Source organism: Corynebacterium sp. HMSC064E10, from assembly GCF_001812505.1.
GTDB lineage: Bacteria > Actinomycetota > Actinomycetes > Mycobacteriales > Mycobacteriaceae > Corynebacterium > Corynebacterium amycolatum.
The window spans coordinates 221,070-272,818 of sequence record NZ_KV809171.1 but is presented as its reverse complement, the minus strand read 5'-3'; the positions used below and the strand labels follow the sequence as shown (position 1 = coordinate 272,818).

Sequence of the window (51,749 nt, the reverse complement as noted above, 5' to 3'; positions counted from 1 at the left end):
TAAACTCGCACAGTTTCACATTTGCAGCCCACATTCGCTTGTGCAGCCCGCAATCTTTCGGACTGTCAGTTTTGCTACTTGACCCCGGGTTGTGGAGCTGCCGCAGTTGGGGGGCAGTCACTATCTTGAGAATCAAACACACTTTTTGTCCCCCCCCCCCACATACCGACGCCCAGCGCACCACTAACCAAAAGCAAAAAACACCAGCTCCAACCGGAACTGGTGTTTAGAATTGCGACCCTGACGGGACTTGAACCCGCGACCTCCGCCGTGACAGGGCGGCGCGCTAACCAACTGCGCCACAGGGCCATCATGATTTTTAGTGGTACTCCCAACGGGATTCGAACCCGTGTTGCCGCCGTGAAAGGGCGGAGTCCTAGGCCTCTAGACGATGGGAGCCCGACTTGACGCTGCAAAGAGCTGGCCACTCAATGACACATTCCGCGTACGTCTGCAGTGCATGAACACTGTATTTGCGCGCGCTCTTGGCAACGTAAAGAACTATAGAGGATAAGTACCCTTTTCCCAAAATCCACAGCTGAACTGGAATTTCTTACTATTTACGAAAGCACTATTAGCGCTCCGATAAGCTCGTCACTATGGCAACTCCGGATTTCATTGTTCAGCTCCGCGAAAAAATAGGCCACGCTCCGCTATGGCTCCCCGGTGTCACAGCTGTCGTCATTCGCGATGTTCCGCCGAATGCACCGATGTACGCCCTGCCTGAGGTATTGCTGGTTCGCCGCTCCGATAATGGGGAATGGACTCCAGTTACCGGAATCATCGACCCAAACGAGCAGCCTCACGACGCCGCCGTGCGGGAGGTAAAAGAAGAAACTGGACTCGATGTCACAGTCGAGGCCCTGCTCGGCACCGGCGCCGTCGGCCCTGTCGAATACCCCAATGGCGATGTCACCTCTTACGTGGATATCGCCATGCGCTGCAGTGTTGTTGGCGACGACGTCCCCCATGTCGCTGACGACGAATCGACCGAAGTCGGATGGTTTCAGATCTCACAGATGCCACCTATGAAGCCACGCTTCCGTCTAATAGTCGCCGATGCTGTCGCGCAGCTCAAGCACCCCGCGGGCTTCAAGCCGCGAATGGGTTACCACAAGCGGGAGAAGTAGCTGCCGCGAAAGGGCAAAACAGGCAAGATACGACAAAACCCCAGGCTGTTAATCACCTGGGGTTTTGCGTGCTTGTGGGCCCTGCGGGGCTCGAACCCGCGACCTGCGGATTAAAAGTCCGTAGCTCTACCAACTGAGCTAAAGGCCCGCGCAAGAAAATAGCCTAGCAATTGCGCGCTAACTTTTAATAATCACCCCACACTTGCGATGGAACTACTGAAACACTCGTGGGATAAATGAGCGCAGTCAAACGCACGACCAATCCAACCGGCCGACCAAAACAGATTCGAAAACGGCAGTTCAGCGTGACACAATACTGTACGTGTTAGATACCTCCACGAGTCCACTCAGCGCCGCCAAGCCCGCCGATGCCACGTCCGCGCACATGCACATCGGCCCCTTTGAGCTCGCTTCCCCCGTGGTACTCGCTCCGATGGCCGGTGTCACCAACGTGGCATTCCGCACGCTGTGCCGCGAGCAGGAGCTGCAGCGTACAGGCACGGTCTCCGGCCTCTATGTCTGCGAGATGGTCACCGCGCGAGCACTGGTCGAGCGCAACGAGAAGACCATGCACATGACCACCTTCGCGCCCGACGAAAACCCGCGCAGCCTGCAGCTCTACACCACTGACCCAAAGTGGACCTACGAGGCCGCGAAGATGATTGTCGACGAAAACCTCGCCGACCACATCGATATGAATTTCGGCTGCCCGGTACCTAAGGTCACCCGCAAGGGCGGCGGCTCAGCACTGCCGTATAAGCGCCGCCTCTTCGGCAACATCGTCGCCGCTGCTGTCAAGGCCACGGAGGGCACCGACATCCCGGTGACCGTGAAGTTCCGCGTCGGTATCGACGACGAGCACCACACGCATCTCGATGCCGGCCGCATCGCCGCCGAGATGGGTGCCCAGGCTGTGGCTCTGCACGCCCGCACCGCGGCGCAGCGCTACTCCGGTCACGCCGACTGGTCGCAGATCGCGCGGTTGAAGGAGCACATGGTCGACTCCGGCTTCAGCAATATCCCGGTGCTTGGCAACGGCGACATCTTCGCCTCTACCGATGCCCGCAAAATGCTCGACGAGACCGGCTGCGACGGTGTCGTCGTCGGTCGTGGCTGCCTTGGTCGCCCGTGGCTATTCGCGCAGTTGTCCGCCGAGCTGCGTGGCAAAGAAGTGCCGCCGGCACCAACATTTGGTGAGGTCGCGGGGATTATCCGTCGTCACGCGGAACTGCTCGTGGAGCACGAGGGAGAGCGTAAGGGTTGCCGCGACCTGCGCAAGCACATCGCCTGGTACCTGCGGGGATACCCGGCAGGCGGCGAGGTGCGCAAGTCTCTCGCACGCGTCGATTCGCTGGCAACGCTCGACGAGATTCTCACGCCGCTTTACGACGGCCCCAGCGCCCACGCCCGCCCGGAGGACGCCGACGGCGCCCGCGGCCGACAAGGGTCCCCTGCAAAGGTGGTCTTGCCGGAGGGCTGGCTGGACGACCCGGAGGACGACACCGTGCCTGAAGGCGCGGAGATTATGCACTCCGGTGGCTAAGCTTCGGTTCTGAGCGAGTGTTTACATAACTTTACGAGGGGTAATTGGGGGCTCCCCACTAACGCGCGACCTTGTTGAGGATTGCCTACTATGGAACGCATGCGCACTGTCTACCGAGAACAAATGGACAACTTGGCCCACAGCCTGATTGTGATGTGTGACCGAGTTGGATCCATGCACAAGCTTGCGAACAAGGCCCTCTTTGAGGCTGATTTAGTCTCGGCTGAAACCGTTCTTTCCCAGATTGATTCTCTCGAGGACCTGCGCCAGGATGCGGAGCAGCGAGCCTTTGAGCTGTTGGCACGCGAAGCTCCTGTAGCTGGTGACCTCCGGCAGATTGTCAGTGGCCTCTACATTGTCGAGGACATCTCCCGCATGGGCGCGTTGAGTGTGCATATTGCCAACGTTGCCCGACGTCGCCACCCGAACAAGGCACTGCCGGAGCCCGTGGAGGGATTTTTCCGCGAGATGGCCACTGTATCTGAGCAGATGACGCACGAAACCCGTCAGGTACTCATCGACTACAACGTTGACCAGGCATTGGCCTTAGATAAGACCGATGACAGCATCGACGACATCCATCAGCACCTGTTTACGCTGACCAACGACGATAATTGGCCACACACCCCCGCGCAGACGGTGGATGTCACCCTGCTGAGTCGCTTCTACGAGCGCTACGCGGATCACGCCGTCGAGGTTGCGGCCCGGATTGTTTACCTGGCCACCGGTTACAAGCGCGATGTCTACCTGGACAAGCTTGAGGACGAGCGCGACCAGCGCAGCTTTAACCAACGCCTGCAGGCCTTGGAGCGTCACCTGCGGATGTAGGTTCGTGAAGTTGCAGGCTGCTGGGGTGAGTGTTGGGTTGCTCAGGAGGGCTGGGTGTTGTGCTGCTAAGCTGGGCTGGGTGTTGGACTGCTCGGCGGGTTTCAGGCCGGAGTGGAGCCGTTTTTAAGTCACACCAGGCTAAACACCGCCCCAGCCAAACACCGCCCCACCCCGAGAAAGTGACTAGGTTTATGACACTTTACTGCGAGTAAACGTTATTCATCTGACATAAACCTAGTCAGTAACTGTTTGATCCCGCCACAAAAACTGTGTGCCCCGGCACAAAACACCTCCGCGGTTAGACAATCGGGTGGCAAAACATGTGCTCGACATAGCAATCTCATAAACCGCAACAACAAAAAGAGCCCCGTACCTCGCGTGCACACGCGTGAGGTACTGGGCTCTTGCTTTTTGATTATTTTGGCCATTAAGGCATACGCAAAGCGTTTAGCCGAAGCGACCGGAGATGTAGTCCTCGGTTTCCTTCTTGTCCGGATTCTCGAAGATCTTCTTGGTCGGGCCAACCTCGACCAGGCGACCCGGCTTACCGGTTGCCTCGAGGGAGAAGAATGCGGTCTGATCGGACACACGAGCTGCCTGCTGCATGTTGTGGGTCACGATGACGATGGTGAATTCTTCCTTCAGCTCGTGAATCAGGTCCTCGATTGCCAGGGTGGAAATCGGGTCCAGTGCGGAACACGGCTCGTCCATCAGCAGAACTTCCGGCTCAACTGCAATTGCGCGTGCGATGCACAGACGCTGCTGCTGACCACCGGAGAGGCCGCCGCCCGGCTTGTCCAGGCGGTCCTTGACCTCATCCCAGAGGTTGGCGCCGCGCAGGGACTTCTCGGCAACCTCCTGGAGATGAGCCTTGTTCTTAACACCGGCCAACTTCAGGCCAGCCACGACATTGTCCTCGATGGACATGGTCGGGAACGGGTTCGGACGCTGGAACACCATACCGATGGTGTTACGAACGGAGACCGGGTCGATCTTCGGGCCATAGATGTTTTCGCCGTCGAGAAGCACCTCGCCAGTGACGTAGGCACCCGGGATGACCTCGTGCATACGGTTCAGCGAACGGAGCACGGTGGACTTACCACAGCCGGACGGGCCAATGAATGCGGTAACGGAACGCGGCGGGACGTGCAGGTCGACGTTCTGCACAGCGTGGAAATCGCCGTAGTAGATGTTGACATCGTTAAGGTCTAGGCGCTTAGCCATGGTCTTTCGAAAACCTTCCTTGAAATAGCGGACGTTAGGCGCCCAGCATTAACTGCTCTTGACGGAGAACTTGGCGGATACGACGCGCGCCAGGATATTGATGAGGGCAATGATGAGAACCAGCGTGAGCGCTGCGCCCCACATCTTGTCGAATGCCGCACCGGTATTACCGGCCTTGTACATGTCCAGCATGAACAGTGGCAGCGAGGACTGCGACTGGCCGAACGGGTTGTAGGTAATGATTCGCGAGGTTGCAACCAGAATCAGCATCGGTGCGGACTCACCCATAACGCGGGCGACGGCCAGCATGATGCCGGTGACGATGCCCGACAGTGCGGTCGGGAGCACAATCTTCAAAATGGTCTTCCACTTCGGAACACCCAGAGCGTAAGAGGCTTCACGCAACTCGTGCGGAACGATGCGCAACATTTCCTCGGTGTTGCGGACCACGATCGGCAGCATCAGCAGAACCAGTGCCAGCGACACGGCGAAGCCGGAGCGGCTCATGCCGAACATGACCACCCACATCGAGTAGATGAACAGCGACGCAACGATCGACGGCACACCGGAGAGGATGTCGACCATGAAGGTGGTGACCTTGCCCAAGCGGGAGTTACCTGCGTACTCGACCAAGTAGATGGCGACGAAGATACCGAACGGCACGGTCATGAGAGTTGTGACCAGAGCCTGAACCAAGGTACCGACGATTGCGTGAGCAACACCGCCGGCAGACGCACCAACGGTGACACCGCGCTGGGAAGCAGTCCACCACTCACCACTCAGCAGTGACGGGGTACCTCGGACGACAAGCTCAAAGAGAACCCACACCAGCGGGATTAGGGCAAGAGCCATGCAGCAGTAAATGAGGACCGTGGAGACGTTGTCCGCTACCTTGCGGGAACCCTTAATCTGGGTGAATGCCGACTCCGTGGTGGGGACCATGTCTGCGGGGCCGTGAGGCGAAGAATCAGTAGTTGAACTAGTCATTGTTACTTCTCGTTTCTTTTCCTACGACCTTGCTACTTCTTCGCAATGATTCGGGCTGCGGAGTTGACCACGAAGGTCAGCAAGAACAGCACCAAACCTGCGGACATGTATGCGCCGGCCTTGAGGTTGTCATTGAACTCCGGTGCCGCATTGGCAATCGCGGTTGCGAAGGTGGTACCGCCGTCGAAAAGCGAACCACGGAATGCCGAAGACGGGGAGATCACGAGGTACAGAGCCATCGTCTCACCGAGGGCACGTCCCAGACCCAGCATCGAGCCAGAGATAAAGCCAGAACGACCGAATGGCAGAATAGCCAGCTTGACCATCTCCCAACGGGTCGCACCGAGAGCCAGCGATGCCTCAATGTGACCACGCGGGGTCTGAACAAAGACCTCACGGGTGGTAGCCGCGATAACCGGCAGAATCATAATTGCTAGCACAATGCCACCGGTGAAGAGGTTTCGACCGGTCTCGAAGGCCGGTGAGTTTGGGTACAGGGCAAACATCGGGATAAAGCCCAGTGTCTTAGCCAACCACCCGTACAGACCGGCCAATGCCGGACCGAGAGCCATAAAGCCCCACAGACCGTAAACAATCGACGGCACTGCGGCCAGCAAATCCACGAGGTATCCCAGCGGCTTGACCATCTTCTTTGGAGCATAGGCAGTCAGGAAGATGGCAATACCCAGCGCAACCGGCATCGCCAGAATCAGCGCCAGGATGGAAACCGCGACGGTCACCAGAAACATGTTCGGAATACCGAAGTACATGGCGGAGGTATCCGCCAGGTTCCATCGTTCGGTGTAGGTGAAGAAGTTCGCTTCGTTACGGGACATTGCCGGAACTGCGCGCAGGAGCAGGAACACTGCAATTGCGATGATGGCAGCAGTCACCAATGCGGAAGATCCTACCGCCAGAATCTTGAAGATTCGGTCACCAGGACGAACAACGCCGGACTGAATGGCTTGCTCTTCCGAGCTCTCGTCGCCGGAGGAATCCACCTGCGGTGCTGAGGACTGCAACAGACTGCTGTCTACAGCCTCCTGCTTCCCTTCAATGGGAGTCGAGGAACTCATGATCTCATTTCCTAAGTAGAAGTGATTTGTGCTTCAACGCACATGAAGACCGATTGGCCTCAGTACCCCTCTACGAGCGGTACCCAATCAACTGAGGTGTCGATATATAAAGCCAACCGGTCTACGTCAGGTTTTCGGCCTACAGCTCAAATCTGCGTGGCCGGCTGAAGTAATCCTCGCGCCAACCGGGTAACAACAGAACCAACTCTGCTTTCACCCGCGTTGCACGCAAAGAATTACTTGATAGCGTCAACCGCTGCGGACAACTTGTCCTTGAACTCACCCTGAACCGGGATGTAACCCAGCTCTTCGAGCTCTGGGCCCTGGCCCTCTTCCAGAACAACCTTCAGGAAGCTCTTAACCAGATCACGAGTCTCCTCGTCGTAACCAGCGGAGCAGACGATTTCGTAGGTGGTCAGAATCAGCGGGTAAGCGCCATTCTCATCCATTGCGAACAGAGCGTCGGTGTCAACAACCATGTCGTGACCCTCAGTCTTGAACGTGACGGAATCCAGAGCCTTACCGACGGTGTCGTTGTTCAGCTCAACCGGGCCATGACCAAAGTCCATCTTGGCGATGCCCAGGTCCTTGTCCTTAGCGAAACCAGCCTCAACGTAGGTGATAGCACCGTCGATGTTGGAAACCTCGTCGACAACACCAGCCGAGCCGTTAGCGCCCTGTCCAGTAGCAGTCGGGAAGGACTTGGAAGCCTCGTGCTTCCACTGCTCCGGAGCAGCTGCGCTCAGGAACTTCATGAAGTTATCAGTAGTACCGGACTCCTCAGAGCGGTAGACAACCTTGATGTCCTTCTCCGGCAGCTTCGCGTCCTTGTTGACCTCAGCAATCTTCGGGTCGTTCCACTTGGTGATCTTGCCGTCGAAGATTTCAGCAACCAGTGCCGGGGTCAGAGTGACATCAACGCCCTCGAGGTTGTAGGCAACGGCAACCGGACCGATAACCATCGGCAGGTGCCATGCGTCGTTACCATCGCAGCGCTTCTTAGCCTCTGCAACCTGGTCCTTGCCGTCCTTCTCCTTCAGCGGAGAGTCGGAGCCAGCGAAAGCAACGGTACCGGCAATGAACTGAGTTTGACCGGAACCAGAGCCAGATGCGTTGTACGACAGGGTCGAACCGGCCTCTTCAAACTTGGTGGCGAACAGGTCCATCGCACGCTGCTGCGAGGTAGCGCCCTCGCCCTGCAGCGTTCCCCCTTCAGCACAAGCGGCCAGGGTGAGACTTGCAACAGCGACCAGGCCAATGACGGATGCCGCACGGTTCTTCTTCAGCACAGTAAATCCTCCGGGTTTACACAATGAGTGAAACAGTTCTCGTGGAACCGCCACACTCCGGTCCACTGCGCTGAACCTATCTACCGATAGTAACCGGAACCTGTTCAAAACATTAACAATCGGTGAACGGCGCAAGTAATTCTTTATTTATCCTCATTTCCCCTGTAAGAGGCCCTAAAATGCGCCCCTGAAACACTGAGGATTGGACAACATCTCCCCAAAATCACAAGTATCATTGCCCCCGCGACAGAGGAAAACCACCTAAAACTGAGACAAACCTAAGCTCGCCCTCTCCAATAACCTCTCCAATAACTCAGCCCTTCCCCAACAACTCGCCTCCAATAAACCGAACCGTCACATTTACGCGCCGTACATCACATCACGGCGAGCCACTTCAAAGCCAACCGCACGGTAAGTGCGCACTGCCGGAGCATTGTCGCCTTCGACATAGAGAATTACCTTTTCCGCTCCCCGGCTCCGGAGATGGGAAAGCCCAACATTGGTCAACCATCGCCCCAGACCGCGTCCGCGCGCCTTCGAGCTCAGTCCAATCACATAGACCTCACCAGTTGGCACAGACTCCTCAGCGTGCCACTTCGTCCAGTGGAAACCACAAATCTCCTCCGCACTGTCGCGCGCCCCGGCCACATCCGCAGCAAAGAACACGCCCTCCGGGTCGAACCACTGCACATCCCGAGCGCGATCGAGTTGTGGCTGTGACCAACCCCCCTGCTCCGGATGCCAATCAAACGCCTCGTTATTCACTGCCAACCACGCTCGATCTACCGCTGCCGCGCCCCACTTCGCACGTGCCGCAGTCAGGGTCAAGGCTTCAACATCATCACGCTTATCGACGTCCCCCGCCGCCTTCTCCAACGCTGAGCCCGAAACGGACATCTGCAACAGCTCGCGGACAACCTTGCGTCCCGTCAACTCTGCCAAGCGGCTGGCACCGGCGACATCACCGTGAGCCCAGATAGGCAGACGCTCACCGACTTCAGCATCGATGTGCGCAAGCAGCTTCGCTCCCACGCCTTGCCTGCGAAACTCCGGATCAACAACCATCTCCATAGCATCTGGCGCAACGGCTGCCAGGCCCAAATAACGGTCGTTCTCGATAATCGCAAAGTGTCGATGCCCGAAAGAGTCGTCGTCAAGCCCTCGGACGAAAGCCTCGCCGAACGCCTCCACGCCGTCGGTGGAGTGGGCGCGCTGCAGTAGCGTACTGGCGGCGGTGGTGTCTACGTCAAGCAGTTCGGTTACGTTCATACGCCCCACCCTATACACAGCCGCGGATTCAACACTTCCCCGATGTCCGCTGGGCCAAAAGCGATGGGGTACTAATAGAGTGTGTCCATTTCCCGACGACAGAAGAAAATCGGTGGCTCCATCCTCGCCGTTGCCGCGCTGGTGATCGCCACCGACATGGGCTTCGCCAGCCATGCGGAGTACAAGCTCTCCGAGCATATTCAAGAGACTGCACAACTGGAGATGACCCCATACGTCGCCATCGGTGGCAAGGCCTACTTGTCCTCTTTTGTTACGGGTAAGTGGAGCTCCGTAACTTCGCGCATCCGCGATGTGGAGGTACCCGACTTCGGCTTGGTATCTCTGGAGTACGGAGCGTCCAACGTTAAGGTCCCAGCATCGGCAGTGCTCAGCGGAGATTTCCCAGAGTCGCCGACGAAGCAGTACTTCACCAAGCTCTCGCTCGACGGCGTCTCTCTGGGCAACAAGCTGGGGCTGACGGACTTGAGCATCCAGAGTCTGAAGGACTCCTCCCCCACCGGCGGCTGGGAGACCGAGGCAATTTTCGAGGCCACACCAGCCGGATGGCAGGGAAAAACTCAGGTCACGGCGAAGTTGCGCATTGTCAGCCGCGACGTGGTCATTACGCCGATGGAGATTATTTCTGCGCCCTCGTCCCCAACGGATTCTAAGAGCCACGTCAAACCTGAGCTGTCTGAGGCTGATACGCAGCACATCATGAACACCTTCGCTCTGACACTGCGAGATTCGGATATACCGATGGGCATGCCGGCGACTCGCGTGTACGTGTCGGGCGGTTCTATCACCATCGAAGGCGAACAGATTCTGTGCACCGTGTCGCCAACGAACTTCATGCCGCCGACATCACAACAGGATGCCGAGGCGTCAGCACAATCCACGGAGAAGCTGCCGGAGAAGAACTGTCGGGTGCGTCGCTAAGGCCGTCGTCAAGCATCGCCGTTAAACGTCGTTGCAGCGTTGGCACCATGCGCCAACAGCCCATACATGGCCACAAGAGCTTCAGCGGTAGAGTGTGAAGCATGACCGAGAACAATGGCAGCAACCAGACAGACGCCGCTGCACAGGAGCCTGCAGCTGCGGCAGCCCCTCGCCTCGACGGCAACGAGGCCATTAACCGCGCGGCCGAGCAGGCCAAGAGCACCGCTACGCGCAACATCACTGAGCTTGAGGGGCTCCCGATCCCTGACGAGACCGCTAACCTGCGCTTCGGCCCGAATATTCACGACGGCCTGCTGGCACTACTGCCGCTGGTCGGCGTGTGGCGCGGTGAGGGGCAGGCAAACACCGTCGTCGACGGTGAGTACAACTTCGGCCAGCAGGTTATCTTCAGCCACGATGGCGAGAACTACCTGAAGTATGAGTCGCGCATCTGGAAGCTGGATGAAGAAGGCAAACCAACCGGCCCTGACCAGCGCGAAACGGGATTTTGGCGCATCAACAACGATGACGAGATTGAGTTCATCTGCGTCCACTCCACCGGCGTCACTGAGATTTACTACGGCAAGCCGGTCTCCGAGCGCGCATGGGAGCTGCAGGCAGCCTCCACAATGGTCACTGCTACCGGTCCAGCATCACTTGGCCCGGGCAAGCGCCTCTACGGCCTGATGCCGAACAACGATCTCGGCTGGGTGGACGAACGCCTGCGGGATGAGGAATTCACTCCCCGTATGTCCGCGCAGCTCAAGCGTTACGCAGGCTAGGTTCTCCCCCGCTTTACGACGGGCGCTGTGTGGCCTGGCTGCGGGGCCCTATTACTTTGCGCACTACGGCTTGGCGCCCTACTGCGACAAGCCCTACTGCGTCGCCAGCGCCTCGTCACACAGGTCACGGAATTCCTTTTCCGCAGCTACATCCGGCTGCGGAATGGGCTCACCATCGATGGACTTAACCACGACCGCGATGCGCACCGAGGACACTAGCCACACCGCATCAGCGGTGAATAGGTCCCTTGGTACCAGAACCGTCGGAGTGACTTTCCAGCCGCAGTTGGCAGCTGTTTCAAACAGCGCTGCCTGAGTCGTGCCCGGCAGCACTCCTTCACCGGGGTTGGGGGTCAGCAGCTCATTGCCGCGCTGAACGATGATGGTCGATGTCGGGCCTTCCAGGAGCTTTCCCTCTGCGGAGGTGAAGATGACATCGTCAAAACCCTTGGACTTGGCATAGCGTAATGCGGCCATATTAGCCGCGTATGACAACGTTTTCGCGCCGATGAGCGCCCACGGTGCACGGGAGCCAAGGTCGAGCGAGAAACCACGCTCTGCAAGCATGACTGATACCGGCTTCAGGCGATTTTCCGCCACCTTTTTCGCGGAGCTTGCCAAAACGTAGCCAGTCGGCCTTCCAGTGGACTCGCGACCACGCGAGTAAACCCACCGCAACGTCGCATCCCCCTCAATTGACCTATCGCGCAACTCCCGTAGTGCAACCTCGGTAGCCGCCCGCCATTGCTCCAGGTCCGGGGTTGGCAAATCCAGCATTAGCGCTGACGATGCGAACCGCTTCTCGTGCCGGTCAGTATTGCAGGTATGACCACCCCTGACCAGTAGTGTTTCAAAAACTCCGTCGCCGCGAATAGCTCCGAGATCGTCCGCGTAGAGGAACGGCTGTCCTGCCTCGACAGCAATCGGGCCACCGTCTGCGAAGACGTCGATAAGCACTAGAGAAGAAAGCGAATCCGTCATACACACAAGCTTAATCCATGCTTAATTTGGGGATTTCTGGTTAACATGAGGGAGTGAGTGTTGAGTATGTAAGTCCTTTGATGTCTCACGTGGCTGGTGCCGCTGCCCTCGAATTGGGCGGACAGACGGTAGGTTTAGAGAAGGCCTCAGAGAACGCCCCAGACGGAACCTCAGCGAAAAACGTCGAGCAAACCACAGGGCAAGCTAGCGTGGCATGGCACTACGGCCGTCCACTGGTAGAGCAACGTCATCTACAAGAGGACTGCGGAGTAGTAGATCGCTCGTACTACCGCGTTATTGAGGTTACTGGCGAGGATCGCCTGACCTACCTCAACACACTTTTTTCACAGAAGGTCGACGATGCCACCCCCGGCACTGTCACTGAAGCCCTGAACCTGGATGCCAACGGTCACGTTCTCCACCACATGACGCTGACTGTTTTGGACGATTCTGTGCTTATCGACGTGCCCCCTGTTGGCTTCGACTCCCTGCTGAAGTACCTGAACATGATGGTGTTCTGGTCCAAGGTGGAAATTGCTGAGATAGAACGGGCGGTTATTTCCGTCATGGGGCCGGATGCCCCTGAGGTACTGGTGTCCGCCGGCCTCGCATTCCCGCAGGTGGGCAAGGCTACGACGGTGGGGCATTCCTATGTCCGACACCTGCCTTGGCCACGCGGCGGACGTGTGGATGTGCTCGTGCGCCGACAGGATTTAGTCGGTGCTTGGGAAGCGCTGATGGCCGCTGGCGCCTCCCCAGTTGGACTGATGGGATGGGAGGCCGAACGCGTAGTCTCCTTGCGGCCGGAGCTGGGAATCGATGTAGATGAGAAGATGATTCCGCATGAGGCTCCGCGCTGGATTGCCTCTGAATTCGACACGGCTGCCGTGCACTTGGACAAGGGCTGCTATCGCGGCCAAGAGACTGTGTCTCGAGTCCACAATGTTGGTCGCTCCCCCCGAGTTTTGGTGATGCTGCAGCTCGACGGCTCAGCTACTCTGCCGGAAACCGGCGATCCAGTGATGATGGGCAAGCGCGCCGTGGGCCGCGTAGGCACCGTCGTGCAACATGCCGATTACGGCCCGATTGCATTGGCTCTGCTTAAGCGCTCGGCGCAGGAACGCGAGGGCCTTGTGGTGGGTGACTGCGCCGTGGCCGTCGACCCTTCCTCCATCGACCGCGTCGAGCAGCTGCCACCGGGTCGTGTGGCCATCAACCGCCTGCGTGGGAAATAAGTAACGGGAAATAGGTAAAGCCACCAGACAGAGTGGTGAAAAAATAACTTTTTCCATTCTTTTTCAGAAAGGTTATTCCCCCAGTTCACAGTACATATTGAGTTGCCTGAGCGCGAGGACACAACCCACTATGGGCCTCCCCGCGTAACCCCTTCGTCTAAAAATCAGCTATGGTGTCTTACAGGAATTAACGCAATAAGACATAAGTGGGTCGGCCGTATCCCCGTGCCGTCCCACGGATTACACAAGGGGGTCAGGCCATGGGTCGCGGCCGTGCGAAAGCAAAGCAGGCGAAGGTTGCCCGTCAGCTCAAGTACGATTCACCAGAAATGGACTTGGAGCGTCTGCAGCGGGAACTCGTCGGCAAGTCGAACGAGTCCGATCGAGACGACTATTACTCTGACTGGGAGGAATGGGCCTCAGGCGCTGGTCGCGACAGCTAGCGTAAGCTAACCGCTGTCGTATTTTCCGCAAAGCGTTTCTATTTCAATAAAACAAGCACCCGCCAACGATTCCGTTGGTGGGTGCTTGTTTTTGCTTAGTGACCGCGTTTATGCTCGGCCGATTATGCTCGGCCGTGGCGGATCGATCCGAGTTACTGACTGCGTTTATGACAAAAATAGCCCGAAAAACGGCTCGGAAGTGCCATAAACTCGCACAGTTTCACATTTGCAGCCCGTGGTTTTGGGGATCTCAGCTGCTCAACCCGGATGTAGGCGGCTCAGCAGTCGGCCACCCTCCACAGTAGACCAGCCGCCCCAGTCCCGACCAGCCGAAGGCCAAAGCTTAGAAGCGCGGGTGGCTGCCGCGTAAAACAGCCCTATCCTCGCCGGCCTCGCTCTTGCGGACAGTACCCAGCTCCCAAGCGTTGATGTGGCGGGCAGTCAGCAGAGCCAGTGCACGATCGCGATCCTCTGCAGAAACAATCGCAACCATACCAACACCCATGTTGAAGGTCTTCTCCATCTCCTCGCGGGAGACGTTGCCGAGCTCAGCAATGGTCTTGAAGATCGGGCCCGGGGTCCATGTTGCGCGGCTCATGTCAGCGGTCAGGCCTTCCGGCATGATGCGAACCATGTTGCCAGCCAATCCGCCACCGGTGACGTGGCAGAAAGTGCGGACCTCTGCCTCGTTCATGAGAGCCAGGCAGTCCTTCGCATAGATCTTGGTTGGCTCCAGCAGCTCCTCACCGAGGGTACGTCCGAAGTCTTCGACGTAACCGTCGAGCTCCAGACCGGCCTTCTCCAGGAGAACGTAGCGAGCCAGCGAGTAGCCATTGGAGTGAAGTCCAGAGGACTCCATGGCGATAATGACATCGCCCTCACGCACGCGGTCCGGGCCGAGAAGCTTGTCCTCTTCCACGACACCGACGCCGGTAGCGGAGACATCGTACTCGCCTGGTTCCATCACACCCGGGTGCTCTGCAGTCTCGCCGCCCAGGAGGGCGCAACCCGCCTGGACGCATCCCTCGGCGATGCCGGAAACGATCTCGGCGACGTGCTCCGGCACGACCTTGCCAATTGCGATGTAGTCCTGCAGGAACAGCGGCTCGGCGCCGCACACGACCAGGTCATCGACGACCATGGCGACCAGGTCCAGGCCGATGGTGTCGTGCTTGCCGACGGCCTGCGCCACGGCCAACTTGGTCCCCACACCATCGGAGGATGCGGCCAGCAGCGGCTTTTCGTAGTTGCCCAGTGCAAACAGGCCGGCAAAACCGCCGAGCCCGCCACGGACCTCTGGGCGAGTGGCCTTCTTGGCAATCGGGGCGAATAGTTCAACGGCGCGGTCGCCGGCTTCGATGTCGACGCCGGCTGCAGCGTAGGAAGCACCAGAAACGTTCTCGGTCATTAGAGGCTCTCGCTTTAAACTTTCTCCCCCGGGCGGCGTTACTGCCGTATCCGGGAGTATTGGCGGACCGGGAACAAAGCAACGGCTGCAATCCACAGCACCGCTTACGCCTTGTTCTCGGTTCAGTTCTCGTAGTTCATTCTAAGGAGGTTTCGAAGCTAATTGCTCGTTGCGGCTTTGGCAGCCTGGGCTGCCTGCATCCTCTCCACAGCTGCCGCATTCGGATTGCCCTCCGGCAGACCCAGCGGGTACTTGCCATCGAAGCAGGCACAACAGACTTCGGTCTTTGCCTGCTCGGAAGCGGCGACCATGCCATCGATGGAGACAAATCCCAGGCTGTCGGCACCAATCGCGGTTGCGATACCGGCGACGATGTCATTTTCATCCACGCCGTTGGCCAACAGCTCGCCCGGAGAGGCGAAGTCAATGCCGTAGAAGCACGGCCATTTCACCGGCGGCGCGGCGATGCGCACGTGCACTTCCTTCGCACCGGCCTCACGCAGCATGCGAATCAGGGCACGCTGAGTGTTGCCGCGGACGATGGAGTCATCAACCACGACCAAGCGCTTACCGGCGATAACTTCCTTCAGCGGGTTCAGCTTCAGTCGGATGCCCAGCTGACGAATCGTCTGCGAAGGCTGAATGAAGGTACGGCCCACGTAACCGTTTTTGGTCAGCCCCTGACCAAACGGAATGCCCGATTCCTGGGCATAGCCAACCGCCGCCGGGGTTCCGGATTCCGGCACCGGCATTACTAGGTCACCGTCAGCCGGGAACTCACGCGCCAACTGGCGACCTAGCTCAAGGCGCACGGCATTGACAGAGCGACCACGGATGTTGGAGTCCGGGCGCGCCAGGTAGACGTACTCGAAAATGCATCCTGCGTGGGTAGTTTCGGCGAAACGCTGCGAACGGACACCGGAGGCATCAATGGCCACCATCTCGCCCGGCTCAATCTCGCGGACGAATGATGCACCGACGATATCCAGCGCACAGGTCTCAGACGCAACTACCCAGCCACCGGACAGGCGGCCCAAGCACAACGGACGCACACCGTGTGGGTCACGCGCAGCGTACAGCGTTTCGCCATCGGTGAAAGTAAGGCAGAAGGCCCCCTTCAGGCGCGGCAGAAGCGTCAGCGCAGCCGCTTCCACGTTGGTGCTGCAGCCGTGGTCTTCTGGGTGATCAACCTTGCCGGTTTCGTCGGCAAGCAGTGCGGTCATAATTGCGGAGTCGCTAGGCAACTCTCCCTGATCGCGCATCAGCCCCTTATCCACTGCCTCACGGAACAGCGTGAGGTGGTTGGTCAGGTTGCCGTTGTGCCCCAGCGCGATGTCCGTGCCGTCGGAAGCCATCTGGAACATCGGCTGTGCATTCTCCCACGCAGGAGCTCCAGCGGTGGTGTAGCGCGTGTGCCCGACGGCTACGTGCCCCTTCAGAGCGTCGAGCGTCTGCTCATCAAAAACCTGGGAAACAAGCCCGAGATCCTTGAATACGAGAATTTGGTCGCCGTCGCCGACTGCGATACCGGCGGCTTCCTGGCCGCGATGTTGCAGGGCAAACAAGCCATAGTAGGTGAGTTTGGACACGTCTTCGCCAGGTGCCCAAACGCCAAAGACGCCACATTCTTCACGCGGGGATGTCTCCCCCAGATCGTCGTAAGGCGAAATTGGCAACAGTTTGGTCTTTGGTGCACCTGAAATGTTGGTATCGGCCACGACATTCACACTAATAGCCCCACCCGCCCGGGCACCAATTCAGCATCCCCCCAACGGGTTTTAAGAAATGCGCGCCACCGGCAGATGATTCCCGATTTCCGCCGCACGCGTGCCCGACATATCGATGTGCGCCTGCACCTGCTCTAACGTGATCATTCCGCACGCGAGTCCCAGCCAAATCTCCGGCGACATCTCCACGACATTGGGCGGCGTACCGCGTGTGTGCCTGGGCCCCTCAATGCACTGGACCGCGACGAAGGGCGGCACGCGCACCTCGACGCTATGCCCCGGCGCCTCTTGGGCGAGCATCCGCACGGACAGACGCACCGCTTTGGCGAGGCTCGCACGGCTTAACGACGGCCCCTGCGCCCCATCTGCCCCGGCGAAGGAGGCAGCCTTTTGGTCAGATAGCAATTCGCGGCCGAGAAGACGTTGCGCCGCCCAGGGTGCGGCGGTGGAAAGAGCGCTGCGAACGTCGAAAGGCGAGATTTTGGATACCATAACCTCATCCTAGAGTTATGCTTTCATATATGGATACGCAGTCAACTGAAAAAGCTGAACAGGTGCACGCTCCAGCGTCACCATCTCTTGTACTCCGTTTTATGGCGTCGCCGACCGATGTCATTATGGCCGGAACCAATTCCGTCCACGGCGGCCGTGTGTTGCAGTGGATTGACAAGGCCGCTTACGCCTGTGCGACCGGCTGGTCGGGACGCTACTGCGTGACTGCGTACTTCGGTCACATTCACTTCACTCGCCCGATTCCCAGCGGCCACATTGTTGAGGTGCGCTCCAAGATTGCGCATACCGGTCGCAGTTCTATGCACATCGTCAACGAGGTGCTCTCAGCTGATCCGCGCGAGGGCAAGTTCACCCGCGCAGCTGACTGCCTAGTGATCTTCGTGGCCATGGATGAAAATGGTAAGTCGACACCGGTTCCGAAGTGGGTGCCGCAAACGGAGGAAGAAGAGCGTGTTGAAAAGGCCGCTCTTTCCCGTTTTGAGCTCCGCCGCGACATCGAAGCCAGCATGCGCGCGCAAACGTACTCCGCGGATTCCTCTGCACCCGAGCTGACCACACGTTTCCTGGCAAAGCCGACCGATGTTAACTGGGGCGGAAACGTCCACGGCGGTACCGCCATGGAGTGGATTGATGAGGCTGCGACGGCAGTTACCACCAACTGGGCGGGACGCCAGACTATTTCCGTGTACGCAGGTGGTATTCGCTTCTACAACCCAATCCACATTGGCGACCTAGTTGAGGTGCGCGCACGCATCCTGCGCACCGGCACGACCTCGATGCACCTGTCGGTGCAGGTCTACTGCTGTGAGCCCCGCAAGGGTGTCGGCGGACTGCGCAAGGCTCTGCACTCGACCATGACTTATGTCGCAATTGACGACGATTTCAACCCACAGCCGGTACCGCACTTCCAGCCGACGACGGATGAGGACAAGCGCCTGCACGCTCACGATCTGTCGCTGAAGGCGCTGCGTGACAAGTACAGCCCGCTACCGCTGATTGAGCGCGAACAGGATTAAGCCGCCTGGCCGCCCGGCTTCCTGTTTTTCCACCAGATGGATAGGAACATCCAGCCAATCAGCGCGAAGGTGATGTAGGTGACGTACCGGTCAATCGTCTGCAGGGAGCCCTGGATACTTGGGCCAAACTTCAGGCCCAAGTACAGGTAGAAGCACTTGAGCATTGCGGCACAGAGGAAGAGGTACACACCTACTACCCAGCCGCGCACCTTCGCAATACCACCGATGGCCACGACGATCGTGGCCGGAATCGGCGAGAATGGCACAAACGATGCCAGCACACTCAGCCCGATGCGTTCATAGATGAAGTTCTCCATCTTCTTAAACCATCGCGGTGGATGGCCGCCGAAACTCATCGTGATGAATTCCGTGCCCCACTTCTTGCCCATCCAGTAGAAGAACGGCATGAACTTAATTGTCGACAGCGCCGCAATCACCACAACAGCGAAGAGGAAGAGCGGCCTATCCTCGTTTTCCGACGCGAGAATCAGCACCGAGAGATTCGAGCCCGTCAGCCACGTATGCAAAAACGTGTACTTGAGCAGCAAAACCGCGCGGAACGGGATAATTGCAAAGCCGTACACGGCAACCAGCATCAGCGATGCATAGAGAAGCTTGTCTATTTTGTCCGGCTCACGCAGGAAGCTCGGCAGATCCTCACGAGGGTCGTGCTCGGCCTCGTTACGCATGTCGGGTGAAGTCATGAACCACAGTCTAACTGCACGACTCCTTCCGCAGCAGGAGCCGCAGACTATGCCATTACGTACGGCTCAGACGCACTCGCCAAGGACGACCGCAGTGCCGCCTACTATCCTGGGAAGATATGACCACCGATTCACCCGCGCCTGTGCCCGCACAGCAGCCTCACGCACCACGGTCTGAGTCTTCCTCACCATCGCTTGACGACGGCCAGGAGAACGCATCCTCACCGAGCATGCTGCAACGTGTTCGCGCCGCTATCCCGCCTGTGTCCATCCTGGTACTGACGGCGGTATTCCTCTTCGCCGGGTGGTTCACGCTCTTCGGTCCTATCAATGTTCTGGCTTGGCGTGGTGGCACGTTCCCCCGCACCGAGGCAGACCGCCCCTACTATCAGCAGGCTCTGAAGGATGTTGCGCGCTATCAGTACGAGGAGCAGCCCTCCCCTGAGGTTTACTTCGGCCTGGCGTGTGGCGCTACTGATGCCGACATCCGCAGCGTTATCCCCAAGGTCGGCGAGCACCCGAATTCAGACGCAGACCCAACCGCTGATGAAGATGCCGTCACCGCCGCTGCTGCTACCAGGCCGGGTTCTGCACCTGCGGCTACGAACCAGACATCGAAGCTGAATCCAAACCTTGACGCATTCGGAGACACGGTCGACTGCTCCGGTTCCTGGACTGCGCCATTCTTGTCATTCCTACTCGCATCCGCGGGTGTTCCGGTCTTTGATACGCCCGAGAATTCGGCTGCCAATAGTGCCACCGACAACAACAGCACAGAGCAGTACAACACTGCGCAGAACAGAACAGCGCAGAACAGCACTGCCACAACCGAGAACCCATGGCTGGTTGCGGATGTCGAACAGCTCATGGATGCCTACAAGGCACATGATGCTTTCGTCACCGACAAGGACTTCTCTCCTCAGGTGGGTGACATCATTTTCTACCGCTACCCCGCAGGCCTTGGGGTGCACGCCAACATGGTTGTCGCGGTTCAGGGTGACTGGGTCACCATCGGTGGCGATGAGCTTGGCAAGGTCGGTCTAGCTAGCATGACCTTGCGGAACCGAGGTGGCATCGTGGGCTACGGCACCACGGGCTACTTCGAGCAAGCACCGCTGGACGCCAGCAAATAGCCAAGTTTAAATAGGCAAGTTTTCCTCGATGAGGTCGCGCAGAGCGTCGTCGTCAGGTGAGACCTTGGAGCGGAAACGGCCGATGACCTCCCCCTCGGGCGAGATAACAAACTTTTCGAAGTTCCACTTCACGTCCCCAGCCTCGCCGTCGGCGTCCGGGGTTTCCTTCAGCAGCTTGTAGAGTGGGTGAGCGCTGTCGCCGTTGACCTCCGTCTTTTGGAAGAGCGGGAAGGTGACGCTGAATTCGCGCTGGCAGAACTGCTTGATTTCCTCGGCACTGCCGGGCTCTTGCCCGCCGAACTGGTTGCAGGGGAAGCCGAGGACGAAGAAGCCTCGGGGTGCGAGTTCGTCGAAAAGTCCTTGCAGATCGTCGTACTGATCCGTGAAACCGCACTCCGAGGCGGTGTTGACGATAAGCAGAACGTGGCCTGCCCAGTCGTTCATCGTTGCTTCGTTGCCGTCGATAGTGGTCACTGGGATGTCGAAGAGATTGCTCATAAACCCCACACTAGGGCAGTCCCACGATAGCCGTCAGAGGTGACGACTAGCCGACCTGCTCCATGCCTTCAAAGAACTCGCGGCCCAGCGGCACCGAAGAGTGGTTGACCGGCTGCGCACCCCCATCGACCGCCTGGTCAATGATGCCGACAACATCCTGGCGCAGCTTGTGCTCCCGCAGTTTCGAAGCGTTAACGGAGATACGCACCGCGCGGCCCTTCTCCAGCGAGCGCTGCACTGAGGAGCGCACCGCGCGGCGCCACCAACCGGCGCCGCCGAAGCCCTCGCCGATAGCCAGCACGCGAGTTGGATCAACAGCACCAGTGATCAGGTCGCGGACCCCATTTCGGTCCGCTGCAACACGGAAGCCCAGCTCCGGCAACACATTCATGGTCTCTGGCGACATGGTCCACTTCGGCGGTGCAAAGACATCCGTCTCAAAACCCATCGCACGCATCTGGCGCGTTGCGGCAATCAGGCGCAAGCGCGCTTCATGTTCGCTCAACGACGCAAATTCCGCGCCTCGGCCTCGAACCGACTGATCGAACCCCGCGAGAACAATCTCGATGCCGTCATCGCTACGACGGCGGAGCCAATCCAGCACCGCCGGAGCTTCCCGCAACGACCAGTTCTTACCCGCATGCGGCGCTACCAGCAGAGACGGCGTAATACCGCGCTGTTCCATCGCTGCCACGAAACGAGCGACATCGAGCAATGTGCCATCGCGCAAACCCGACACCGACACCAAAAGCGGCGAACCGACCACACCACCGTCAATAGTTACGAGCTCTTTGCCCGCTGGACGAACGACCTGGTCTGTCGTCCGAATCTGTTCTTGCACCCCGCTGCCTGCCATGGATTCAACAAAAACAGGCGTATGTAAATTTTTGGTAACGGAGAGGACAAAGCTTGGAGAATACTCAGAGGCCTTTCAAGTAAGAGTTCAGATTATCCCCAGTGCACAACCTCATCGAGCGCCAAACCCTTGCGCCAACCAAACTTCTCCAAGTCACGCTCCGCGGCCAGGTGCGTTACCGGACCAATGCACAGCCAGGCCACCGGCCGCACGGGCGCCTCGACACCGACAAAGTTGGCCAGGAAATCCTCATGGTAGAAACTGACCCAACCGACGCCGAGCCCCTCTGCCGTAGCAGCCAGCCACAGATTCTGAATAGCCAGCGCGACTGACATTAACCCGGTGTCATCGACGGTGTCGCGGCCGAGAATGTTCTTGCCGCCACGGGTCGGGTCATAAGTGACGACGATGCCCGTTCCCGAGTCCACAATTCCTTCAATCTGAATCGGATTGAAAGTCTCGCGCCGCTCGCCTTCGAGTTTGGCTGCGAATTCAGCGCGGCGTCCGGCTACATGGTCGGCAAACTGCTGCAGGCGAGCCGAATCCTGAATGATGTGAAAGTCCCATGGTTGGGACAGCCCCACCGAAGGAGCGGCGTGAGCGGCCGCCAACACGCGCATCAATCGCTCCCTGTCCAACTTTTCTCCGGCGAATTCGCGGCGGACATCCCGCCGCCGAAAAAGCGTGTGGTAGACGGCCAACTGATCGTCGGAAAGCGAATCGGTGTCAAAACCCTGCGCGGACAGCAGCGTGCGCATATCCATGCCGTTACTCCACCGCACCAGCAGTGTGGACAATCCAGGCATACTCGAAGGCAGTCTGATGCCAGCGTTCGTAACGGCCAGAAACACCACCGTGACCAGCGGACATCTCGGTCTTGAGCAGGAACTGGCCCGGCTCGCCGCCGACAACTTCGCGCAGCTTGGCGATCCACTTTGCCGGCTCCACGTAGAGCACGCGAGTGTCGTTCAAACTAGTAGTCGCGAGAATCTTCGGGTACTTCACATCGGCCGAGATGTTCTCGTACGGCGCGTAGGAGGCCATGTAGTCGTAGACCTCCGGGTCGTGGTACGGATCGCCCCACTCATCCCACTCCACCACGGTCAGCGGCAGCTCTGGCATCAGCATGGACGTCAGGCAGTCGACAAACGGGACCACGGCCTGAATGCCCGCGAACCTATCGCCAGCAATGTTTGCGACCACACCCATCAGCATGCCGCCCGCTGAACCGCCGAGCGCTACCAACTGCTGGCGCGTGGTCCAACCAGAATCCAGCAGGTAGTCAGCGACGGCGACGAAGTCAGTGAATGTGTTCTTCTTCGTGGTTGCGCGACCGTTCTCCCACCAGCCACGACCCATCTCGCCGCCACCGCGGACGTGTGCAATGACAAAGATCATCCCACGATCCAGCAGCGACAGCCGGGCGATGGAAAAGCCCGGATCCATCGAGGATTCGTAGGAACCGTAGCCGTAGAGCAGCGTCGGATTCGGCGCATCCAAATCCAAATCCGCGCGGTAAATAATCGACACCGGAATCTGGGCACCATCGCTTGCACTCACCCATTCACGCTTGGCGACGTAATCACCGCGATTAAACTCCCCGCGAATCTTCTGCTCCTTGAGCAGCACCCGCTTGCCCGAGGCAATATCAATCTGCCAGAGCTGCGACGGCGTGGTGAAGGAGCCGTAGGCGTAGCGCAACACCGGGGTGTCCCATTCAGCGTTGCCGGTAGTGCCTGCGGAGTAGAGCTCTTCGTCGAATTCGAGCTCGACGAAGTTCACAGCGGACGCTGGCACTGGGTCGGCAGCATCGCCCGTCTCAGCGGAGCCAGCACCATCCTCGTCCTGCGCCAATACCGCCAGCGCCACACGACCAATACCGCCGCGACGGTACCCAAACGCGATGTGCCCAGCGAAGCAGTCAACGCCCTCAACACGGACGTCATCGCGGTGAGCAACCAGCTCAGTGAGATCCGAAATACTGTCGAAAGACCCCACCGGCACCATGGCCAGTGCGAAGTTCGAGCCAGTTATATTGTGTGTAATCAGCCACATATCCTGGCCGCTAATGACGGCGTGATCGATGTCGTATTCAACACCGGACTCGCGCGGGCGCACGCAGGTGAACTCACTGGTCGGGTCACTGGCGTCCAGGTACCAGACCTCAGAGGTAATCTTCGAGGAGCTCTCAATAATCAGGTACTTTTCGCTGCGTACCGTACCGACTCCGACCCAGTAGGCCTCATCGGGCTCATGGAAGACACAGACGTCGTCCTCGGTAGAGGTGCCTACGCGGTGACGCCACACGGAATCCGGCCGCCAGGCTTCGTCGACCTTCTGATAGAAGATCCATTCCGAGCCAACCCAGGTAGCACCTGCGGCGATGCCCGCAATTTCGTCGTCAAGCAGTTCGCCCGTGCGCAAATCCTTTACGCGCAGCGTGTAGCGCTCGTCGCCTGTGACGTCGGTGGAGTAGGCCAGCAGATTGCCGTCCGCGGAGACGCTCGCTGCGCCGAGGGCGAAGAAGTCGTGGCCTTCGGCCAGCTCGTTGGCATCCAGGATGACCTGTTCTCCTGGTGCCGGAGAGTCGTCCGCAATGGTCGGCGGAGTCCACGCGGCAAGACCGTCACCGGCCTCCGCACGCACGCGACAGCTCATCCCGTAAGACTTGCCCTCCTGCGTGCGTGAGTAGTACCACCAGCCATTAAGGCGAGTTGGGACCGACATGTCGGTCTCCTGCACGCGTGACTTGATTTCCTTAAAAATCGCGTCCGCGGTGCCATCAAGATCGGAGGTAAAAGCCTCCGTATAGGCATTTTCAGCCTCTAGGTATTCGATAACCTCGGGGTTTTCCTTATCGCGGAGCCACTCGAAGCTATCGGTGAAGTCCCTTCCGTGGAAGGACCGAGTCACCGGCTTCCGTTGTGCACGGGGTGCGGGCAAATCCTTTTTTGCAGGCCTGCCGACGGATGCCGAGTCCAAGGTCACTTCGCTCACGCAGGTTCTCCAATCCAGTCCGAGAAGCGGCGGCCTGACAGTCGTTCGTAGGCCTCAACGTACCGCTCGCGAGTTGCTTCCACAACACTACCTGGCAGCGCCGGCGGCGGAGTGCCCTCGTCCTTCTTCCAGCCGGACTTGGAGCAGGTCAGCCAGTTTCGGACGTACTGCTTGTCGAAGCTCGGGTTAACCGAACCCTCCTGGTAGGAGTCGGCTGGCCAGTAGCGGGAGGAGTCCGGGGTGAGAACCTCGTCGGCCAGCACCAGGTTGCCGTCGGAGTCGAAACCGAACTCGAACTTGGTGTCGGCCAGGATGATGCCGCGCTTAGCAGCCAGCTCAGCAGCCTGGGTGTAGATACGCAGGGTGGCATCGCGCAGTTCTTCGGCACGCTTCTGCCCCAGGGACTCCACAACGGCGTCGAAGGAGACATTCTCGTCGTGCTCGCCCAGTTCGGCCTTGGTGGCCGGGGTGAAAATCGGTTCTGGCAGCTTGGAGCCCTCGACGAGGCCCTCTGGCAGCTCAATGCCACAGACAGTGCCGTTTTCCTTGTACTCGACGAGACCCGAGCCGGTCAGGTAGCCACGTGCGACACACTCGAATGGCAGCATGTCCAGCTTCTTGCACACCAGCGCACGGCCGAGGCACTCTTCCGGAATGCGCTCATCGTCAGCCGGGCCAGCCATATGGTTCGGAAAGTCGATCTCGTCGAAGAAGAACACGCTCATCGCGGTGAGCACTCGACCCTTGTCAGGAATCGGGGTCTCCAGAATGTGGTCGAAGGCAGAAATACGGTCACTGACCACAAGCAGCAGAGTCTCAGGGTCAATCTCGTAGATTTCCCGGACCTTGCCCGCGGAAAGATGGTTATACGAGGAAAGTTCAGGTCGCATGGCGATAAAGTCTAAACCCCTATACGCCTTTGCACTCTATTGATACCTCCGGCCGCCACCCCAACTAGTGGGGATTGACGCAATTACCGTCGTCAAGCGGGAAAAATTTTGAGATTCCGGACTGCTGCCCATCGAATTTTTCACAGGTGGACGACGGTGTTTACCCCTCACCTCCCCCGCTCGGTAGATGACCGGGCAAAAATATTTCTAAAAACGTGACAGAAAACACCGATACCAGTATTGTCTAAATTTAGTAATTCACGTCACACTTCAAGGATTTTGAAGGGAACAATCACATGGCAGCTCAGGCCAACAATAACTCTCTGCGCCGCGCGGTCGTCGTCGGCGGTAACCGCATTCCGTTCGCTCGTTCTAATAAGGAATACGCTAACGAGTCGAACCAGGACATGCTGACCGCTGCAATCGACGGTCTCGTCGCCCGCTTCGGTATCGGCGGCGAACGCCTCGGTGCAGTCTCCGCCGGCGCTGTGCTGAAGCACTCCCGTGACTTTAACCTCACCCGTGAGTGTGTCCTCGGCTCCGCACTGGCGCCGGACACCCCGGCTTTCGACATTCAGATGGCATGTGCCACCGGCATGGAGGCCCTCAACTCTGTCTCCAACATGATTAAGCTGGGCCAGATTGACTCCGCTATCGCCGGCGGTGTGGACACCACCTCCGACGCTCCGATTGCTGTCAACGACCGTCTGCGCAAGATCCTGCTGGAGGCCAGCCGCCAGAAGTCCACTCTGGACATGGCAAAGGTCTTCCTGAAGACCCGTCCGTCCGACCTGGCTCCGGACACTCCGTCGACCGGCGAGCCCCGCACTGGCCTGTCCATGGGTGAACACCAGGCCATCACCACCGCCAAGTGGGGCGTTACCCGAGCTGAGCAGGATGAGCTCGCCGCCGCTTCCCACCAAAACATGGCAAACGCTTACGACGAGGGCTTCTTCACTGACCTCGTCACCCCGTACAAGGGCGTTTCCCGTGACACCAACATGCGCCCGGACTCCACCCCGGAGAAGCTGGCCAAGCTCAAGCCAGTCTTCGGCCGCGGCCTGGAAGCAGAGCCGACCATGACCGCCGGTAACTCCACTCCGCTTACCGACGGCGCCTCTGCCGTCCTCGTCTCCACCCCGGAGTGGGCCGCTGAGCGCGGTCTGCCCGTGCTTGCCGACGTCGTCGATTCCGAGGCAGCCGCAGTTGACTTTGTCCACGGCGACGAGGGTCTGCTGATGGCTCCGGCTTACGCCACCCCGCGCCTGCTGGCCCGCAACGGCTGGACCTTCGACGACTTCGACTTCTTCGAGATCCACGAGGCTTTCGCCGGCACCGTCCTGTCCACTATGAAGGCATGGGAGGACGAGGAGTTCTGCCGTACCAAGCTCGGACTGGAAGGCCCGCTGGGCTCGATTCCGCGCGAGAAGCTCAACGTCAAGGGCTCTTCCCTGGCAGCCGGCCACCCATTCGCCGCTACCGGCGGCCGCATTGTGGCAGCCCTCGCCAAGATGCTGCGCCAGAAGGCAGACGAGACCGGCAAGACCACTCGCGGCCTGATCTCCGTCTGTGCCGCGGGCGGCCAGGGTGTTGTCGCAGTTCTCGAGGCTCGCGTCTAAAAGCGCACCACCGATAAAGACACTTTTACTTTCAAGGAGAATTTTCCATGACCGATAAGTACCAGGAACTCGTCAACGGTGGTCCGCTCACTGGACTGGCTAAAGCAGCTGGCCTGCCACAGCCACCGTTCCTGCGCCGCCACAAGCCGGGCGGTCCGCTGCTGAACAACGACAAGGTGCTCGTCACCGGCGAGGGTGCAGATGCAGACGCAGTTGCAGCTCAGCTGACAGAGTGGGGCCTGCAAGTTCGTCGTGGCAACGCCGCTGACGACAAGATTGGTGCCATTGTCCTCGTCGCCACCGAGGCTAAGCGCCCGTCAGAGCTGCAGGGCCCGGTGCTCGCTGCTGCAAAGCACATGCGCAAGCTGGACAAGGGTGGCCGCATCGTCACCGTCTCCCGCGCCAAGGATGCTCACCACAACGCAACTCCGGCCGAGATTGCTGAGAACGCTGTCGCCGGTGGTATCGAGGGCCTGATTCGCTCCCTCGGCCACGAGGTTCGTGGCGGCTCCACCGCTAACGGCATCCTCGTTGCTCCGGGTGTCTCGGTCACCGCCCCGTCCGTGATTTCCTCCCTGCACTTCTTCCTCTCCGGCCGCTCGGCCTTCATCGACGGCCAGTTCCTCCGCGTCTCCTCCGACGCTGGTGAGATCCCAGCTGACTGGGATAAGCCGCTGGCTGGCAAGGTTGCCGCTGTCACCGGTTCCGCCCGTGGTATCGGTGCCGCTATCGCTCGTCAGCTCAAGGCTGACGGCGCAGAGGTCATCGTCATCGACGTTCCGCAGGCTGGCGAGGCGCTGTCCAAGGTTGCCAACGAGCTCGGTGGCCTGGCTCTGCAGCAGGACATCACTGCCGACGACGCCGGCAACGCCATTGCCGATGCTGCTGTGGCCCGCTACGGCCGCCTGGACATCGTCATCCACAACGCAGGTATCACCCGCGACAAGATGTTCGCCAACATGGACGACGCCAAGTGGGGCTCGGTCATCGCCGTCAACATCGAGGCTCAGCTGAAGATGAACGAGCAGCTGCTGAACCACAAGGCCTTCGAGAAGGCTCCGCGTATTGCCACCATGGCTTCCACCTCCGGTATCGCAGGTAACCGCGGTCAGACCAACTACGCCACCTCCAAGGCCGGTGTTATCGCAATGGTCGAGGCTTACGCTGAGGAGTTCGCTAAGCGCGGCGGCAACATCAACGCTGTTGCTCCGGGCTTCATCGAGACCGACATGACCGCTGCTATTCCGTTCGTCAACCGCCAGGTTGCTCGACGCGTGAACTCGCTGCAGCAGGGCGGCCAGCCGGGCGATGTCGCCCAGGCAATCGCCTTCCTGGTCTCCGACCGCGCGCTCGGTGTCAATGGCCACGTCCTGCGCGTCTGTGGTCAGAACATCGTCGGCGCCTAAGCGAAGTCGTGACTTCCGCATAGGCTCCCGATAAGGAGGAAAGAGGAAAACTTATGGCTAAGACCCTGGACGCCATTCCCAATCTGGTTCCGCTCTACGCCAAGGCAGCTGCTGGTTCGGCAAAGAAGCGCCCGAACTCCACCGAAATCAAGGTCGATGAACTAGTGGTCAAGGGTGTCACTGTCGATGCCGACCGCGACCAGGACTTCCGCGACGTCGTTGGCGCCCCGAAGTCTGAGCAAGCGTTCTTCGGCCACATCCACGCCCTAATCATGCCCATTCAGATGGAGCTGATGGCTGGGGACGATTTCCCGCTGCCGATGATGGGCCTGGTCCACACCGAGAACACCTACCGCGAAATCTCGCCTGTCACACTCGGCGGCAAGGTTGATATCGCGGTGAAGGTTGCCGCATTCCGCGCTCACCGCTCGGGCACTGAGGTTGTTCTGGAGTCGACTGTTGCATCGTCCACATCCGGCGCCACCTTGGTCGAGGAGCAATCGGTGTACCTGGCCAAGGGCGTTCGCCTGAAGGACGCCGAGGGCTTCGAAGAGGTCCAGGCACAGCGTGAGGCCATCAAGTCCGGCGCCGAGACCATCAAGCGTGAGCAGTTTAAGGTCCCCTTCCCCACCGCTCAGTGGAAGCTGGCTGGCAACACCGGCCGCAAGTGGGCCAAGGTTTCCGGTGACTGGAACCCGATTCACATCACCTCTGTCTCCGCGAAGGCTCTGGGCATGCCAGCAGCGATTGCACACGGCATGTACACCGCCTCCCGCGCGCTGGCTGAGGCACAGGTTCTGCCGGGTCAGTCGTACGAGTTCCAGATTTCCTTCGGTGCGCCGGTCGTTCTGCCGACCACCATCAATGTCGCACTCACCCACACCGGTGACGGTGCAGGTGCTGCTCACAACCTGACTGAGAGCAGCTCCAACATCGGCCGCGCAGTCAACATTGTCGCGTGGGATCGCAAGAAGAAGCGTCCGCACTTCACCGGAAGTGTTCGTCCGCTGAAGTAGTTGATGCGAAAGCGCTGTAGAAAACGCCGCGCTTTGGAAAACCAGTCTCCTCATCGACTGGGCCTTTCCAAAGCGCGGCGGTTTTGTTTCCCTGTTGTGCTTTTGCCCGGGGCACGACTGGAGCCCCCTCCGAGAGACACCGCCTCCTCCCTCTCTCCCCCCCCGGCCGGCAACCCCGCCACTTTCCCGCCTTGAAGATCAGCTGCTGGGTTTTTCCGCCGATAATGCAGAGTCGCGGCTTTACTTCGCAATTGCGTGACTAAGCACTTTTCAACCGCATGTAGGCAACGCCTTGTTGACACCCCATTCACTCCTCTATTTTATGTTCAATCCATTGAACATAGGAGGTAATCGAGTGTCTTCATCATCGAAGACGCCGCTGACTTTCACGGAACTCCCACCGGAGGAGTCACCCCGAATCGTGTACTTCTCCAGTGCTTCTGAAAACACTCACCGGTTCGTCCAAAAGCTGGCTCAACCAGCAGCACGCATCCCGTTACATCCGCGAAAAGACGGAATGATTCGCGTTTGCAGCCCATTTGTCCTGATCACACCGACTTATGGTGGCGGATGTCGGCGCCGCGCGGTACCTAAGCAAGTCATCGCTTTTCTCAACGACGAAACCAACAGGAGTTTCATCCGCGGTGTCATCACCTCGGGCAACACAAATTTCGGCACCGACTTTTGCATAGCCGGAGCCATCATTTCTGCAAAATGCCAGGTTCCGGAGCTATACCACTATGAGCTACTGGGGACAGACCACGATGTGGAGAACGTCAAAGAGGGCCTGGAAAAATTCTGGAGGAGCGCTACTTCTTGAACATCTACAGCTATTCAACTACGCCACCGTCTTTTCGAAAGGACCCAGCTGCCCGCCTTCGGCCAATCAACTGGAACCGAGTGCAAGATGACAAAGATCTCGAAGTGTGGAATCGCCTAACAGCAAATTTTTGGCTGCCCGAAAAAGTTCCGCTGTCCAATGACCTTGCAGACTGGCGACGTCTCACCGATCTAGAACGCGAGCTGACCATGAAGGTCTTCACCGGACTGACCATGCTCGACACAGTCCAGGCGTCTGTCGGGGAGATTTCCCAAATTCAAGATGCCCGCACCGAACATGAAGAGGCCGTCTACACGAATATCGCTTTCATGCAAGCAGTGCATGCAAAGTCTTATTCTTCAGTATTTTCTACGCTATCCAATACCCCTGACATCGACGCTGCCTACCAATGGGCAGTCGCCAATGACATCCTGCAGGCTCGGTCAAAAGCTGTGCTCAAACACTATTACGGCGACGTTCCACTCAAGCGAAAGGCGGCAGCAACGCTTCTTTCGTCCTTCTCGCTCTACGCCGGCTTCTACCTCCCGCTGCACTTCGCATCACGTGGCATCCTGACCAATACCGCCGACATGGTGCGCCTGATTCTGCGTGACAAAGCTGTTCACGGCTATTACTCCGGCTACAAATTCCAGCGAGGCGTAGAAACCTACGACACCGCCACGCAAACGCAGATGAAGGCTTTCGTCTTCGAACTTCTCGATGATCTATACCAGCTCGAACTGAGGTACTCCGAAGCCCTATACCAACCACTCGGGCTCTACGACGACGTTGCCAACTTCATTCGATACAACGCCAACAAAGCGCTCATGAACTTGGGATACCCGCAGCGGTTTAACCATGAAGAGACCGCCTTCAAGCCCGAAATTCTCGCCGCCCTCACCCCGGGGTCAGATGAAAACCACGACTTTTTCTCCGGTTCCGGCTCCGCATATGTCATTGGAAAAGCCGAAGACACCGCAGATGAAGACTGGGATTTCTAAATCCACGTCTTTCCCCATACATCCTAAGAAAGGAACATTCGCATGACTGCACAGATTTCTATCCTGGTAGGAAGCTTGCGTCGAGCCTCCTATGCACGAAAGATTGCACTCAAGGCAGCCACGTACTTCCCCGATGACTTCAAAGTCGACATCGTCGAGATTCGTGACCTCCCTCTCTACAACTTCGACTACGACGACCCCGCAGTGTCCGATATTGCGACTCCCGCGGAATACACCAGTTTCCGGGAAACCATTAAAGCCAGCGATGGCATCCTATTTGTCACCCCAGAAAACAACCGCACAATTCCTGCAGCTCTGAAGAATGCCGTTGACATCGGATCTAAGCCCAACGGTGATGTGGCATGGAAGAACCTGCCCGCGGGAATTATCAGCCACTCCGTCGGCCGTATGGGAGGTTATAGCTCTCAGAAGAACTTGCGACTCGCGCTGTCGTACTTCGACATGCCGATGCTCGGTCAGCCAGAGGTCTTCCTGGGACAATCGCCAACACTCATTGACGAACAAGGAGAATTCACGTCGTCAAGCACTGAGGACTTTGTTCGCGACTACATCAACAGATTTGCAGACCTAGTTCGCGAGCAGAGCCCACGCCACTAACTGAAATCCCCTAATCAGCGCAGCGTTACTGGGGATATCGCCGTATGAAGATTCTTCACTGACTAGGATCAAACGCTGCGTTCTCTGCACGGCTAAGCGCTCGTCGTTAGGCTCATTTTCATGACTGTTTCTATCTCGGCCGTGATCGCGCTTAACGACGACCCCCGCGCCGCTGCGCGGTTTTACGCCGAAGGTTTTCACTCCAACATCAAGCCCAACTCCACCACGCTCACCATCGGCGGGATGGACTTCGAACTCATTGAGAACGGGAACCGCCGATTAACCCCCGCTGTGTCTTTTATGGTGCGATTTGCCCCTGGTCAGGAAAACCAGCTACGCAGCCTGTGGGAGCATCTGATGGCGGGTGATGAAACCATCAGCGGTGGTGCTGCACTCATGCCCCTGACCAGCTACGATTTCTCGCCGCTCTTTGGCTGGTTGGTCGACGGCAATGGGGTCAACTGGCAACTGATGATTAATTCCTTAACCAGCGGGGCTGCAAGCACGGACTCTGCCGCAAAGACAGCGAATCCCGCCGTTATTCCCTACTTCATGTGGACAGGCGACGAACCACAGGCTGCCGCCGCCACCGAGGTATACAACCAACTTTTCGGGTCAGAGAATTTCATGACGCTCGACTCGCCGGGCATGCACAATTTCACCTTCGGCGACGGTGTGGCGATGCGTCTCTCCAGCGATTCTGCCGAAGAGGTCGAAAGCGCCTGCCAAGCGCTTGGCCTTACAGGCGCTGAGGTTGCCGAGGGCACGGAAGCCGTCGTCAAGCCTGACCGATTCGGCGTGTACTGGACGCTCTAGCGTTACTTACGGGTCAACGCGATTGTCGCGCCGATGACCAAGACTAGAAGCACTGTCCCCATAGAGAACCACATCATCTTCGAGGAGCCGTCATCCTCGTTTTCTTCGGTGGTCTTCGGATTCTGCTGGCTACTAGTCGGGGTTTCGCTACTTGGCGACTTGTGCGCGACCTGTTCAAAAGCTGGGCCCGGGATCTTCTCGCCGACCAACTCCGTGGTCAGCTGGTAAGTCACCGGGACGTTTTGAACATCCGCGACATCGTGGGATTTACCGGCGCCCCAACTGTTGTTGAAGAAGACAACGATGTACTGGTCACCATCCAGCCACGCTCTTTCAGCCTCGTAATCGCCCGACTTTTCGCCATCTTCGCCGATCCGATTGCGGTAGTTAATCCGGGCCGAGTTACCAAATGTTGTCTCTTCGCCAATCTGGTGTTCATTTACCGGACGGTTTTCCTCGCTACCGGCGAGCTGGCGTGCCGAATTCAGCGTCTTGATATCCAGGCCGGAGATTTGTGCAAGCTTGTCCGCTTCTGGGGCGTCAATGAGTTTGACGGCGCCGCGGAGCTGCTGCCCATACTCGGACTTGATCTTGTACACGTGCGTCTCACCAGGAACAATGTCGGCCGTGACGCTGCTGATGTTGTCGGCAGTAAGTTCCGTGGCGTCATCGAACCACGAACCTGGGGTGACCTTCTTAGCCTGATCTGCTTCCGGCGTCGCGGGCGGAGGGTTCAAGCTCTCCTTGTCGGACGGGAACGCCTCCGGCACATCAGTCAGGTTTTCGTTGGCGAAACGCTTGATGATCACTTCTGCAGGAATGTCCTGACCTTCGAAGGGGCCTCCTTTTCGGGCCACGGAGAACACCATATTGCCCGACTTACAGTCCCCCTCCGCTCCTCCGGGCTGCTTGGTTGTTATCGATGCGAAAAAGGGGCCATTGGAGTCGATGATGCCATTGCCGAAATCATTGGCAAGGAAGCAACTGCTGTCGTCCAAATGCATAGTGAGCGCGAAGTTGCGGATATCTAGGTCCATCAAAGTCGCGCCTGACGACGCTCCCGGCAACGTGGCCGCACTAATTGCAAGCCGCTCTCCCTCAGCGACCGGGACGGAGAAGTACTCAGCACCGTCGCCTTCCTGATTACTGATGCTGCGCTCGGACTCAGGAGTCTTTTCCCGCAGCTTGGTCGAGAACGTTTCCACGTCGGCAGGCACCTGGGTAGCGCTCGTAGGAGCGTCGCCGCCCTGTATCTCTTGCGCGCTGGACTGCGCGGTGCGTGCGGTGCGGGTCGCCAGCGTCTTCATGGACTCAGCCAGCGAATCGGAGTCCTGGGCGTCTAGGTACTCGCCGCCTGTGGCCTCAGCAATGCACTCAAGTTCAGCACGTGCGCCCGCATCAACGAGGAAACCAACTGTGTTGATGACCAGATCAATGCCCTGCTGCTTGAGTTCTTTGGCTACCTCGCACACCGGTGGCGGAGCACAGGTGTCCTCACCATCGGAGACCAACACAATCGAACGTTGCCCTTCTTTCGGCAACTCATCGGCAGCCTGACGCAGCGCAGGCCCCATCGGGGTGTGGCCGGAGGCTTGGATCTTTCCTACTTCAGCAGGAATCTTCGCCGAGTTGCCAGCCTGCACGGGCAGCAGCGTGGTGATGTCCTGACAGCCAGCTTCCCGCTCCTCCGGCGAATTGCCGACTTCCGTGCCGTAGACCATGAACCCAATTTCGGAGTCCTCTGACACAGATCCCGCGAACTTACTCGTCGCGTCCTTCGCTGCCTCCATTCGGGTTTGGCCACCCGCATCGTCGGCAAGCATTGACCCTGAAGCATCCAGGATCACCATGGTTGGCGAGATAGTACTCGCAGTCTCTTGCGCCTGTGCACGCCCTGCTGTGATTCCCGCAAAAGAGCCTACGAGCACCAGCAACATGGAAATGGTGAGCACGACCGCCGAGAGTTGTCTTGTTCTGATCATGTGGTCGGTTCCTTTTCTTCCAGCGTGAAAAGAACGTTACCCGACAAAAGCATCCGCGCAATGGAAACTTATTAGAAGTGCGGTGGCTTTCTAGGGCTCACACAGGCGCTCCACTAGTGGCGCGAACCCCGAGCTAGCGCACACGTTCTTCCAGCACCTCTGGGTTAATAGACAAAAGGTGTGTCTGATTCTCAAGATAATGACTGGGCAGACACCAAAAATTACGGACTCCACACGTGAATACGGGCTGCAAATGTAAAACTGTGCGAGTTTATGACACTTTCAGACCATTTTTCGGGCCATTTCTGACATAAACGCAGTCAGTAACTCAGATCCCCCGCCGTCGCTGACATAAACGCAGTCAGTAACTCGCATTGAGGTAAGTATCGAAGGCCCCCCACCCGCCGACGCGCCGGTCGACACGCCGAGCGGGCACACTTTTCGCCTATTAACCAGCTCCCCTTAGCGGGACTTCAACCACGCCAAAATGTCGGCGTAGACCTCTTCCTTATTCAACTCGTTGAGAATCTCATGGCGACCATCCGGGTAGACCTTAAAGCGCACGTCCTTCTTCCCCGCGTTCAGGTATTTGCCCACGACCTCAGTCACACAGGCAGCGCCACCCGCCGGATCAACGGCACCGGAAACCACGAAAAGTGGCAGATCATCAGGCGCTTTCTCATAGGCTTCAGACGAATTCGCGTAGTGCGTGCCGACGAGAAGGTCACGGAAAAAGGCATTGGTGGGAACGAAACCACACTTGTCGTCCGCAATATAAGCATCGACAATCTTGTGGTCGCGGGTGAGCCAATCAAACTTAGTGCGGCGCTCAAAGCCCTTGTTGTAATCAGCAAAGGTGAGGGTGTTGAGCAGCTTGCCCGGCGCGGTAGGACGAATCTTAGCCAGCAGGTTTGCAACCTTCATTCCCGCATCGCCCTTAGCTCCTGGCCACGACACGGTGCCCATGATAATGACGCCGGTAAGCCCCTCGCCGTACTTGGCGATGTAGTTACGAGTCAGAAGTGACCCCATAGAGTGGCCGAGAATATAGTGCTTGCTGCCTGGGAATTCTGCATCAACGTACTGGCGCACTGCGTGGAGGTCTTCGAGAATTAGATTCCAGCCACCATAGTCAGCGAAGTAGCCCGGGATGCCAGCATCCGTCTTGGTCATACCGTGGCCGCGATGGTCGTGCGCGACGACGGCATAGCCCTGGGATACGAGGTATTCGGCGAATTTAGCGTAGCGGTTGGCGTACTCGACCATGCCGTGGACAATCTGCACCACTCCCTTAGGAGTAATGGGCGCGCCCTTGTCATTTTCTGGGACCCAGCGCAGCACATTCAATGTGGCACCCGGGCGAGAAAGCGAAGTCCTAACAGCCGATGTCACGTCGGGCACCTTTCGCGTAGAGGTTTCGATACTTATCGCTCATCGTACCGAGGAACTTGGCTGCTCACTGGTGGTTTCGCCAACAAACGAAGAAAAACTCTGCCATCAACGTGACAGAGTTTTTCAAAGGTACTTACGTTTGCGCGTTTCGCGTTTCACGTTTCACGTTTCGCGATTCGCGCGTGACGCACGTGAAGCTACAGAATCTCGCCCGGCTTGTAAGCCGCGGCCTCTGGGTACTTGTCCACGACGGTCTGCACACGCGCAACTACGCGGTCAACCTGAGATTCTGCGGCACCGATGAACGCGTGGCGGTCTGCCAGAGCGTCGGCAAGCCCTGCGGCATCCAGCGGGAAGCGCTCATCTGCAGCGAGACGTTCGGTGAGATTCTGCTCGGCGCCCTTTTCGCGCATATCCAATGCGGTGGCGACGGCGTGCTCCTTGATAATCTCGTGAGCTTCCTCGCGGCCCATACCAGCGCGGACAGCTGCCATGAGGATCTTGGTGGAGGCGAGGAACGGTAGGTAGCGCTCCAGCTCACGGTCAATCATGGCCGGGAATGCACCGAACTCGGACAGGACGGTGAGGAAGGTTTCAAACATGCCGTCCATGGCGAAGAAGGCATCCGGCAGCGCAACGCGGCGGACCACGGAGCAGGAAACGTCGCCTTCGTTCCACTGAGTACCGGCGTATTCGGAGAGCATGGTCATGTAGCCACGCAGAATGACCTGGAAACCGTGGACGCGCTCACAGGAGCGGGCATTCATCTTATGCGGCATGGCGGATGAGCCGACCTGGCCTTCCTTGAAGCCCTCGGTGACGGTCTCATTGCCGGCCATCAGGCGGATGGTGGTGGCCAGCGATGCCGGCCCTGCACCGAGCTCGACCAGCGCGGACAGAGCGTCGAAGTCGAGGGTGCGCGGGTAAACCTGTCCGACGGAGTCAAAGACGCGGTCGAAGCCGAGGCCTGCAGCGATTTCGTTTTCCAGGGAGGCCAGTGCGGACTCGTCACCGTCAAGCAGATCCAGCATGTCCTGGGCGGTGCCCATCGGGCCCTTGATGCCGCGCAGCGGGTAGCGGGAGATCAGGTCTTCTACGCGCTCGATACCCAGCAGCATCTCGTCCGCAGCGGAGGCGAAGCGCTTGCCCAGAGTAGTTGCCTGCGCGGCGACGTTGTGGGAACGACCCGCCATGACCAGCGACTGGTACTCCGCGGCCTTCTCGGCGGTGCGAGCAGCAACAGCGACAGCCTTGTCACGCACAACCTTCAACGACTCCAGTACCTGCAGCTGCTCGACGTTTTCAGTCAGGTCACGCGAGGTCATTCCCTTGTGAATGTGCTCGGTGCCAGCCAGTTCACAGAACTCTTCAATGCGGGCCTTCACATCGTGGCGAGTAATACGCTCACGGGCGGCAATGGAGTCGAGGTCAACCTGGTCGATAACCTTCTCATACGCCTCGATAGTGCCCTCCGGAACCTCAATTCCGCGGGCGACCTGGGCCTTCAAAACTGCAATCCAGAGCTTGCGCTCGAGGATGATCTTGTACTCAGGGCTCCACAACTCCGCCAGAGTCGCAGAGGCGTATCGGTTAGCAAGGACGTTTGCAATCTTCTTTTTCTCAGCCACGCCCTCAAGTATTCCATGACCCCGGCATCCGCGGTTATCTAGGCCATGGATGACCACGCATTTCTTCCACGCCTTCGTTGAATTTGCGCATCAATCGCACGAACTCCACGAGCTCCGAGTCCTCCCAATCGTGCGTAATGTCATCGACGGTTTTCTTACGCGCCTCGATTTCCCGGTGCAGCAGCTCTAGCCCCTTGTCGGTCGCGCTATGCACCTTCGCGCTTGACGACGGCGCGGGTCTCTTCGCGATATACCCCTGCCGCATGGCGGCGGCCAGCTGGCGGTGCACCGTAGAAATGTCCAGCCCCAGCGCATCGGAAAGCTCGGCGACTGTCATATCCGGCTGCGCTTCCAGTCGTGCCAGTAGTGCTGCGGCGGAGCGATCCAACAGGATGTCCTTGCGATGTGGTCGGTAGCCACTGGAGCTAACCCGGGATAGCAGCATGTTCTCGTAAACGAGCGCGGCTAGGTCGTCGTTTCGCACGATGGCAGTCAATCCTCTTGTCGCCTATATGTCGGTCCTTTAATGGGCCTGTGAGATGTATCTGTTTGCTGAACAGCTCCTATTCTAGCGCGCCGCGGATGGGGTTAAGACCGAAAAAGCGCGTTTGCATCATACAAACCAATTGTTATAATTCGACCCCTAACTGCATTTTTGCACGATACAAATGCCGGGAAGCAGTTTTGCCACAGCACTAATTCCACGATCGTTTTCAAACGGGAAAAGAGACCGTATTTTCAGCATGACAACGCATACGACCACGCAGAACAGGCGCAGACAGAACGAGCAGGACGAGCAGCACGGGCAAGACAAGCTCTTCTCCCCCGCGTTCATCATCAGCTGGCTGATTAACTTCAGCATGTACCTGGTGTTCTACCTTTCAATCACAGTCATGGCGCTCTACGCCGTCCAGCGCTTCTCCGCCTCAGATGCCGCCGGTGGCTTCGCTGCCAGTTCTTTCGTGGTCGGCGCCACCATCGCGCGTCTCTTTTCCGGCTACTTGGTGGACACCTTCGGTGGTCGCAGAATCATGCTTGGCTCGCTCGCTGTCATCGTGGCAGCCTGTGCCGCCTACATTTGGGCCGCATCCCTGCCGGTCCTGATTGCAATCCGCATCATCCACGGCCTGACCTACGCATTAGCTTCCACCGCCGTGATGGCCGCCGCCCAGACCGCTATTCCGGCTTCGCGCCGCGCAGAGGGAACTGGCTACATCTCGCTCGGCACCACCCTGGCCACCGCGATTGGCCCAGCTCTCGGCCTAGCCCTTATTGGCTCGGTCGGCTACAGCGTCCTCTTTGCCACAGCCCTCGGCCTGTCCATTGTCGGACTGGTGCTGGCACTCGTTCTGCCACAACACAACGGGCCCGCCACTGCGGAAACCAAGGCCGAGGCCACCGAGGATTCGTCGGCAAGCGAGACGAAGCGCACATTTTCCTTCGATGACATCATGACGCCGAGAGTGGTGCCGATTGGCCTGTTCATGCTGCTCATCGGCCTGGCGTATGCGGGCGTGATTACGTTTTTGAACCGATACTCGCAGCTGGGCGGCCTGACTAGGGGCGCCAGCTTCTTCTTCATCGCCTATGCGGTGGCGATGATGGCAGCACGCTTCTCGCTGGGACGCCTACAGGATCGCCGCGGCGACAACCCGGTAATTGCCATCGGCCTGGTGTGCTTCACCATCTCACTGCTTGTTCTGGCTTTCGCAACCGCTGACTGGCACGTCATCGCCGCTGGCGCGCTCTGCGGCCTGGGCTACGGCACGCTGATGCCGGCGTGCCAGACCATCTCCGTGCACCTGGCGCCGGCGCACAAGTTGGGCACGGGTATCTCGACGCTGCTCTTACTTGTCGACGCAGGCATCGGCCTCGGCCCAATCGTGTTGGGCTCGGTAGCTGCCACGATTGGCTTCGACAAGATGTACGCAGGCCTGGCGGCTGTGGTGGTTCTCGCGGCCGTTTTCTACTGGTTCGTACATGGCCGCAAGCCTGTTGCGCAGCGCCATCACGTAAATATTCAGAACTAACTGGTGTGCAGTCACTATTAATTGGCGTGCAGTCACTTTTCACAGGTGAATATCGGACAAGGAACACCGGTAACTGTTATGTGTGGTGCATCACCTATACTTTCCCCCATGACTGAATCATCCACACCACAGAGCATGATTTCGATTGCCGGGGTGAACAAGTACTACGGCGACTACCACGCTTTGCGTGATATCAACCTGGAAATCCCAGCTGGTCAGGTCGTAGTCATCCTCGGCCCCTCCGGCTCCGGTAAGTCCACACTGTGTCGAACCATCAACCGCCTGGAAACCATCGACAGTGGCGAAATTCGCATCAACGGCAAGCTTCTTCCCGAAGAGGGCAAGGAACTCACCCGCCTGCGCGCTGAGGTTGGCATGGTCTTCCAGCAGTTCAACCTCTTCAGCCACATGACCATTCGGGACAACGTCACGCTGGCCCCGCTGAAGGTCCGCAAGATCTCCAAAGCCGAGGCCCGCGAGCGTGCGGACAAGCTGCTCGCCCGTGTCGGCATTGCGGAACAGTCCGACAAGTACCCGGCACAGCTCTCCGGCGGCCAGCAGCAGCGCGTCGCCATCGCCCGCGCCCTGGCCATGGACCCGAAGGTCATGCTTTTCGACGAGCCCACCTCCGCGCTCGACCCAGAAATGATTAACGAGGTCCTCGATGTCATGACCGACCTGGCCAAGGGCGGCATGACCATGGTCTGCGTCACCCACGAGATGAGCTTCGCCCGCCGCGTGGCCGACCGCATCCTGTTCATGGCCGAGGGGTCCATTGTCGAAGACACCGACCCGGAGACCTTCTTCACCAACCCGCAGAGCGATCGCGCCAAGGACTTCTTGGCCAAGATCGTCGGGCACTAGGCGGGGCTGGTCACCATGAAGCTTTCACTATTACGAGGAGGCCGGGGACTCAGTCGCAACCAGAGCCGCCGAGGCGTCGTCGGCAAGCGAGTTGCAGCGGCTGTCGTAGCTGTTGCCACGACAATGAGCCTCGCGGCTTGCGGTAGCGGCGGGCCCCGAAACCTGCTGGCCGATATCGAGGCCGGGCACGTGACGTTGGGCACGAAGTTTGACCAGCCGGGTCTCGGTGAGCGCACCCCGGATCGCGATTTCGCGGGCGTCGACACAGATGTCTCCCGCTACGTCATCGAGTACATCGCCAACAAGAACGGTTGGAATGTGCCCGAGATGGAGTGGCGCGAGACCCCGTCCGCTCAGCGCGAGACGCTAATTAACAACGGCGAGGTCAACATGATTGCCGCCACCTACTCCATCAACGCTGGCCGCCTGGCTGCCGTCGACTTCGCCGGCCCGTACCTGGTCACGCACCAGGCACTGTTGGTGCGCGGTTCCGAGGGCATCCAGGGGCTTGACGACGTCGCCCCGGGCACTCGCCTGTGTTCTGTTTCCGGTTCCACCCCAGCACAGAAGGTCAAGGACGCTCTGCCGGAGGTGCAGCTGCAGGAGTTCGATACCTACGCCGCATGCGCCGAAGGTGTGAAGCAGGGAGTCGTCGATGCCCTGACCACCGATGCGACCATTCTCGCGGGCTTCGCCCAGCGCTACAAGAAACGCTTCGGCGATGACTTCCGTGTGGTTGAGCTGCGTAACCCCGATGGCTCCTACTGGACCAACGAGTACTACGGCATCGGCCTACCCAAGGGCGATGATGCCAGCCGTGAGGCCATCAACGAGGCGCTGGAGTCGCTGTACGACACCGGTGAACTTCAGAAGATTGTCAAGAAGCACTTGGGCGACAAGTTCGAGCTCGACGAAAAGCCAGCAATCGGCGATTTGTCGTTCGTAGAGAAGAAGTAGGAAGGGGTGCGAGCAAACAATGAATCCAGAACTATGGAGTGAAATGGGGCCGGAACTGCTGCCGGCTTTCTGGGTGACCATCAAACTGACGATTGCCTCGGCAATTGGTTCCCTGATCTTTGGCACGCTTCTCACCGCCATGCGTGTGAGCCCCGTGGGAATCCTGCGTACCCTGTCGACCTGGTACATCAACATCGTCCGCAATACGCCGCTGACGTTGATTGTCCTGCTGGCCGCGATGGGCCTCTACTACAACTTGGGCCTGCTGCTGGCTGCGGAGAATGACTCCTTTATTGTCAAGCAGAACTTCCGCCTGGCGGTGCTGGCTTTTGTTGCCTACACCTCGTGCTTTGTCGCGGAGTCCCTGCGTGCCGGTATTAATACTGTGCCATTCGGGCAGGCCGAAGCCGCCCGCTCCCTGGGGCTAAGCTTCGGCCAGAGCTTCCGCCACATCATCTTCCCGCAGGCATTCCGCGGCGCTATCGTGCCGCTCGGCAATACCCTGATTGCACTGACGAAGAACACCACGATTGCTTCGGTCATCGGTGTGGCTGAAGCGTCGCTGCTGATGAAGACCATGACCGAAAACTACGCCAGCGATATCCTGATTATCTTCGGCATTATCGCTGTCGGCTTTATTATTCTGACTCTGCCGACCGGTCTGTTCTTCGGCTGGGCTGGCAAGCGATGGGCGGTGAAGCGCTAATGGCTACTCGCGCAACAGTTCTTTACGACGCGCCAGGCCCCAAGGCTCAGCGCTTCAACCGAATTCTCACCTGGATCGTGGCCGCAATCACCGTTGCGATCCTCGCCTGGGTGGGAATGAAACTGGCCGACAAGGGCCAGTTCGAGGCCAATAAGTGGTCGTTCTTCCTCGAATCCACAACCTGGACCACATACATACTGCCCGGCCTGGTCAGCACCATTGTCGCGGCTGTCGCCTCTATTATTCTGTCGCTGGTGATTGGCGCTCTCCTGGGCGTCGGCAGGCTGAGTCCAATCGCACCCGTGCGCTGGCTGTGCTCGGTGATTGTCGAGTTTTTCCGCGCCATCCCGGTGCTGGTGCTCATGCTGTTTGCCTACTCGGTGTTCGCCATCTGGCAGCTGTTCCCGTCGAATTACCTCGGCTTTGCCGCTGTTGTGTTTGGTCTGACCATGTACAACGGATCTGTGATTGGCGAGACCCTGCGCTCCGGCATCGAGTCGCTGCCGAAGGGCCAGCGAGAAGCCGCGATTGCGCTGGGTCTCTCCCACCGCCAGACGATGGTCACCATTTTGCTGCCGCAGGCAGTCGCCGCAATGCTGCCGGCGATTATCTCGCAGATGGTCATTGCGCTGAAGGACTCCGCGCTGGGTTACATGATTGGCTACGTCGAGGTTGTCCGCTCTGGTCGCCAGCTTGGCGAGTACTACGGCGCCATGATTCCATCGCTGGTCGTCGTGGCAATCATTCTCATCGCCATCAACTTCGGCCTGGCCAACCTTGCCGAGCGCATCGAAAGCCAGCTCCGCGCCGGCCGCGCTCGACGCAACATCATTGCGAAGGTCCCGCATCAACGCGACGTGGGTGTCACCACTAAGGATGAAACCAATGTCGACTGGCACGCCGAAGGCCACCGAGATCTGCGTGGCACTCACGAGTAAAGCTCGCCGCATTACCCACGCACCCACATTCGCTTTACGACGTGTACAGCGACGCCGCCCATGGAAACTGCTAGAGGTTTTCCGTGGGCGGCGTTTTTGTTTGCTGGTTTTCCTTCGCTCCTATCGATGAGCTACTCACTGATGGACAGGCTCCGGTGCATCGATAGGTGAATAGCGTGGCCACAAGTGCCGGGCACTACTGCGACCGTGCTCTACTACGACTCAGACTTGGTCCCCGACTCCTCTGGCTCCTCCGATTCCGACTTTTCGCCAGACTCAAACTCACCTTCAACGACCACATCGGACTGAATAACCAGGCGTCCCTCGTCATCGTGGGTGTACTCAAAGCGTGGTAGCTCATTGCCCTCTTCGTCGTAGCCCGGTGCGGGTGCGGCTTCGTGCTTCTCCAACTTCTCTGGAGTGTCGGTCTTGCTCCACTGTCGCGTGACTGGCTTGCGCACGGCCATGTGGTCATCACTCATGCCCTTGACCAGGGAGTACATCATGATGAAGTGGAGGAAGAAGAACGGCACACCAATGACAATCACCGCGGATTGCAGCGCTTCCAGTGCAGTTTCACCAGAAATCAGCAGCAGAGAAGCTGCCACAGCACCGATCATGATGCCCCACAGCACGCGGTAAAAGGTCGGGGCCTTGTTTTCTTCACCGGTGGACATCATGTCCATTACCATCGCAGCGGAGTCGATGGAGGTGACGAAGAAGATCATGATCACAAAGAGCGCAAATACGCTGACAAGCGTTGCCAGCGGGTACTGCTCCAGGAGGATAAAGAGTGCCGGCGAGGGATCTCCGCCTTCGACAACTGGTTTGGTCAGAATACCCGGATTCTCATTTTCCAATTCAAAGCCTGCACGCCCGAAGATGGAGAACCACATAATTGACACGATTGTCGGCAGTGCAATCACACCGGCGATGAACTGACGTACTGTACGGCCACGAGAAATACGGGCGACGAACATGCCCACAAATGGCGACCAGCAGATTGTCCAGGCCCAGTAGAAGACCGTCCAGGCACCCTGCTTCCAATTCGGGTTGACGTCGTAGGAGTCAGTCCAGAACATGACGCGTGGCAACGCATCCAAGTAGACACCTGTCGTGTCGACAGTCTGGCGCAGCAACGTCAAAGTCGGGCCCATCAGCAGCACGAAGACCATCAACCCCATGGCGGCCCAAATATTGGCATTGGACAGCAGCTTGATGCCCTTGTCCAAACCACGTGCCACAGAGATCGAGGCAATCACAATAATGATGGCAATCAGAATGAGCTGCACCATCGAGTTTTCCGGGGTACCGATTACACGAGCAGCACCGGAGTTAATCTGCAGCGCACCCATGCCAACCGATACCGCGATACCGACGACCGTACCGATGATGGCAACGGCGTCGATAAGCTTGCCCGGCCATGAGTAGATGCGGGCACCGAGCAGCGGCGCGAAAATCGAGGAGACGCGTGGCGGCAGATGGCGCTTGTAAATGAAGTATCCCAGTGCGAGCCCCGGAAGCGCCATGATGACCCACATGTGAATACCCAGGTGGTAGATGGTAAATGCCATCGCAGTGTTCTGAGCTTCGCGGGTCATCGGCTCTTGACCGAACGGCGGGTTGTAGGCGTGGTTGAGTGGTTCAGCCACACCCCAGAACATCAGCATGGAGCCAGTACCACCGGCGAAGAGCATGCCGAACCACTCAGCGATGCTGTATTCGGGCTCTTCGTCGTCATCGCCAAGCTGAATGCGTCCGTAGCGGGACACGAACAAGCCGATGAGGAAGATAAAGCTCGCAGAAACACCACCGATGAACAGCCAGCCCAGGTTAGATGTAACCCATTCGGAAGCGGCCGAGTAGGCACCCCGAGCTGTGTCCCCCAGCACAACGGTCACTGCCACAAAGAGGACAATGAAACCTATCGCTGTCGTGAAGATCAACGGGTCGGTCGGCAGGTTCTTAAGAAAACCGCCCGACTTCTTTTCTTGCTTGTTTACTTGTGGCGTTGTTGTAGATCCCATTGTCGGGGTCGGCGCCTTTCACTTCTAGATTGTCTGTCTTTAAAAGACAGCTCGGAAGACACATTCCTCCCAAGTCAGTTATCTACGTTACAAAAAGAAGCGGAGCCATTCTCAATAACCGGGTCTTTGTACTGCAATTGCGACTTTTCCCTTCGAGTTCACGCCGGTTTAACCGAACATCAAAGTGGAAAACCTAAAGTTCGACTCCATGCAGCTTTCCCGTCGTAGCGCTCTACGTTTAGGCGCATCCACCGCACTTGCTACTTCAGTCACGCTCGCTCATGCCTCTGGAGCTGCCGCTTCAGTTACACCGGGTTCGCCGTCACTGGCCTCCCCAGGGCTATTGCGTTCTCGGCCACAGCTCACTCACGGCGTTGCAAGTGGCGATATCCGCGGCGACGGCGCATTAATTTGGGCTCGCTCAGACCGCCCCGCCCACATGGTTGTTGAAACTGCCGCGACAGAGAGCTTCCAGAATGCCAAGGTATTCCGCAGCAACTCTCTGTTAACTCCGGACACGGACGGCACCGGACGTCTACGTGTCGTCGGTCTCGAGCCGGGACAGGAAATCTTTTACCGCGTCACGCTCGAAGAGGCAGATACTGGAATCTGCTCTGATCCCGTTATCGGCACCTTCCGTACTGCCCCCAACCGCGCATCCAACATCCGCCTGCACTGGTCCGGCGATGTCGCAGGACAGGGTTGGGGAATTAACGACGAGATCGGTGGCTACACCGGCTTTTCCACCATGCTGGAGCGCAATCCAGACCTATTCATTCACTCAGGCGACACCTGCTACGCCGACGGTCCACTGGAGGAATCCGTCACGCTTTCCGACGGCACTGTGTGGCACAACCATGTCACTCCGGCCAAATCCAAAGTTGCTGAAACCCTCGAGGATTATCGCGGCCAGTACTCCTACAACCTCATGGACAAGAACTACTTGGCCTTCAATGCGCAGGTTCCGCAGCTGGTCCAGTGGGATGACCACGAAACAGTCAACAACTGGTACCCCAACGAAGTCCTAGACGATGATCGCTATACCGAGCGCGATGTCAACACCCGGGCCAAGCGCGCCTACCAGGCTTTCCATGAGTGGCAGCCACTTGATCAGCAAATGGCTGTTGATGGGCGCGTATACCGCAAGGTTTCCTACGGCCCTTTGCTAGACATATTCATCCTGGATATGCGCAGCTACAAGGGAGAAAACACTTCCAATAATCCGCGCTCGACAACCGAAGAACCAATCCTTGGCGAAAAGCAGACAAACTGGTTAATCGACTCCCTCAAGGACTCCCGCGCGACGTGGAAGATTGTTGCTAATGACCTACCGCTTGGAATCATCGTCCCCGACGGCGACGATGGTGACCAAGAAAGCATATCCAATGGTGTCGCCGGTGCGCCTGCAGGCCGTGAACGTGAAATCGCCCGTCTGCTCAGCGCCATTAAGGATGTTTCAAATATCGTTTGGCTCACCGCCGATGTGCACTACACCGCGGCTCACCACTACAGCCCGGAGCGCGCACAGTTCACTGGCTTCGCACCCTTCTGGGAATTCGTCTCCGGTCCTCTCCACGCAGGCGCTTTCGGCCCCAACGAAATGGATCCGACCTTCGGGCCGAAGGTGGAGTACGTCCACGCACCGGGTAAGGACAATGCCAACGCCGACCCCACACAGGATTTCCAACACTTCGGCGAAGTCGATATCGACGGCGACTCACGCGAGATGACTGTCCGTCTGCTCACCACCCGCGGCACCGAATTGTGGTCGACAACGCTGCAGCCGCAGGCGTAGGCAAGCTGTTCAACAGAGCGTGGCGGCAGCTACTAATTAGTGCGTTCCGCCACGCTTCACGACGGTCTCCTGCCCCGCCGCCTGCCAGGCCACAATGCCCCCGTCCAGGTTAATGAGCTCCGGCGTGACACCATCAGCCTCGGTATCGCTGGCCAGCAGCTCAATCGCCTGTTGCGAGCGGGCCCCCGAGTGGCAGTGAATGAGAACTCCCTCTGCCCCAGTTGCGACACCGTCAGCCTGCGCAAGTGCCTCATTCACAGCAGCCCACCCACGGCTGCGAATGTCACCGAGTGGCACAAGCACAGATCCGGCAATGGCGACCTCCGCGTGCTCATCGGGTTCGCGTACATCGATGAGAGGCACTCCCCTGGCAAGAAGCTCGTGCGCCATGTTGGGACCGATGCTGCGCACGCTCTGCGCCGGGTCCTCTTCATCCTCGGACCACGATGCTGCGCACACCTGCGCAATTTCGGTCAGGTCGGAAACGGGTTCGCGCTCCGGGTCGGCTGCAAAGGACAGTGTGCGGGTGGTTGCCTCCAGGGCGTCGATAAGCACGAGCTTGCCAACGCCGACCTTGCCAACACCAGTGAGCACCTTGATTGCTTCGACGACCATCATCGAGCCAATCTGTCCGACCATTGCGCCGAGGACACCACCTGCGGCGCACGACGGTACGGAGCCGGGGTCGGGAATGTCGGGGTAGAGATCGCGAAGCATGGGACCGTGGCCTGGCCAGAAGACGGACAGCTGCCCGGCGAACTGCAGAATCGTGGCCCAGACCAGCGGTGTTCCGGTCAGCTCCGCAGCATCGGAGGACAGGTAGCGCGTGGCGAAATTGTCCGCGCCGTCGAGCACTACATCGTGAGTGGCAAAGAGCTCCTCGGCATTGTCGACGCTCAACCTGCCGACAATTGCGGTCACCGATGCCTCGGAGTCGAGGCGCCGCACGGCATCGGCGGCGGATTCGGCCTTCGGGCGACCAATGTCAGACTCGCGGTGAATGACCTGGCGCTGCAAGTTGGACTCGTCGACTACGTCATCGTCAATAATGGTGATGTGTCCGACCCCTGCACCGGCCAGGTACAACAACGCGGGCGATCCCAGGCCACCAGCGCCGATAACGAGGACGCGGGAAGCTCGCAAAGTTCGCTGCCCCTCGGCGCCAAAGCCCGGCAGTGTTAGATGCCGCGCGTACCGACGCAGGTCACGATCCGATAGATTGACCCCCTGCTCAGCCATTACAGCGAATCCTGCTCGCGTGCGCCGCTGACGCGCTCGGTGATGATTCCCTCAAACGACGAGCTCGCCTGAGCCAGTCGGCGGCGTGGAATGCGACCGGACTCGCGAGCAGTCAGACCCGCCTCAACGCCGAAGCGCATCGCCGTGGCCATTCCCACCGGATCATGCGCACGTGTCACGGCGGATGCCAGCAGCACCGCATCGCAGCCCAGCTCCATTGCCTGCGCTGCCTCGGAGGCGGTGCCGATGCCCGCGTCCAGGATGATGGGCACATTCGCGCGGTCAACAATCAGCTCGATGTTGTGTGGGTTGAGAATTCCCAGGCCAGTGCCAATCGGAGAGCCCGCCGGCATGACCGCCGCACAGCCCAGATCCTCCAGGCGCTTGGCCAGCGCCGGATCGTCATTGGTGTAAGCGAAAACCACGAAGTCGTCAGCCACCAGCTGCTCCGCTGCCGCAACTAGTTCAACTGGATCCGGCAGCAGAGTGTCCTCGTCGGCGATGACCTCGAGCTTCAGCAGGTTGGTCTCCAGCGCCTCGCGGGCCAACTGCGCAGTCAACACCGCGTCACGAGCGGTATAGCACCCCGCGGTATTCGGCAGCGCCGCGATATTGTTGCGCTGCAAAATCTCAAAAACGTTCTGCTTCGTGCCGGGCGTAAAGCGGCGCATCGCCACCGTAGTCAGCTCGGTGCCCGAAGCCACCAGCGCGCGCTCCAGCGTATCCATACTGGTCGCACCGCCAGTTCCCATAATCAGACGGGAGTTCAATTCCAGCCCGCCAATGCGCAGCGGTTCCCGTGTAAGTTCGCTCGTCGACCCGGCTTCGTTTTCCTGTGCGGACATATTTGCCTGTGCGGACTTCTCAGTCATCTCTAGCCTCCCTGAACTGCTGTCACGATGTCGATTGCACCTGCCACGGGCGTGGTCGCCCACTTGGCACGCGGAATCACCGCACCATCCACGGCTACTGCAATCCCCAGGCGGGTACCGTCCGCGGCGGTGCCGTCGTCGTTAAGCGCGTGCCCTGTGTGCTTTGCGACGAGATCTGCGACCATCTCCCCCGCAGCCGGTGTGTAGCCTTCGCCATTGAGTGTTGTGGTGGACATAAGCGAGCCTCCTCTAGTCGCTGAAGCGGAATGGATCGACGGCGGAAAGAAGCGCCGGGTCGTTATCATTTTCTCGACCGGCGACGACATCGGCGGTGAGCTTGGAACCGATAGCCGTAAGCAGAATGCCGTGGCGGAAGTAGCCGGTGGACACGGTCAGTCCTGGAGCCACGCGGCCAATCATGGGGACATCGTCCGGGGAACCCGGCCGGGCGCGGGCGGTCATCTCGTAGATTTCGCAGTCGAGAATGCCGGGCACCAGGCGGTATGCGTCGCGGAGTAGCTGGTGGACTCCTTCGGCGGAGACGCCGGTCAGGTCATCTTCACGCGAGGTAGCGCCGAGCACGACGGTGCCGTCAGCACGCGGGACGATATAAACCGGACGCCCCTGAACCACACCGCGAATAGTGCGGGTGACCAGCGGCCGCAGGCGCTCCGGTACACGCAGACGCAGCACATCCCCATAGACCGGGCGCAGTGGCAGATTCAGATTCTCCGGCAGACCGGTGATGTCAGCGGTGTTCAGCCCTGCCGCCAGCACAACCTCATCGGCGAGGTAGTCATTTCCGTCCGCACCGCGCAGACCGATGGCGCGGTCGGAAGCGTAGATAACCTCTTGCGCGCGGGTGTGGATGACACGGTCTCCCAGGATGGTCAGCAACGCCTCGGCGAGCAGACGCGGATTGACCTGGTGATCTCCCGGAATATCCACCGCACCCACACAGCCCGGCCCCAGTGCCGGTTCTGCCCGGCGCGCCTCGGTTGCCGTGATGCGGTTGATCTCCATACCCATGTCATGCTGCAGCTCAACGAGCTCACTGAGTGTCTGCCGGTCGGCGGCATCACCCGCACAAACAAACGTGGAATTCTCGATGTAGCCGACATCGTGGCCCGATTCCTCAGCGATGTTCTGAGCAAAGTCGCGGTAGAGCTTGCCCGACTCAACCATCAGCGGATACAGCGTCGGCTGATCCCACACGACTTCGGCCACCGGCGCCAGCATGCCAGCCGCAGCGAAAGTTGCGCCGGAAACGGGCTCGGCATCGAGGACGGTCACCTCGAATCCTTGGTGGAGTAGCCTCCATGCCGTCGCCAAACCGATAATGCCCGCGCCTGCGATAACAACGCTTGACGACGTATCCCCTGTGCCGCCCTCACTTGTCGAGGCGGCACCCATAGCGGCAGCATTCACTGCCATTCCTCCCTCCGGCGGCATAACCCGCATCAGGTAAAAGCGGTCGGCGTTATTCGCCCTCTCAGCCAGCGGCATCTCGTCGATGCCGAGTACGGCTCCCGCGGAACGTGGTACTCCCCCATCATATGACTTCGGACTCTCCGCCACGACACCGCATCCCCAACCTCGCCTAACATGGGGACATGAACGCCTCATCAGCTGCCACTCGCACAACACGACGCGCCCTGCTTGCCGACGCCCGCCTCTACCTCTGCACCGACTCGCGCGCATCCCGCGGTGATCTTCGCGAATTTCTGCACGCCTGTTACGAAGGCGGCACCGACATCATCCAGCTGCGCGACAAGAAAGTCGACACTCGCGACGAAATTGCCGCCGTGGAGACCCTCGCCGAGGTCGCCGCTGAACACGGCAAGCTCTTCGCCGTCAATGACCGCGCCGACATTGCCGCGCTGACCGGCGCAGACATCCTGCATGTGGGCCAGGAAGACCTCACGACCGAGCAGGCCCGCCAGATCGTTGGCCCCGAGGTTCTCATCGGCCGATCCAACCGAAATCTGGACATGTTCGCCGCCTCACTTGCCGACGATGGCATCGATTACGCGGTAATCGGCCCGGTGTATGCCACCCCGACGAAGCCCGACCGTCAGCCCGTCGGAGTCGAGATGGTTCATGAAGCTGCGGCACTGGTGCGGAGAGTGCGGGCACAGGGATCAGCGGAGTCCCACCAGGATTCCGTGGCCGATATTGTGCGCCCACACGACCGCGGCGCAAGTGACCCCGTCAAGCCATGGTGGGCAATTGGCGGTATCAACGCCGAGACCGCCAATGCGGTTATCGCCGCTGGTGCGGAGCGCATTGTGGTGGTTCGCGCACTGACCGAGACAGAAAATCCGGAAGAGGCAGCTCGTGCCCTGCGCGCTGCGGTTACGAACGGTCGCTGAGTTTCGTGGGTTAAGTAGCAAAAGTGTGGGCTAATAGGCAAAAAGTGTGTCCGCTCGGCGTGTCGCTGGGTGGGCACCATTTGCTATCTAGCCCTACTTTGCCCCAATGCGAGTTAGTGACTGCGTTTATGACAAAATTGGCCCAAAAATGGCCTGAAAGCGTCATAAACTCGCACAGTTTCA

At 58.9% G+C, this 51,749-nt stretch carries 47 protein-coding genes, 3 tRNA genes and 1 riboswitch; of the genes, 23 read left to right on the top strand and 27 right to left on the bottom strand.

Features of this window, described 5'->3' with window-relative positions; translation table 11 throughout:
- Positions 1-235 precede the first annotated feature (235 nt).
- Both HMPREF2860_RS01730 and HMPREF2860_RS01725 read right to left on the bottom strand, forming a co-directional pair.
- Positions 236-309 (bottom strand) — tRNA-Asp (locus HMPREF2860_RS01730).
- A 14-nt stretch (positions 310-323) separates the two neighbouring features.
- Positions 324-399 (bottom strand) — tRNA-Glu (locus HMPREF2860_RS01725).
- 200 nt (positions 400-599) lie between these two features.
- Here HMPREF2860_RS01725 and HMPREF2860_RS01720 point away from each other — a divergent pair.
- Positions 600-1,130, top strand: a complete 531-nt coding sequence (locus HMPREF2860_RS01720; RefSeq protein ID WP_038626468.1) for an NUDIX hydrolase — start codon at positions 600-602, stop codon at positions 1,128-1,130.
- Positions 1,131-1,205: 75 nt separating this feature from the next.
- On the opposite strand, the gene HMPREF2860_RS01715 is transcribed toward HMPREF2860_RS01720, so the two are convergent.
- Positions 1,206-1,278 (bottom strand) — tRNA-Lys (locus tag HMPREF2860_RS01715).
- A gap of 237 nt (positions 1,279-1,515) precedes the next feature.
- On the opposite strand from HMPREF2860_RS01715, the gene dusB reads away from it, so the two are divergent.
- Positions 1,516-2,673 carry a tRNA dihydrouridine synthase DusB gene (gene dusB / locus HMPREF2860_RS01710; RefSeq protein WP_049181158.1) on the top strand — a complete coding sequence of 386 codons (1,158 nt, stop codon included), beginning with the start codon at positions 1,516-1,518 and terminating at the stop codon, positions 2,671-2,673.
- Between the two features lie 90 nt (positions 2,674-2,763).
- On the top strand, positions 2,764-3,501 hold the full coding sequence (phoU, locus tag HMPREF2860_RS01705) for a phosphate signaling complex protein PhoU (protein WP_080972852.1): 738 nt from the start codon (positions 2,764-2,766) through the stop codon (positions 3,499-3,501).
- A gap of 447 nt (positions 3,502-3,948) precedes the next feature.
- On the opposite strand, the gene pstB is transcribed toward phoU, so the two are convergent.
- The 5 genes from pstB to mshD form a co-directional block, all read right to left on the bottom strand.
- Positions 3,949-4,725: a phosphate ABC transporter ATP-binding protein PstB gene (gene pstB, locus HMPREF2860_RS01700; protein WP_016421380.1), complete on the bottom strand. Its 777-nt coding sequence runs from the start codon at positions 4,723-4,725 to the stop codon at positions 3,949-3,951.
- 48 nt (positions 4,726-4,773) lie between these two features.
- Positions 4,774-5,667, bottom strand: a complete 894-nt coding sequence (gene pstA / locus HMPREF2860_RS01695; RefSeq protein WP_049181148.1) for a phosphate ABC transporter permease PstA — start codon at positions 5,665-5,667, stop codon at positions 4,774-4,776.
- A 77-nt stretch (positions 5,668-5,744) separates the two neighbouring features.
- On the bottom strand, positions 5,745-6,788 hold the full coding sequence (pstC, locus tag HMPREF2860_RS01690; RefSeq protein WP_049181149.1) for a phosphate ABC transporter permease subunit PstC: 1,044 nt from the start codon (positions 6,786-6,788) through the stop codon (positions 5,745-5,747).
- A 236-nt stretch (positions 6,789-7,024) separates the two neighbouring features.
- On the bottom strand, positions 7,025-8,077 hold the full coding sequence (pstS, locus tag HMPREF2860_RS01685) for a phosphate ABC transporter substrate-binding protein PstS (protein WP_070560555.1): 1,053 nt from the start codon (positions 8,075-8,077) through the stop codon (positions 7,025-7,027).
- 360 nt (positions 8,078-8,437) lie between these two features.
- Positions 8,438-9,346, bottom strand: a complete 909-nt coding sequence (gene mshD / locus HMPREF2860_RS01680) for a mycothiol synthase (RefSeq protein ID WP_038626474.1) — start codon at positions 9,344-9,346, stop codon at positions 8,438-8,440.
- Positions 9,347-9,427: 81 nt separating this feature from the next.
- Between mshD and HMPREF2860_RS01675 the strand changes: the two genes are divergently transcribed.
- Together HMPREF2860_RS01675 and HMPREF2860_RS01670 are read left to right on the top strand one after the other, a co-directional pair.
- Complete coding sequence (locus tag HMPREF2860_RS01675) at positions 9,428-10,285, top strand: LmeA family phospholipid-binding protein (protein ID WP_038626476.1); 858 nt, start codon at positions 9,428-9,430, stop codon at positions 10,283-10,285.
- Between the two features lie 101 nt (positions 10,286-10,386).
- Positions 10,387-11,067, top strand: coding sequence for a heme-binding beta-barrel domain-containing protein (locus tag HMPREF2860_RS01670; RefSeq protein ID WP_038626478.1), 681 nt, complete (start codon positions 10,387-10,389; stop codon positions 11,065-11,067).
- Between the two features lie 93 nt (positions 11,068-11,160).
- Here HMPREF2860_RS01670 and HMPREF2860_RS01665 read toward each other — a convergent pair whose 3' ends face one another.
- Positions 11,161-12,048: an aminodeoxychorismate lyase gene (locus HMPREF2860_RS01665; RefSeq protein WP_038626480.1), complete on the bottom strand. Its 888-nt coding sequence runs from the start codon at positions 12,046-12,048 to the stop codon at positions 11,161-11,163.
- Between the two features lie 80 nt (positions 12,049-12,128).
- On the opposite strand from HMPREF2860_RS01665, the gene HMPREF2860_RS01660 reads away from it, so the two are divergent.
- Both HMPREF2860_RS01660 and HMPREF2860_RS01655 read left to right on the top strand, forming a co-directional pair.
- Positions 12,129-13,283 carry a CAF17-like 4Fe-4S cluster assembly/insertion protein YgfZ gene (locus HMPREF2860_RS01660; protein WP_083300208.1) on the top strand — a complete coding sequence of 385 codons (1,155 nt, stop codon included), beginning with the start codon at positions 12,129-12,131 and terminating at the stop codon, positions 13,281-13,283.
- Positions 13,284-13,543: 260 nt separating this feature from the next.
- On the top strand, positions 13,544-13,726 hold the full coding sequence (locus tag HMPREF2860_RS01655) for a DUF3073 domain-containing protein (protein WP_005511943.1): 183 nt from the start codon (positions 13,544-13,546) through the stop codon (positions 13,724-13,726).
- A gap of 343 nt (positions 13,727-14,069) precedes the next feature.
- On the opposite strand, the gene purM is transcribed toward HMPREF2860_RS01655, so the two are convergent.
- From purM to HMPREF2860_RS01640, 3 genes are all read right to left on the bottom strand, one after another.
- Positions 14,070-15,134 carry a phosphoribosylformylglycinamidine cyclo-ligase gene (gene purM, locus HMPREF2860_RS01650; RefSeq protein ID WP_049181152.1) on the bottom strand — a complete coding sequence of 355 codons (1,065 nt, stop codon included), beginning with the start codon at positions 15,132-15,134 and terminating at the stop codon, positions 14,070-14,072.
- Between the two features lie 158 nt (positions 15,135-15,292).
- Positions 15,293-16,861 (bottom strand): amidophosphoribosyltransferase, encoded by a 1,569-nt coding sequence (purF, locus tag HMPREF2860_RS01645; protein ID WP_038626484.1) that lies wholly within the window; start codon positions 16,859-16,861, stop codon positions 15,293-15,295.
- A gap of 51 nt (positions 16,862-16,912) precedes the next feature.
- Entirely contained in the window at positions 16,913-17,353 is a 441-nt protein-coding gene (locus tag HMPREF2860_RS01640) for a sterol carrier family protein (protein ID WP_038626486.1), read from the bottom strand.
- Positions 17,354-17,382: 29 nt separating this feature from the next.
- On the opposite strand from HMPREF2860_RS01640, the gene HMPREF2860_RS01635 reads away from it, so the two are divergent.
- The gene (locus HMPREF2860_RS01635) at positions 17,383-18,390 is read left to right on the top strand and encodes an acyl-CoA thioesterase (RefSeq protein WP_038626488.1); all 1,008 of its coding nucleotides are present in this window, start codon (positions 17,383-17,385) and stop codon (positions 18,388-18,390) included.
- Here HMPREF2860_RS01635 and HMPREF2860_RS01630 read toward each other — a convergent pair.
- Positions 18,387-19,094: a hypothetical protein gene (locus tag HMPREF2860_RS01630; RefSeq protein WP_016421393.1), complete on the bottom strand. Its 708-nt coding sequence runs from the start codon at positions 19,092-19,094 to the stop codon at positions 18,387-18,389. The genes HMPREF2860_RS01635 and HMPREF2860_RS01630 overlap by 4 nt on opposite strands.
- 119 nt (positions 19,095-19,213) lie before the next feature.
- Here HMPREF2860_RS01630 and HMPREF2860_RS01625 point away from each other — a divergent pair, with 119 nt between their 5' ends.
- Complete coding sequence (locus HMPREF2860_RS01625) at positions 19,214-20,227, top strand: hypothetical protein (RefSeq protein ID WP_070560553.1); 1,014 nt, start codon at positions 19,214-19,216, stop codon at positions 20,225-20,227.
- A gap of 6 nt (positions 20,228-20,233) precedes the next feature.
- On the opposite strand, the gene HMPREF2860_RS01620 is transcribed toward HMPREF2860_RS01625, so the two are convergent.
- The 5 genes from HMPREF2860_RS01620 to HMPREF2860_RS01600 all read right to left on the bottom strand — a co-directional run bounded on the left by HMPREF2860_RS01620 (position 20,234) and on the right by HMPREF2860_RS01600 (position 25,468).
- Positions 20,234-20,725, bottom strand: coding sequence for a glutathione peroxidase (locus HMPREF2860_RS01620; RefSeq protein ID WP_049181154.1), 492 nt, complete (start codon positions 20,723-20,725; stop codon positions 20,234-20,236).
- Between the two features lie 46 nt (positions 20,726-20,771).
- On the bottom strand, positions 20,772-21,581 hold the full coding sequence (locus HMPREF2860_RS01615) for a polysaccharide deacetylase family protein (RefSeq protein ID WP_222867384.1): 810 nt from the start codon (positions 21,579-21,581) through the stop codon (positions 20,772-20,774).
- A 92-nt stretch (positions 21,582-21,673) separates the two neighbouring features.
- Positions 21,674-22,345, bottom strand: a complete 672-nt coding sequence (bluB, locus tag HMPREF2860_RS01610) for a 5,6-dimethylbenzimidazole synthase (RefSeq protein WP_049181155.1) — start codon at positions 22,343-22,345, stop codon at positions 21,674-21,676.
- 4 nt (positions 22,346-22,349) lie between these two features.
- Positions 22,350-24,569: a S9 family peptidase gene (locus HMPREF2860_RS01605; RefSeq protein ID WP_370547586.1), complete on the bottom strand. Its 2,220-nt coding sequence runs from the start codon at positions 24,567-24,569 to the stop codon at positions 22,350-22,352.
- Positions 24,570-24,574: 5 nt separating this feature from the next.
- Positions 24,575-25,468: a phosphoribosylaminoimidazolesuccinocarboxamide synthase gene (locus HMPREF2860_RS01600; RefSeq protein ID WP_070560550.1), complete on the bottom strand. Its 894-nt coding sequence runs from the start codon at positions 25,466-25,468 to the stop codon at positions 24,575-24,577.
- 296 nt (positions 25,469-25,764) lie between these two features.
- Between HMPREF2860_RS01600 and HMPREF2860_RS01595 the strand changes: the two genes are divergently transcribed.
- The 7 genes from HMPREF2860_RS01595 (at position 25,765) to HMPREF2860_RS01565 (ending at position 32,764) form a co-directional block, all read left to right on the top strand.
- On the top strand, positions 25,765-27,087 hold the full coding sequence (locus HMPREF2860_RS01595) for an acetyl-CoA C-acetyltransferase (protein ID WP_038626498.1): 1,323 nt from the start codon (positions 25,765-25,767) through the stop codon (positions 27,085-27,087).
- A 47-nt stretch (positions 27,088-27,134) separates the two neighbouring features.
- Positions 27,135-28,493, top strand: a complete 1,359-nt coding sequence (locus HMPREF2860_RS01590; protein ID WP_038626500.1) for a 3-oxoacyl-ACP reductase — start codon at positions 27,135-27,137, stop codon at positions 28,491-28,493.
- 53 nt (positions 28,494-28,546) lie between these two features.
- Positions 28,547-29,509, top strand: coding sequence for a MaoC/PaaZ C-terminal domain-containing protein (locus HMPREF2860_RS01585; RefSeq protein ID WP_070628503.1), 963 nt, complete (start codon positions 28,547-28,549; stop codon positions 29,507-29,509).
- A 355-nt stretch (positions 29,510-29,864) separates the two neighbouring features.
- Complete coding sequence (gene nrdI, locus HMPREF2860_RS01580) at positions 29,865-30,329, top strand: class Ib ribonucleoside-diphosphate reductase assembly flavoprotein NrdI (protein ID WP_080971522.1); 465 nt, start codon at positions 29,865-29,867, stop codon at positions 30,327-30,329.
- Positions 30,326-31,330 (top strand): class 1b ribonucleoside-diphosphate reductase subunit beta, encoded by a 1,005-nt coding sequence (nrdF, locus tag HMPREF2860_RS01575; protein ID WP_080971523.1) that lies wholly within the window; start codon positions 30,326-30,328, stop codon positions 31,328-31,330. The genes nrdI and nrdF overlap by 4 nt, the downstream gene beginning before the upstream one ends.
- A gap of 42 nt (positions 31,331-31,372) precedes the next feature.
- The gene (locus HMPREF2860_RS01570) at positions 31,373-31,948 is read left to right on the top strand and encodes an NADPH-dependent FMN reductase (RefSeq protein WP_016421405.1); all 576 of its coding nucleotides are present in this window, start codon (positions 31,373-31,375) and stop codon (positions 31,946-31,948) included.
- A gap of 120 nt (positions 31,949-32,068) precedes the next feature.
- Complete coding sequence (locus HMPREF2860_RS01565; protein ID WP_038626511.1) at positions 32,069-32,764, top strand: VOC family protein; 696 nt, start codon at positions 32,069-32,071, stop codon at positions 32,762-32,764.
- 2 nt (positions 32,765-32,766) lie between these two features.
- Here HMPREF2860_RS01565 and HMPREF2860_RS01560 read toward each other — a convergent pair whose 3' ends face one another.
- The 4 genes from HMPREF2860_RS01560 to HMPREF2860_RS01545 form a co-directional block, all read right to left on the bottom strand.
- Positions 32,767-34,746 carry a vWA domain-containing protein gene (locus HMPREF2860_RS01560; RefSeq protein WP_070432127.1) on the bottom strand — a complete coding sequence of 660 codons (1,980 nt, stop codon included), beginning with the start codon at positions 34,744-34,746 and terminating at the stop codon, positions 32,767-32,769.
- Positions 34,747-35,208: 462 nt separating this feature from the next.
- Entirely contained in the window at positions 35,209-36,138 is a 930-nt protein-coding gene (locus HMPREF2860_RS01555) for an alpha/beta fold hydrolase (RefSeq protein WP_038626515.1), read from the bottom strand.
- Positions 36,139-36,335: 197 nt separating this feature from the next.
- Positions 36,336-37,766 (bottom strand): adenylosuccinate lyase, encoded by a 1,431-nt coding sequence (gene purB / locus HMPREF2860_RS01550; RefSeq protein WP_038626517.1) that lies wholly within the window; start codon positions 37,764-37,766, stop codon positions 36,336-36,338.
- Between the two features lie 34 nt (positions 37,767-37,800).
- Positions 37,801-38,250, bottom strand: a complete 450-nt coding sequence (locus tag HMPREF2860_RS01545) for a MarR family winged helix-turn-helix transcriptional regulator (protein ID WP_038626519.1) — start codon at positions 38,248-38,250, stop codon at positions 37,801-37,803.
- Between the two features lie 259 nt (positions 38,251-38,509).
- On the opposite strand from HMPREF2860_RS01545, the gene HMPREF2860_RS01540 reads away from it, so the two are divergent.
- From HMPREF2860_RS01540 to HMPREF2860_RS01520, 5 genes are all read left to right on the top strand, one after another.
- The gene (locus HMPREF2860_RS01540) at positions 38,510-39,796 is read left to right on the top strand and encodes an MFS transporter (protein WP_038626521.1); all 1,287 of its coding nucleotides are present in this window, start codon (positions 38,510-38,512) and stop codon (positions 39,794-39,796) included.
- Positions 39,797-39,931: 135 nt separating this feature from the next.
- Positions 39,932-40,660: an amino acid ABC transporter ATP-binding protein gene (locus HMPREF2860_RS01535; RefSeq protein WP_049180879.1), complete on the top strand. Its 729-nt coding sequence runs from the start codon at positions 39,932-39,934 to the stop codon at positions 40,658-40,660.
- Between the two features lie 15 nt (positions 40,661-40,675).
- Positions 40,676-41,617 carry a glutamate ABC transporter substrate-binding protein gene (locus HMPREF2860_RS01530; protein WP_070628502.1) on the top strand — a complete coding sequence of 314 codons (942 nt, stop codon included), beginning with the start codon at positions 40,676-40,678 and terminating at the stop codon, positions 41,615-41,617.
- A gap of 19 nt (positions 41,618-41,636) precedes the next feature.
- Positions 41,637-42,323: an amino acid ABC transporter permease gene (locus HMPREF2860_RS01525; protein WP_070560533.1), complete on the top strand. Its 687-nt coding sequence runs from the start codon at positions 41,637-41,639 to the stop codon at positions 42,321-42,323.
- Positions 42,323-43,261 (top strand): amino acid ABC transporter permease, encoded by a 939-nt coding sequence (locus HMPREF2860_RS01520; RefSeq protein ID WP_070560530.1) that lies wholly within the window; start codon positions 42,323-42,325, stop codon positions 43,259-43,261. Before HMPREF2860_RS01525 ends, HMPREF2860_RS01520 begins: the two co-directional genes overlap by 1 nt.
- 215 nt (positions 43,262-43,476) lie before the next feature.
- Here HMPREF2860_RS01520 and HMPREF2860_RS01515 read toward each other — a convergent pair whose 3' ends face one another.
- Positions 43,477-45,288: a BCCT family transporter gene (locus HMPREF2860_RS01515; protein WP_049180880.1), complete on the bottom strand. Its 1,812-nt coding sequence runs from the start codon at positions 45,286-45,288 to the stop codon at positions 43,477-43,479.
- Positions 45,289-45,496: 208 nt separating this feature from the next.
- Here HMPREF2860_RS01515 and HMPREF2860_RS01510 point away from each other — a divergent pair, with 208 nt between their 5' ends.
- The gene (locus HMPREF2860_RS01510) at positions 45,497-47,083 is read left to right on the top strand and encodes an alkaline phosphatase D family protein (RefSeq protein WP_070628501.1); all 1,587 of its coding nucleotides are present in this window, start codon (positions 45,497-45,499) and stop codon (positions 47,081-47,083) included.
- Between the two features lie 36 nt (positions 47,084-47,119).
- Here HMPREF2860_RS01510 and HMPREF2860_RS01505 read toward each other — a convergent pair whose 3' ends face one another.
- Genes HMPREF2860_RS01505 through thiO form a run of 4 tightly spaced genes read right to left on the bottom strand, consistent with a single transcriptional unit; the run spans position 47,120 to position 50,607 of the window.
- Positions 47,120-48,322, bottom strand: coding sequence for a ThiF family adenylyltransferase (locus HMPREF2860_RS01505; protein ID WP_038626531.1), 1,203 nt, complete (start codon positions 48,320-48,322; stop codon positions 47,120-47,122).
- Positions 48,322-49,167, bottom strand: coding sequence for a thiazole synthase (locus tag HMPREF2860_RS01500; RefSeq protein WP_049180896.1), 846 nt, complete (start codon positions 49,165-49,167; stop codon positions 48,322-48,324). Before HMPREF2860_RS01500 ends, HMPREF2860_RS01505 begins: the two co-directional genes overlap by 1 nt.
- 29 nt (positions 49,168-49,196) lie before the next feature.
- Positions 49,197-49,430 carry a sulfur carrier protein ThiS gene (gene thiS / locus HMPREF2860_RS01495; RefSeq protein WP_038626535.1) on the bottom strand — a complete coding sequence of 78 codons (234 nt, stop codon included), beginning with the start codon at positions 49,428-49,430 and terminating at the stop codon, positions 49,197-49,199.
- 13 nt (positions 49,431-49,443) lie between these two features.
- A complete protein-coding gene (gene thiO / locus HMPREF2860_RS01490) occupies positions 49,444-50,607 on the bottom strand; it encodes a glycine oxidase ThiO (RefSeq protein ID WP_070628500.1) in 1,164 nt (387 codons plus the stop codon).
- Between the two features lie 7 nt (positions 50,608-50,614).
- A riboswitch (TPP riboswitch) is annotated at positions 50,615-50,737 on the bottom strand.
- Between the two features lie 70 nt (positions 50,738-50,807).
- Here thiO and HMPREF2860_RS01485 point away from each other — a divergent pair.
- Positions 50,808-51,566 carry a thiamine phosphate synthase gene (locus tag HMPREF2860_RS01485; protein ID WP_070628499.1) on the top strand — a complete coding sequence of 253 codons (759 nt, stop codon included), beginning with the start codon at positions 50,808-50,810 and terminating at the stop codon, positions 51,564-51,566.
- Positions 51,567-51,749: the final 183 nt, after the last annotated feature.

Excerpts from the sequence above, each read along its gene's own strand:
- HMPREF2860_RS01720 (WP_038626468.1), top strand. The coding sequence starts at position 600 with ATGGCAACTCCGGATTTCATTGTTCAGCTCCGCGAAAAAATAGGCCAC.
- dusB (WP_049181158.1), top strand. The coding sequence starts at position 1,516 with ATGCACATCGGCCCCTTTGAGCTCGCTTCCCCCGTGGTACTCGCTCCG.
- phoU (WP_080972852.1), top strand. The coding sequence starts at position 2,764 with ATGGAACGCATGCGCACTGTCTACCGAGAACAAATGGACAACTTGGCC.
- pstB (WP_016421380.1), bottom strand. The coding sequence starts at position 4,725 with ATGGCTAAGCGCCTAGACCTTAACGATGTCAACATCTACTACGGCGAT.
- pstA (WP_049181148.1), bottom strand. The coding sequence starts at position 5,667 with ATGGTCCCCACCACGGAGTCGGCATTCACCCAGATTAAGGGTTCCCGC.
- pstC (WP_049181149.1), bottom strand. The coding sequence starts at position 6,788 with ATGAGTTCCTCGACTCCCATTGAAGGGAAGCAGGAGGCTGTAGACAGC.
- mshD (WP_038626474.1), bottom strand. The coding sequence starts at position 9,346 with ATGAACGTAACCGAACTGCTTGACGTAGACACCACCGCCGCCAGTACG.
- HMPREF2860_RS01670 (WP_038626478.1), top strand. The coding sequence starts at position 10,387 with ATGACCGAGAACAATGGCAGCAACCAGACAGACGCCGCTGCACAGGAG.
- HMPREF2860_RS01665 (WP_038626480.1), bottom strand. The coding sequence starts at position 12,048 with ATGACGGATTCGCTTTCTTCTCTAGTGCTTATCGACGTCTTCGCAGAC.
- HMPREF2860_RS01660 (WP_083300208.1), top strand. The coding sequence starts at position 12,129 with ATGTCTCACGTGGCTGGTGCCGCTGCCCTCGAATTGGGCGGACAGACG.
- HMPREF2860_RS01655 (WP_005511943.1), top strand. The coding sequence starts at position 13,544 with ATGGGTCGCGGCCGTGCGAAAGCAAAGCAGGCGAAGGTTGCCCGTCAG.
- purM (WP_049181152.1), bottom strand. The coding sequence starts at position 15,134 with ATGACCGAGAACGTTTCTGGTGCTTCCTACGCTGCAGCCGGCGTCGAC.
- HMPREF2860_RS01640 (WP_038626486.1), bottom strand. The coding sequence starts at position 17,353 with ATGGTATCCAAAATCTCGCCTTTCGACGTTCGCAGCGCTCTTTCCACC.
- HMPREF2860_RS01635 (WP_038626488.1), top strand. The coding sequence starts at position 17,383 with ATGGATACGCAGTCAACTGAAAAAGCTGAACAGGTGCACGCTCCAGCG.
- HMPREF2860_RS01630 (WP_016421393.1), bottom strand. The coding sequence starts at position 19,094 with ATGACTTCACCCGACATGCGTAACGAGGCCGAGCACGACCCTCGTGAG.
- HMPREF2860_RS01625 (WP_070560553.1), top strand. The coding sequence starts at position 19,214 with ATGACCACCGATTCACCCGCGCCTGTGCCCGCACAGCAGCCTCACGCA.
- HMPREF2860_RS01620 (WP_049181154.1), bottom strand. The coding sequence starts at position 20,725 with ATGAGCAATCTCTTCGACATCCCAGTGACCACTATCGACGGCAACGAA.
- HMPREF2860_RS01615 (WP_222867384.1), bottom strand. The coding sequence starts at position 21,581 with ATGGCAGGCAGCGGGGTGCAAGAACAGATTCGGACGACAGACCAGGTC.
- bluB (WP_049181155.1), bottom strand. The coding sequence starts at position 22,345 with ATGGATATGCGCACGCTGCTGTCCGCGCAGGGTTTTGACACCGATTCG.
- HMPREF2860_RS01600 (WP_070560550.1), bottom strand. The coding sequence starts at position 25,468 with ATGCGACCTGAACTTTCCTCGTATAACCATCTTTCCGCGGGCAAGGTC.
- HMPREF2860_RS01595 (WP_038626498.1), top strand. The coding sequence starts at position 25,765 with ATGGCAGCTCAGGCCAACAATAACTCTCTGCGCCGCGCGGTCGTCGTC.
- HMPREF2860_RS01590 (WP_038626500.1), top strand. The coding sequence starts at position 27,135 with ATGACCGATAAGTACCAGGAACTCGTCAACGGTGGTCCGCTCACTGGA.
- HMPREF2860_RS01585 (WP_070628503.1), top strand. The coding sequence starts at position 28,547 with ATGGCTAAGACCCTGGACGCCATTCCCAATCTGGTTCCGCTCTACGCC.
- HMPREF2860_RS01570 (WP_016421405.1), top strand. The coding sequence starts at position 31,373 with ATGACTGCACAGATTTCTATCCTGGTAGGAAGCTTGCGTCGAGCCTCC.
- HMPREF2860_RS01565 (WP_038626511.1), top strand. The coding sequence starts at position 32,069 with ATGACTGTTTCTATCTCGGCCGTGATCGCGCTTAACGACGACCCCCGC.
- HMPREF2860_RS01560 (WP_070432127.1), bottom strand. The coding sequence starts at position 34,746 with ATGATCAGAACAAGACAACTCTCGGCGGTCGTGCTCACCATTTCCATG.
- HMPREF2860_RS01540 (WP_038626521.1), top strand. The coding sequence starts at position 38,510 with ATGACAACGCATACGACCACGCAGAACAGGCGCAGACAGAACGAGCAG.
- HMPREF2860_RS01535 (WP_049180879.1), top strand. The coding sequence starts at position 39,932 with ATGATTTCGATTGCCGGGGTGAACAAGTACTACGGCGACTACCACGCT.
- HMPREF2860_RS01530 (WP_070628502.1), top strand. The coding sequence starts at position 40,676 with ATGAAGCTTTCACTATTACGAGGAGGCCGGGGACTCAGTCGCAACCAG.
- HMPREF2860_RS01525 (WP_070560533.1), top strand. The coding sequence starts at position 41,637 with ATGAATCCAGAACTATGGAGTGAAATGGGGCCGGAACTGCTGCCGGCT.
- HMPREF2860_RS01520 (WP_070560530.1), top strand. The coding sequence starts at position 42,323 with ATGGCTACTCGCGCAACAGTTCTTTACGACGCGCCAGGCCCCAAGGCT.
- HMPREF2860_RS01515 (WP_049180880.1), bottom strand. The coding sequence starts at position 45,288 with ATGGGATCTACAACAACGCCACAAGTAAACAAGCAAGAAAAGAAGTCG.
- HMPREF2860_RS01510 (WP_070628501.1), top strand. The coding sequence starts at position 45,497 with ATGCAGCTTTCCCGTCGTAGCGCTCTACGTTTAGGCGCATCCACCGCA.
- HMPREF2860_RS01505 (WP_038626531.1), bottom strand. The coding sequence starts at position 48,322 with ATGGCTGAGCAGGGGGTCAATCTATCGGATCGTGACCTGCGTCGGTAC.
- HMPREF2860_RS01500 (WP_049180896.1), bottom strand. The coding sequence starts at position 49,167 with ATGTCCGCACAGGAAAACGAAGCCGGGTCGACGAGCGAACTTACACGG.
- thiS (WP_038626535.1), bottom strand. The coding sequence starts at position 49,430 with ATGTCCACCACAACACTCAATGGCGAAGGCTACACACCGGCTGCGGGG.
- thiO (WP_070628500.1), bottom strand. The coding sequence starts at position 50,607 with ATGGGTGCCGCCTCGACAAGTGAGGGCGGCACAGGGGATACGTCGTCA.
- HMPREF2860_RS01485 (WP_070628499.1), top strand. The coding sequence starts at position 50,808 with ATGAACGCCTCATCAGCTGCCACTCGCACAACACGACGCGCCCTGCTT.